54 protein-coding genes and 1 tRNA gene (1 of these 55 cut by a window edge) are annotated in these 57,671 nt (G+C 48.1%); 31 read left to right on the top strand and 24 right to left on the bottom strand.

Going from position 1 to position 57,671, the window contains the following annotated elements; genetic code table 11:
• Positions 1-84: 84 nt before the first annotated feature.
• The 9 genes from JSU04_13490 to JSU04_13530 all read left to right on the top strand — a co-directional run bounded on the left by JSU04_13490 (position 85) and on the right by JSU04_13530 (position 12,022).
• Entirely contained in the window at positions 85-1,524 is a 1,440-nt protein-coding gene (locus JSU04_13490) for a TldD/PmbA family protein (GenBank protein MBS1971316.1), read from the top strand.
• Entirely contained in the window at positions 1,524-2,849 is a 1,326-nt protein-coding gene (locus JSU04_13495) for a Zn-dependent protease (protein ID MBS1971317.1), read from the top strand. Before JSU04_13490 ends, JSU04_13495 begins: the two co-directional genes overlap by 1 nt.
• A gap of 110 nt (positions 2,850-2,959) precedes the next feature.
• A complete protein-coding gene (locus JSU04_13500; GenBank protein ID MBS1971318.1) occupies positions 2,960-3,316 on the top strand; it encodes a hypothetical protein in 357 nt (118 codons plus the stop codon).
• A 297-nt stretch (positions 3,317-3,613) separates the two neighbouring features.
• Positions 3,614-4,171, top strand: coding sequence for a hypothetical protein (locus JSU04_13505; GenBank protein MBS1971319.1), 558 nt, complete (start codon positions 3,614-3,616; stop codon positions 4,169-4,171).
• A gap of 213 nt (positions 4,172-4,384) precedes the next feature.
• A complete protein-coding gene (gene gcvP, locus JSU04_13510) occupies positions 4,385-7,279 on the top strand; it encodes an aminomethyl-transferring glycine dehydrogenase (protein MBS1971320.1) in 2,895 nt (964 codons plus the stop codon).
• A gap of 248 nt (positions 7,280-7,527) precedes the next feature.
• Positions 7,528-9,216, top strand: coding sequence for a M23 family metallopeptidase (locus tag JSU04_13515; protein ID MBS1971321.1), 1,689 nt, complete (start codon positions 7,528-7,530; stop codon positions 9,214-9,216).
• Positions 9,217-9,222: 6 nt separating this feature from the next.
• Positions 9,223-9,915, top strand: a complete 693-nt coding sequence (locus tag JSU04_13520; GenBank protein ID MBS1971322.1) for a hypothetical protein — start codon at positions 9,223-9,225, stop codon at positions 9,913-9,915.
• An 89-nt stretch (positions 9,916-10,004) separates the two neighbouring features.
• Complete coding sequence (locus tag JSU04_13525) at positions 10,005-11,006, top strand: glycosyltransferase family 9 protein (GenBank protein MBS1971323.1); 1,002 nt, start codon at positions 10,005-10,007, stop codon at positions 11,004-11,006.
• Positions 11,006-12,022, top strand: a complete 1,017-nt coding sequence (locus JSU04_13530) for a hypothetical protein (protein MBS1971324.1) — start codon at positions 11,006-11,008, stop codon at positions 12,020-12,022. Before JSU04_13525 ends, JSU04_13530 begins: the two co-directional genes overlap by 1 nt.
• Here the strand turns inward: JSU04_13530 and JSU04_13535 are convergent, their stop codons facing one another.
• Together JSU04_13535 and JSU04_13540 are read right to left on the bottom strand one after the other, a co-directional pair.
• The gene (locus tag JSU04_13535; protein MBS1971325.1) at positions 12,023-12,793 is read right to left on the bottom strand and encodes a TIGR02147 family protein; all 771 of its coding nucleotides are present in this window, start codon (positions 12,791-12,793) and stop codon (positions 12,023-12,025) included.
• Positions 12,794-12,931: 138 nt separating this feature from the next.
• Entirely contained in the window at positions 12,932-13,468 is a 537-nt protein-coding gene (locus tag JSU04_13540) for a tRNA (adenine(22)-N(1))-methyltransferase TrmK (protein ID MBS1971326.1), read from the bottom strand.
• Between the two features lie 82 nt (positions 13,469-13,550).
• On the opposite strand from JSU04_13540, the gene gcvT reads away from it, so the two are divergent.
• From gcvT to JSU04_13555, 3 genes are all read left to right on the top strand, one after another.
• Positions 13,551-14,639, top strand: coding sequence for a glycine cleavage system aminomethyltransferase GcvT (gene gcvT / locus JSU04_13545; protein MBS1971327.1), 1,089 nt, complete (start codon positions 13,551-13,553; stop codon positions 14,637-14,639).
• Between the two features lie 29 nt (positions 14,640-14,668).
• Entirely contained in the window at positions 14,669-15,055 is a 387-nt protein-coding gene (gene gcvH / locus JSU04_13550; GenBank protein MBS1971328.1) for a glycine cleavage system protein GcvH, read from the top strand.
• A 10-nt stretch (positions 15,056-15,065) separates the two neighbouring features.
• Positions 15,066-15,148 (top strand) — tRNA-Leu (locus JSU04_13555).
• A 111-nt stretch (positions 15,149-15,259) separates the two neighbouring features.
• Here JSU04_13555 and JSU04_13560 read toward each other — a convergent pair.
• Complete coding sequence (locus JSU04_13560; protein MBS1971329.1) at positions 15,260-15,850, bottom strand: hypothetical protein; 591 nt, start codon at positions 15,848-15,850, stop codon at positions 15,260-15,262.
• 155 nt (positions 15,851-16,005) lie between these two features.
• Between JSU04_13560 and JSU04_13565 the strand changes: the two genes are divergently transcribed.
• Positions 16,006-16,419, top strand: coding sequence for a hypothetical protein (locus JSU04_13565; GenBank protein ID MBS1971330.1), 414 nt, complete (start codon positions 16,006-16,008; stop codon positions 16,417-16,419).
• A gap of 134 nt (positions 16,420-16,553) precedes the next feature.
• Positions 16,554-16,994, top strand: a complete 441-nt coding sequence (locus JSU04_13570) for an MAPEG family protein (GenBank protein MBS1971331.1) — start codon at positions 16,554-16,556, stop codon at positions 16,992-16,994.
• Here JSU04_13570 and JSU04_13575 read toward each other — a convergent pair.
• Both JSU04_13575 and JSU04_13580 read right to left on the bottom strand, forming a co-directional pair.
• Positions 16,991-17,248, bottom strand: coding sequence for a hypothetical protein (locus JSU04_13575; protein ID MBS1971332.1), 258 nt, complete (start codon positions 17,246-17,248; stop codon positions 16,991-16,993). The genes JSU04_13570 and JSU04_13575 overlap by 4 nt on opposite strands.
• 110 nt (positions 17,249-17,358) lie before the next feature.
• A complete protein-coding gene (locus JSU04_13580) occupies positions 17,359-19,614 on the bottom strand; it encodes a fused MFS/spermidine synthase (protein MBS1971333.1) in 2,256 nt (751 codons plus the stop codon).
• Positions 19,615-19,699: 85 nt separating this feature from the next.
• Here JSU04_13580 and JSU04_13585 point away from each other — a divergent pair, with 85 nt between their 5' ends.
• From JSU04_13585 to JSU04_13605, 5 genes are all read left to right on the top strand, one after another.
• Positions 19,700-20,152 (top strand): hypothetical protein, encoded by a 453-nt coding sequence (locus tag JSU04_13585; GenBank protein ID MBS1971334.1) that lies wholly within the window; start codon positions 19,700-19,702, stop codon positions 20,150-20,152.
• Positions 20,152-20,931 carry a hypothetical protein gene (locus JSU04_13590; protein MBS1971335.1) on the top strand — a complete coding sequence of 260 codons (780 nt, stop codon included), beginning with the start codon at positions 20,152-20,154 and terminating at the stop codon, positions 20,929-20,931. Before JSU04_13585 ends, JSU04_13590 begins: the two co-directional genes overlap by 1 nt.
• Complete coding sequence (locus JSU04_13595; protein ID MBS1971336.1) at positions 20,924-23,155, top strand: hypothetical protein; 2,232 nt, start codon at positions 20,924-20,926, stop codon at positions 23,153-23,155. Before JSU04_13590 ends, JSU04_13595 begins: the two co-directional genes overlap by 8 nt.
• A 156-nt stretch (positions 23,156-23,311) precedes the next feature.
• Entirely contained in the window at positions 23,312-24,430 is a 1,119-nt protein-coding gene (locus tag JSU04_13600) for a DegT/DnrJ/EryC1/StrS family aminotransferase (GenBank protein ID MBS1971337.1), read from the top strand.
• 278 nt (positions 24,431-24,708) lie between these two features.
• On the top strand, positions 24,709-25,434 hold the full coding sequence (locus tag JSU04_13605) for a hypothetical protein (protein ID MBS1971338.1): 726 nt from the start codon (positions 24,709-24,711) through the stop codon (positions 25,432-25,434).
• Positions 25,435-25,474: 40 nt separating this feature from the next.
• Here the strand turns inward: JSU04_13605 and JSU04_13610 are convergent, their stop codons facing one another.
• A complete protein-coding gene (locus tag JSU04_13610) occupies positions 25,475-27,049 on the bottom strand; it encodes an aldehyde dehydrogenase family protein (protein MBS1971339.1) in 1,575 nt (524 codons plus the stop codon).
• Between the two features lie 157 nt (positions 27,050-27,206).
• Here JSU04_13610 and JSU04_13615 point away from each other — a divergent pair, with 157 nt between their 5' ends.
• Positions 27,207-27,767, top strand: a complete 561-nt coding sequence (locus JSU04_13615) for a paraquat-inducible protein A (GenBank protein MBS1971340.1) — start codon at positions 27,207-27,209, stop codon at positions 27,765-27,767.
• On the top strand, positions 27,751-28,623 hold the full coding sequence (locus tag JSU04_13620; GenBank protein MBS1971341.1) for an MCE family protein: 873 nt from the start codon (positions 27,751-27,753) through the stop codon (positions 28,621-28,623). The genes JSU04_13615 and JSU04_13620 overlap by 17 nt, the downstream gene beginning before the upstream one ends.
• On the opposite strand, the gene JSU04_13625 is transcribed toward JSU04_13620, so the two are convergent.
• Positions 28,620-29,324, bottom strand: a complete 705-nt coding sequence (locus JSU04_13625; protein MBS1971342.1) for an alpha/beta hydrolase — start codon at positions 29,322-29,324, stop codon at positions 28,620-28,622. The genes JSU04_13620 and JSU04_13625 overlap by 4 nt on opposite strands.
• Positions 29,325-29,415: 91 nt before the next feature.
• Here JSU04_13625 and JSU04_13630 point away from each other — a divergent pair, with 91 nt between their 5' ends.
• Together JSU04_13630 and JSU04_13635 are read left to right on the top strand one after the other, a co-directional pair.
• On the top strand, positions 29,416-29,913 hold the full coding sequence (locus JSU04_13630) for a GAF domain-containing protein (GenBank protein MBS1971343.1): 498 nt from the start codon (positions 29,416-29,418) through the stop codon (positions 29,911-29,913).
• 14 nt (positions 29,914-29,927) lie between these two features.
• Complete coding sequence (locus JSU04_13635; protein MBS1971344.1) at positions 29,928-31,208, top strand: DEAD/DEAH box helicase; 1,281 nt, start codon at positions 29,928-29,930, stop codon at positions 31,206-31,208.
• A gap of 24 nt (positions 31,209-31,232) precedes the next feature.
• Here JSU04_13635 and JSU04_13640 read toward each other — a convergent pair whose 3' ends face one another.
• Together JSU04_13640 and JSU04_13645 are read right to left on the bottom strand one after the other, a co-directional pair.
• Complete coding sequence (locus JSU04_13640) at positions 31,233-32,351, bottom strand: hypothetical protein (protein MBS1971345.1); 1,119 nt, start codon at positions 32,349-32,351, stop codon at positions 31,233-31,235.
• Positions 32,348-33,157 (bottom strand): DUF4423 domain-containing protein, encoded by an 810-nt coding sequence (locus tag JSU04_13645; protein MBS1971346.1) that lies wholly within the window; start codon positions 33,155-33,157, stop codon positions 32,348-32,350. The genes JSU04_13640 and JSU04_13645 overlap by 4 nt, the downstream gene beginning before the upstream one ends.
• Before the next feature lie 169 nt (positions 33,158-33,326).
• Between JSU04_13645 and JSU04_13650 the strand changes: the two genes are divergently transcribed.
• From JSU04_13650 to JSU04_13660, 3 genes are all read left to right on the top strand, one after another.
• Complete coding sequence (locus JSU04_13650) at positions 33,327-35,786, top strand: hypothetical protein (protein MBS1971347.1); 2,460 nt, start codon at positions 33,327-33,329, stop codon at positions 35,784-35,786.
• 102 nt (positions 35,787-35,888) lie between these two features.
• Complete coding sequence (locus JSU04_13655) at positions 35,889-36,653, top strand: LamG domain-containing protein (GenBank protein MBS1971348.1); 765 nt, start codon at positions 35,889-35,891, stop codon at positions 36,651-36,653.
• 115 nt (positions 36,654-36,768) lie between these two features.
• Positions 36,769-37,488 carry a transglycosylase SLT domain-containing protein gene (locus JSU04_13660; GenBank protein MBS1971349.1) on the top strand — a complete coding sequence of 240 codons (720 nt, stop codon included), beginning with the start codon at positions 36,769-36,771 and terminating at the stop codon, positions 37,486-37,488.
• A gap of 45 nt (positions 37,489-37,533) precedes the next feature.
• On the opposite strand, the gene JSU04_13665 is transcribed toward JSU04_13660, so the two are convergent.
• The 4 genes from JSU04_13665 to JSU04_13680 all read right to left on the bottom strand — a co-directional run bounded on the left by JSU04_13665 (position 37,534) and on the right by JSU04_13680 (position 39,947).
• Positions 37,534-38,124, bottom strand: a complete 591-nt coding sequence (locus tag JSU04_13665; protein ID MBS1971350.1) for a DUF3341 domain-containing protein — start codon at positions 38,122-38,124, stop codon at positions 37,534-37,536.
• Positions 38,125-38,133: 9 nt separating this feature from the next.
• Positions 38,134-38,511: a BON domain-containing protein gene (locus JSU04_13670; GenBank protein MBS1971351.1), complete on the bottom strand. Its 378-nt coding sequence runs from the start codon at positions 38,509-38,511 to the stop codon at positions 38,134-38,136.
• Between the two features lie 12 nt (positions 38,512-38,523).
• Positions 38,524-39,237, bottom strand: a complete 714-nt coding sequence (locus JSU04_13675; GenBank protein ID MBS1971352.1) for a BON domain-containing protein — start codon at positions 39,235-39,237, stop codon at positions 38,524-38,526.
• A gap of 179 nt (positions 39,238-39,416) precedes the next feature.
• Positions 39,417-39,947: a DUF4142 domain-containing protein gene (locus JSU04_13680; GenBank protein ID MBS1971353.1), complete on the bottom strand. Its 531-nt coding sequence runs from the start codon at positions 39,945-39,947 to the stop codon at positions 39,417-39,419.
• A 247-nt stretch (positions 39,948-40,194) separates the two neighbouring features.
• Between JSU04_13680 and JSU04_13685 the strand changes: the two genes are divergently transcribed.
• The gene (locus JSU04_13685; GenBank protein ID MBS1971354.1) at positions 40,195-41,073 is read left to right on the top strand and encodes a hypothetical protein; all 879 of its coding nucleotides are present in this window, start codon (positions 40,195-40,197) and stop codon (positions 41,071-41,073) included.
• Here JSU04_13685 and JSU04_13690 read toward each other — a convergent pair.
• A complete protein-coding gene (locus JSU04_13690; GenBank protein MBS1971355.1) occupies positions 41,059-41,709 on the bottom strand; it encodes an RsmD family RNA methyltransferase in 651 nt (216 codons plus the stop codon). The two genes, JSU04_13685 and JSU04_13690, sit on opposite strands and share 15 nt — an antisense overlap.
• A gap of 180 nt (positions 41,710-41,889) precedes the next feature.
• Here JSU04_13690 and JSU04_13695 point away from each other — a divergent pair, with 180 nt between their 5' ends.
• The 4 genes from JSU04_13695 (at position 41,890) to JSU04_13710 (ending at position 45,215) form a co-directional block, all read left to right on the top strand.
• A complete protein-coding gene (locus JSU04_13695) occupies positions 41,890-42,489 on the top strand; it encodes a hypothetical protein (GenBank protein MBS1971356.1) in 600 nt (199 codons plus the stop codon).
• A 174-nt stretch (positions 42,490-42,663) separates the two neighbouring features.
• Positions 42,664-43,239 (top strand): hypothetical protein, encoded by a 576-nt coding sequence (locus JSU04_13700; protein ID MBS1971357.1) that lies wholly within the window; start codon positions 42,664-42,666, stop codon positions 43,237-43,239.
• 67 nt (positions 43,240-43,306) lie between these two features.
• Positions 43,307-44,161, top strand: coding sequence for a hypothetical protein (locus tag JSU04_13705; GenBank protein MBS1971358.1), 855 nt, complete (start codon positions 43,307-43,309; stop codon positions 44,159-44,161).
• Positions 44,162-44,213: 52 nt separating this feature from the next.
• Positions 44,214-45,215 (top strand): alpha/beta fold hydrolase, encoded by a 1,002-nt coding sequence (locus JSU04_13710; GenBank protein MBS1971359.1) that lies wholly within the window; start codon positions 44,214-44,216, stop codon positions 45,213-45,215.
• On the opposite strand, the gene JSU04_13715 is transcribed toward JSU04_13710, so the two are convergent.
• The 10 genes from JSU04_13715 to JSU04_13760 form a co-directional block, all read right to left on the bottom strand.
• Positions 45,143-45,823, bottom strand: coding sequence for an SRPBCC domain-containing protein (locus tag JSU04_13715; GenBank protein MBS1971360.1), 681 nt, complete (start codon positions 45,821-45,823; stop codon positions 45,143-45,145). The two genes, JSU04_13710 and JSU04_13715, sit on opposite strands and share 73 nt — an antisense overlap.
• Before the next feature lie 9 nt (positions 45,824-45,832).
• On the bottom strand, positions 45,833-46,429 hold the full coding sequence (locus JSU04_13720) for a hypothetical protein (protein ID MBS1971361.1): 597 nt from the start codon (positions 46,427-46,429) through the stop codon (positions 45,833-45,835).
• Positions 46,430-46,534: 105 nt separating this feature from the next.
• Entirely contained in the window at positions 46,535-47,554 is a 1,020-nt protein-coding gene (locus JSU04_13725; protein ID MBS1971362.1) for a lipoate--protein ligase, read from the bottom strand.
• A 12-nt stretch (positions 47,555-47,566) separates the two neighbouring features.
• Entirely contained in the window at positions 47,567-49,021 is a 1,455-nt protein-coding gene (locus JSU04_13730) for a hypothetical protein (protein ID MBS1971363.1), read from the bottom strand.
• A 26-nt stretch (positions 49,022-49,047) separates the two neighbouring features.
• A complete protein-coding gene (locus JSU04_13735) occupies positions 49,048-51,612 on the bottom strand; it encodes a hypothetical protein (GenBank protein MBS1971364.1) in 2,565 nt (854 codons plus the stop codon).
• Between the two features lie 8 nt (positions 51,613-51,620).
• Positions 51,621-52,838 (bottom strand): hypothetical protein, encoded by a 1,218-nt coding sequence (locus JSU04_13740; GenBank protein ID MBS1971365.1) that lies wholly within the window; start codon positions 52,836-52,838, stop codon positions 51,621-51,623.
• Positions 52,839-53,909: 1,071 nt separating this feature from the next.
• Positions 53,910-55,211, bottom strand: a complete 1,302-nt coding sequence (locus JSU04_13745; protein MBS1971366.1) for a TolC family protein — start codon at positions 55,209-55,211, stop codon at positions 53,910-53,912.
• Positions 55,212-55,215: 4 nt separating this feature from the next.
• Positions 55,216-56,769 carry a DHA2 family efflux MFS transporter permease subunit gene (locus JSU04_13750; GenBank protein ID MBS1971367.1) on the bottom strand — a complete coding sequence of 518 codons (1,554 nt, stop codon included), beginning with the start codon at positions 56,767-56,769 and terminating at the stop codon, positions 55,216-55,218.
• Positions 56,770-56,771: 2 nt separating this feature from the next.
• The gene (locus JSU04_13755) at positions 56,772-57,644 is read right to left on the bottom strand and encodes an HlyD family secretion protein (GenBank protein ID MBS1971368.1); all 873 of its coding nucleotides are present in this window, start codon (positions 57,642-57,644) and stop codon (positions 56,772-56,774) included.
• A gap of 12 nt (positions 57,645-57,656) precedes the next feature.
• Positions 57,657-57,671: the final stretch of a MarR family transcriptional regulator gene (locus JSU04_13760; protein ID MBS1971369.1), read on the bottom strand. The gene runs 423 nt beyond the window's last position; the window shows 15 of its 438 coding nt (coding positions 424-438); its start codon lies off the right edge, out of view; its stop codon occupies positions 57,657-57,659.

Genomic DNA, 57,671 nt, shown 5'->3' on the forward strand with positions numbered 1-57,671 from the left:
AGGGACGTACTGACACCGCAAGTTTGAACCTTCGTCTCGCTTGTAACAATTGCAAAGTGTTTGCCAATTCGAATAGGAGCCAAAATGACCCGTTCCACAATTTCCGCAAACTTCACGACATCTCTCAAAGAGTTCAAGAATCAGGTCGATTGGGTAGGTCTGAGATTCTACTCTGAGAAAACCAATCAACACACGATCCGCAACGAACATCCAGAGTCCCACTCATCAAAACGGGATCAAGGTGTCATGATCGAAGTCATGGTCGACGGTCACTTAGGATATGCAGCCACCAGCAACCTGACTCCTGAAGGAATGAAGCATGCCTTCAACAAAGCTAAAGAACTTTCAACTCAAGCCTCGCGCGTAAAGGCCGCTGAGTTCACTCTCGATCAGCGCCCGTCTTCTCGTGGCAACTTCCAAAGTCCTTACCTTCACCGCTTGAGCACCCTCGAAACCGCTGAAACTGTCGACATTCTCATGAAGGCCTCAAAAGCCCTGAAGGTTTCCGACAAAATCGTTTCACGCGAAGCTTATGTCATGCTGACCGAGACTGAAATTCAATATTTGTCCTCTTCAGGCGCTGAATGGAGCCAGAACTTCGATCTCGTCACAACTCTGTTCCGGGCAACGGCTGAAGACGACAAAGACACGCAAATGCGCAATATGGGGAACTCGATCCAAGCAGGCGCAGAAGTCCTCCGCGATCCGCAATTGTTGGACCTCTGCCGCCTGAATGGTGAAGAGGCCCTGGAGCTTCTCGCTGCCCCGAACTGTCCTACTGGGACAATGGATTTGCTGATTGCGCCGGATCAGATGCAATTACAGATTCACGAATCCATCGGCCACCCACTGGAACTGGATCGCATTCTGGGTGATGAAAGAAATTTCGCCGGCTGGAGTTTCATTAAACCTGAAAACTTCGGACATCTTCAATATGGCTCTCACCTGCTTAATGTCGTCTTTGATCCGAGTGAGCAAGGTCAGTTCGCTTCTTATGCGTTTGATGATGTCGGCAACCCGGCGACTCGCGAGTATTTGATTAAAAACGGCAAGCTCCTTCGCGGGCTTGGTGGTTTGGAATCACAAAAACGTCTCGGTATTCCAGGCGTTGCCAACCAACGTGCTTCCAGCTGGAATCGCGCACCGATTGATCGCATGGCGAATATCAACGTCGAACCGGGTACAGCGACTCTTGATGAGATGATTAAGTCGGTCAAACACGGCATCGTGATGAAGACCAACAAGTCCTGGTCGATTGATGACTACCGCAACAAGTTCCAGTTCGGCTGCGAATATGGTCAGCTGATCGAAGACGGAGAAATCACGCAAACCGTGAAAAATCCCAATTACCGCGGTAGAACTCTGCAGTTCTGGAATAGCTTGAAAGCCGTCGGCAATGCCCAAACCTATGAAAACCACGGCAGCCCTTATTGCGGTAAAGGCGAACCGAGCCAGATTATCCGCGTAGCCCACTCTTCGCCGTACTGCCTATTCTCAAACATCGAAGTTTTCGGAGGTGTGTAATGAATCAACGCGAAGTTTTTAACCATGTTGCAGAAGCGCTTTTCAACGAACTCCATCAAGATGAAGCCCTGACTGTTGACTTCCGCGGTGAAGACACGGATTACGTGCGCTGGAATCAGAGCAAGGTCCGTCAGAACACTTCGGTCGGCCAAAAAGAAATCAGCCTAGTGTTTGATAAGAACGGCCGCCGTCTGAACAAATCCTTCAGCGCACAGGTCGATAAGGAATGGGATCTCGTTGAAGCCAGAAAATTGCTTGTAGAAGCTCGTGAAGAGGCTCCGAACTTGCCACAAGATCCATTTTTGGTGCCGTTTGTGAATAACGGAACCAGCGAAGCACACTTTGAAGGAAAACTTCTTCAAGGCGCGTCACTGATAGAAGCCATTTCAAAACCGGCTCGCGACCACGACATGGCGGGGCTTTACGCTGGCGGCCTCATTGAAATGGGCAATCGCAACTCCAAAGGCCAAAACCACTGGTTCGGCAACGAAAGTTTCTTCATGGACTATTCACTTTATAATGGTGAGCGCGCCGTGAAAGCAGTCTATGCCGGTTTCCAATGGAAGCAGCATGATTTCGAAGACAGCCTCCACGAGTCGGCAATGCAGTTGGCAGTGATGAACCGTCCTCGCAAGAAACTGGAACCGGGTAAGTACCGCGTGTACCTCGCCCCTGCGGCGGTCTCGGAGTTGACAACAATGTTTGACTGGGGCGGCCTCAGCGCACGCGCTTACAAAACAGGAACTTGTGCTTTAAAGAAACTCAAAGACGGCGAACGTAAGTTTTCTTCGAAATTTTCGATGTCTGAAAATTTCCACTTGGGCCTGACTCCAAGATTCAACCAGTTGGGAGAACTTGCACCCGAGAAAATGACCCTGATCAAAGAAGGCCAACTCGAGCATTTACTCGTGAATTCCCGCAGCGCCAAAGAGTATGGACTGCCGAACAACCATGCTAACGAACGTGAAGTTCCACGCGCTATGGAAATTGCCCCAGGCACACTAAAAGAAAACGAGATCTTAAAACACCTGGGCACGGGTTTGTACTTATCGAATTTGCACTATTTAAATTGGAGCGATTTACAAAATGCCCGGATCACCGGCATGACTCGCTATGCCTGTTTATGGGTGGAAAATGGCGAAGTGGTCGCTCCAATCGAAGATATGCGATTTGATGTCAGTCTTTACGATATTTTGGACGAAGGCTTGCTTGAAGTGACTGATTTCCAGAGGGTTGATCCGAGCATTGCGACTTATATGCAACGCGAACTCGGAGGTAAAAACCTCCCAGGAATGCTGATCAAAGACTTCAGTTTCACGCTCTAAGCCGAGAAATGACTCTTTCGTAAAATTATTGCAGGGGGCTTTTCATTTAAGCCCCACAGGGTTATAAACAAGTTAGCTTACTGATTAGCTTTTTTTAAGGAGCGGAAAAAATGGAAGGCAAAATCCAACAACTCGTTAACGAACTTTCTAAAAATGCACGCGTACAAGCGATGATTCACGAAGTACACGTATTGCAAAATAAATTGAACGACGAGATGAACAAAACTCTCAACAAATTCAAAAAATCTGCTGGTGACGTCGAGAAAAATATCTTGTCATACAAAAAGCAATTGCTTGCTCAAAAAACAAAAATTGAAAAAGAATTGCGCGCAAAAGCAAAATCTCTTCAAGTAAAGCCAGCTAAGAAAACGGCTAAATCTGCGAAGGCTACAGTTAAGAAAACAGCAACAGCTGCTAAGAAAAAAACAACGGCCGCTAAAAAGACTGTTTCTAAAAAACGCGCTTAGTTTTCAGCACTGAAAAGTAAAAACCAAAAACCCGCTTCACAAGAGCGGGTTTTTTTATTCTCCAAACGGGACAGCCATCTGTTTATTATAAACTGTGATGTTTAAAATCATCACAGATGCAGCGGTCCTGTTCCCCTGTCCGTCGCGGAACATCTCCTCGATAAAAAGAACTAAGCTTCAATACGGCTCTCTCCACTTGAATGGATTACAAAGCCCACTTCATCGAGGTGGGTTCTTTTTCGCCAAACCGGAACTTGTGCTAATCTCCGTCGGCATTCAAAATAACGAGGAGAATCCATGAAACTATCTATGTTTGTCGGCGCTTGTTTGATGATGTTATCTTTTGCGACCCAGGCACAAACTCCACCAAATCCGTATTGTTATATTCAGAATAACAACCCGCGAGCGTGTCAAAACACTCCAGGCTGCTACTTTAATCCAGGCCAAGATTTTTCATCTTGCCAAGGCCGCCCGGGACTCCCAGACACACAAACTCAGTTCTGCTACGTCAACAACAACGACCCACAGGCTTGCCAAAGAACTCCATTCTGTCAGTGGATCAACCAATCAGCACCGAGCCAATGCTCTTCAATCACTCCGGTGCCACCAAGCCAACAACAACCAAATAATCCTTACTGCTACATCCAGAATAACAACCCCAGCGCTTGCCAAAATACTCCGGGTTGCCAGTACGTCGCCGGCCAAAACCTTTCTTCCTGCGAAGGCCGCCCAGGCTTGCCATCAACCCAGACGCAGTTCTGTTATGTGAATAACAACAACCCGCAAGCTTGTCAGCGAACGCCGTTTTGTCAGTGGATAGACCAAAGCATCCCCGGCCAGTGCGTCTCGAGATAAGTCACAGAAAACCCAAACCACCAAAGGGCTCCCGAAAAGGAGCCCTTTTTTATTCCCCAAAGCGCCGGTTTCGGCGCCGCGTGAGCCTGTTTCTTGTCCAAACCTCGCTAGAGTGCCCGAAAAACCGCCATGACGGCCCGCTCCCTCCGCCCAGGACTTTATCCCCTCTGGGGAGTGTGATAACTTGTGACCCAAATTTCCAAGGAACGTGGCATGAAATCAAACACCTTCTCATTGAACTATTCCAGTAACTCTCCTCAAAAAGAATTCATGGGCCGCCACATCGGTCCCCGTGATGAAGATATTCAGTCCATGCTGAAAGAGCTCGGCTTTTCATCTCTTGAAGAGATGGCAAACCAAGTTGTTCCGCAAAAGATTCGTACTTCTAAAAACTATCCCATCGTCGGCAACGGCGTGTCGGAGTACGAGCTTCTTGCGAACCTCAAAAAAACAATTTCGAAAAACAAAGTCAGCAGATCTTTGCTGGGCATGGGTTTCTACGACACCATCACTCCGAGCGTGATCCAAAGAAACATTCTCGAGAATCCAGTATGGTACACGGCTTACACTCCTTACCAGGCCGAGATCGCCCAAGGCCGTCTCGAAGCGCTTCTGAATTTCCAAACGATGGTGATTGACCTTACCGGCATGGAAATCTCAAATAGCTCGCTCTTGGATGAAGGTTCTGCCGCGGCTGAAGCGATGGCTATGGCTCACGCTTCGCACAAGCATGACAACGTCGACAGCTTCGTAGTTTCTCCGAAGATGCATCCGCATGTGATTGAGGTTTTGAAAACCCGCGCGGAGCCTTTGGGCCTCAACATGATCATTCAGGATCCTAAAACTTTTGATTTCAAAACTCCGGTCTTTGCCGCTTTCGTTCAGTACCCTGACACTGAAGGCGTGATCGAAGATTACAAAGAAATGACTGACAAGTATCACAATGCTCATGCCATGGTTGTGGCAAGTGTTGATTTGTTGTCACTCACACTTCTGACTCCGCCGGGAGAATGGGGTGCGGATATCTGTGTGGGGAACTCACAACGTTTCGGCGTGCCACTCGGTTTCGGTGGTCCGCATGCAGCTTTCCTGGCGACGAAAGATGTTTATAAGCGCATCATGCCAGGCCGTATCGTCGGCGTTTCTGTCGACAGCCACGGCAAGTCCGCTTTGCGTCTTGCTTTGCAAACGCGTGAGCAACACATCCGCCGCGAAAAGGCGACTTCGAATATTTGTACGGCTCAAGTGCTTCTTGCCAACATGGCAAGCATGTACGCCGTTTACCACGGTCCACAGGGTTTGAAGCAAATCGCTCAGCGCGTGAATCGTTTGGCAGCGATTACTGCCGAAGGCTTGAAGAAGCTCGGCTTCACAACGCCGACAACGACGTACTTCGATACAATCACAGTGAACACACCAAAAGCAGCGGACATCATGAAGGCGGCCGAAGCCCTCAACATGAATTTCCGTCACTTGGGTAACAACACTCTGGGTTTGTCACTGGATGAAACTTGCAACCTTGATACGGTGAACGATATCTTCACGGCGTTCAACCTCGGCACGAAAGCAGCCTTCACGGCGGCCGATCTCGATGCAAGCCTAACTTACAACTGGCCAACTCAGTTCGTTCGTACGAGCGCGTACTTGACTCATCCGGTATTTAACACTCACCGTTCTGAGCCAGAGATCACGCGTTACATCCACATGCTGCAAAACAAAGACATCACATTGACTCACTCAATGATCCCGCTGGGATCTTGCACAATGAAGCTCAATGCGACGACGGAACTCGTTCCGGTTTCATGGCCTGAAATCAACAAAATGCATCCGTTTGCGCCCACATCGCAAATCCAGGGTTACATCGAAATGATCCGCGACCTTGAAGCAAAACTTTGCGACATCACAGGCTTTGCCGGCGTGAGCTTGCAGCCGAACTCCGGTGCTTCTGGTGAATACGCGGGTCTTCTTGTGATTCGTAAATACTTCATCGACAAAGGTGAAGCGCACAGAAATGTTTGCTTGATCCCAAGCTCTGCACACGGAACAAACCCTGCGTCTGCAGTGATGGCCGGCATGAAAGTGGTTGTTGTGAATTGCGATAACCAAGGCAACGTGGAAGTGGAAGACTTGAAAGCCAAAGCTCAAGAGCACAAGAAAGATCTCGCGGCTTTGATGATCACCTACCCGTCAACTCACGGTGTGTTTGAAGAAAGCATTAAAGAAATCTGCCAAATCATCCACGATAACGGCGGCCAAGTGTACATGGACGGCGCGAATATGAATGCGCTTGTTGGCCTCTGCCGTCCGGCGGAGTTTGGCGCCGATGTCTCGCACATGAACTTGCATAAGACCTTTGCGATCCCGCACGGTGGTGGCGGCCCGGGCGTGGGCCCGATCGGTGTGGCTGAGCATTTGAAAAAATACTTGCCGACCCATAGCTTGCAACCTGAAGCCGGTCCTAAAACAGGCATCAGCGCAACGACGTCCGCTCCATGGGGAAGCGCAAGCATCCTGCCAATCTCTTGGTCTTACATCACGATGATGGGAGCTGAAGGCTTGAAGAAAGCGACTCTCGTTGCGATCTTGAACGCGAACTACATCGCGAAGAAACTGGAAGCGCATTACCCGATCGTGTACAAAGGCAAAGAAGGCCTCGTGGCTCATGAATGTATTTTGGATTTGCGTGAAATCAAAAAAACCAGCGGCATCGACGTTGCGGACGTGGCAAAACGTCTGATGGACTATGGTTTCCATGCTCCGACGATGTCTTGGCCGGTGATTGGAACGCTCATGGTGGAACCCACTGAGAGTGAGCCGAAAGCGGAACTCGATCGTTTCATCGAAGCGATGATCTCTATTCGAAATGAAATCAAAGCGGTTGAGAGCAAGAAAATGGATTTGAAAGACAATCCACTCGTGAACTCTCCACACACAGCCGAGAGTTTGATGAAGAGCGAATGGGCTCATTCCTACTCCCGCGAACAGGCGGCTTACCCATTAACTTGGATCCGCCAAAACAAGATCTGGCCAGCCGTTGGCCGTATCGATAACGTCTATGGCGACCGCAATTTGGTTTGCTCTTGCCCGAGCGTCGATACCTATAAGTAGATCTCGTCACTGATTCGGATGGAAGGCGTCTCTGTTCCCGGAGGCGCCTTTTTTTATGTTTTCTCGAACAGGAACAATGAGTTCCGCGGGGAACACTAATAAATTACATGGTGTTTTTTACACGGTTCTTTGCTGAGATCGAGCCCTCAATCGTCACTTATCTATAAATTTAACCGACCCGGTAAAAGCCTATTGCCTCGACCCCACTGAATGGCTTTTATGGGGTCGCGTAAATGGGGGTTCACGTAATGAAAGTACTGAAAATTTCAATAGCTACATTAGTCGTCGCCCTGCTGGTTCCTCCCGTTGTTAAAGCAGGCACATTAGTTCGTTATACATGGAGTGATGCCAAGGGGTTGGCCGCTCTCGATCCAAGCTGTCAGGTAAAGAATGAGGAAAAAGTTTCTCTCTATGTTGCACAAAAACCGGGAGCGAGCCTTAACTCTTCAACCAAACTCAAAGGCCTCGGTTTTTTTAGCGGTCTGATCCCATCAAATCTTTTAGACCGCTCTGTTCTGTTCGCAAAAAATATTCCTGCAGATGCTACGCCTGCGACGGTTCAAGTCGTCAGTGTTCCTCAAAATGTGGTTAACAAAGACAATCTCAGAAATCTTTCTAAACGCGGCGACGAGGGAACGCTGGCGAAAGAAACTCTTCAAGAGATCGGTAACTTTGTCCTCGAAGTCATGAACAGCCCTGTGCTGGCGGCTCCGGGGCCTTTCCAGTTAAAGCAAAGCTACTGGCAGGCGGCGATGGACAATGAGCACTACATCACACTTTCATGCGGTGATGTTGCAAAGCCGACGACTTATATAGTCTTTGATGTCTATGACTCCAAAGGCATTGATCCTATCGCTCAGGTCGGCATCACCGGTACTGATACAAAAGTTCTCGAGGATTTAAAAGTAATGACTCCGGATGAAGCCAACCAAGAAGCCATTGGTGAAGCTCCAGCTCCGACGCCTCCACCGGCAAACAACGGTGGTAATGGCAGTAACGGCGGAACGACGACTCCGGGTGACGGCACAACAACACCTGGCAATGGCGGCGTTGCAACTCCCGATGATCCAGACAAGCCAGTTGTCGGCGAAGAGGATGAAGGCCAAGGCCCTATCACTCCACCAGATGGCACAGATAAGCCAGGTCTCGGATACGTTGTTTGTACAATCGATAAGAGCATTCCGGTTTTCGATAAGGAATTAAAACCTGTCGGCCACGTAGATCAGTTTGAAATCGTTATTCCAAACCAGACTTGGGACGAAAAACAAAAGAGCTCCTACTTGGAAGTTCAGTTTCCCAATCGCAAAGATGTGACATCGGGCTGGCTTCCTCGCTCGGTGGTCCAAACGACTCAAGATTGCGAACCGTATAAGAAAAAGCATCCAAACGAAGACGACGGCATCGATTACAGCACGATTCCTTTGGACGCGAGCGTTTCAAGAACGGATTGCTGTAAATTCCCGACCATCCAAAGACCTTCGACATCTTATGCTGAAGGTAAAACTCGCTTCCGTGCCGGCCGTGCTGGCGGACGTCGTTTGCATGCGGGTGTGGATCTTTATCGCAAAAAAGGCGAACCGGCAGTGGCAGTGGCTTCGGGCCGAGTGATTCGTGGTCATTATTACTTCTATCAAGGCGTCTTTGCGATCGAAGTAAAACATCCCCTCTTTATCGCTCGTTACGGTGAAGTTTTGGGAAGCATTCCAAAAGGCGCGCTGAAAGGCCAAAACGTCGTCGCGGGTCAAACAGTGGGCTTGATCGGCAAAGTGAATTCAGGTTGCTGCACTCCGATGCTGCACTTTGAATTGTACAAAGGCACTTCCCGCGGTCCGTTGACTCGTTACCGTGTCCCGCCTTATGACCGCCGTCCTGACGTCATGGATCCAACCGACTACGTCAGAAAATGGGAAAAGTCCCAGTACGGAAAGTCCTACTAAAATCTTATGAAAAAGAGCGCGCTCGTTCTGACAATCATCATTGCGGCTTTGCTGATGTTGGGAATTTACTTCTTCAACTCAGCAAGACCGGTTGCTGAAGCCTTACCGGCTGCACCGGGTCTTCCTGTCAGCCACAAAGAAGATCCGAGCCGTCCGAGCAAGCCACTCACGCCTGAAGAGTCTCAGAAAGCCAAAGCGTCTCTGAAGCAAATGACTCAAGTGCTTTTAAGCCATACCGTGAACGAGAAAAAACTCGACGAACTCATGGCGGCGTTGAAGCAAGATTTGCAAGAACCGTTTCAAGTAAAAGATAAAAACCCCGAAACCGGCGAAATGATTATTGTGCGTACGAAGTCGCCGCCTCCGGGCACGCGCTATTTCCATGCGCAGTACTTTGCTGATGAAAACAATCAGTTTTTCGCTCAGCACATGTCGTTTGAATTCCGCCCAAGTCCTGAAGCCATGGAACAAGCCATTCAAATGGTGCAAGAGACCTTTCCAGGTCTTGCGGCACCGATGGAAGAAAGCCGCGATTTCATTCAATGGGAATTGCCGAACGGCTACGTGGTATGGGTCAAGCGTCTTGATAAAGAGGACATCACAAATAATCCGTTTAATGCCTACACCCTCGGCGACATCGGCAGCATTCGCGTAGCTGTTGAGCTCAATCCCGAATCAGACGGTCCGCATTCCCATTAGGCCTGATTCGGCACTCATTCCCCGCCCCGGTCAGAATCACGATATTTTTCTTCATAGGGGAATTATGATCATGTTATTCTGGCTTCTCCATGAAAAAGGCCGTTTTTATACGTCTCGACAAAATTGGTGACCTGATCTGCACAATGCCTGTGGATCAAGTTCCTGAGCTCAAAGACTGGGATATCACCTGGGTGATCGCCAAGGGCCTTTCATTTATTCCTGAACACGCCGACCCAAAGCGCCGCTATATTGAATTAGACAAAAGTAATCCGAAGGAAGCGCGTGCACAGCTCGACGCTTTCATCAAACAATTCAAACCTGATGTGGCCGTGAGCTTTCAATCTCCGTGGTGGGTGAACTTTGTTTTGTGGAAGAACAAAGTCGCTAAACGCATCGGCGTGCTTTCTAAATGGGACAGCTTTGTGTTCCTCAACGCCGGCCTTCGCCAAAAACGCAGTCAGGCTGTCAAACACGAAGCCGACTACAATCTCGATCTGGTTAAACAAATCGAGCCAGGCAAGATTCTTGATCCGGAAGCTCCAATTCTGCATCTGAAAGCAGATCCGCAACCGGAAGTGCTCAATCAATACGGCTTGCAACCAAAGAAGTATATGGTAGTGCATCCTGGAATGGCGGGCTCAGCTCTGAACTGGCCGACAAAGTACTACATTGAATTGATTTCGAAACTCACCGATCGCTACACGGTAGTGCTGACAGGAACTCCGGCAGATGAGCCTTTCATCAAGGACATTCGCGAGCACTACAAACACGATGCGCAGGTGATTTGCCTGCAGAACAAACTGAGTACCAAACAATTGCTGTATGTGCTTGAACAAGCCAACTCGGTTTTTGCACCGAGCACCGGCGTGATTCATATGGCGGCAAGTCTTGGCACGCGTGTGTATGGCTTTTACTCGCCGATTCGCGTGCAGACGGTCACTCGCTGGGGCGCGCGCGGTAAAGGCGGCGTTCACCTCTTTACTCCGAATGTGAGCTGTCCTGCGACCCATGAATGTCTTGGCAAAGAATGCACGAGCTATCCTTGCATGGAGAAAATCACTCCAGATCAAGTTCTGAAAGAGCTTCCGTAATGGTTCGCAGTTTCTCAGTCCCTCAAGAGCTTGAACAGAAAATCGAAGCGGCGTTAAAAGCGCACTTTCATCTGACACTCGGTGATTCTAGAAAACTTGCTGAGGCCGTAAAACGCCTGTCGGATTACTTCATCGCCAATCCCGAAGGCAGCACGCCTTGGAACGAGTCCTGGGCGCAGATTGCGTACTTGTGCTATTTCCTGCCGCTGAATCAAGCCCGCGTGCAGGCCGTCGTTAAAGAGGCGACAGCGCGCGAATTCTTTACGGGACTTGAAGAGGTTCTTGATTTTGGCTCTGGCCCTGGAACCGCGAGCCTGGCACTGACCGAGCAATTTCAAAAATTCACACTGATCGAAAAAGCCAAAGACATCTGTGCGAAGTTTAACTTTGTACCAGGGGCGACTTGGACGAATAAAGATCCAAATGTTTCGACTCCGGCAAAGACGATGGCGGTGTTCTCGTATTCACTGACAGAACTGAGCGATCTTCCGGCGTGGGCAAAAAAACTTGAAGCCATTATGATTCTCGAGCCTTCCACCCAGGAAGACGGCCGAAAGCTCCAAGCCCTTCGCCACAAACTGATCCAAGAGGGTTACAGTATCTATGCTCCGTGCACTCATCACGAAGCCTGCCCGCTTCTGACTCAGTCTAAAACCGACTGGTGCCATGACCGCATTTTCTTTGCGATGCCGGCGTGGTTTGAAAAGCTCGAACAGCATCTGCCAATGAAGAACCGCACACTGACGACAAGCTACTTGCTTGCGCGCAAACAAAAGCCTGCGACGAAGCTTGCCGCGAATGTTGCACGCGTGGTCGGCGATCATCTCGAGGAAAAAGGCAAAGACCGGCAAATGCTTTGCCGTGGGCCTGAGCGCGAGTTCCTCGCGTGGATGCACAAAGCAGGTCTCAAGCAAGAAATTCCTCGGGGAGTTCTGGTCGAAATCCCCGAAGACGTTCAAAAAGTTTCAAATGAATTAAGATTGAAGAGCCCGGTACGGACTCTTATCGACGAGTAACTACTTAGTTACTGGGAACAAAGAAATCAGGATCTGATAAACTTTTTCTTTTTCTTCTGGCTCGTTCAAGAAATGGCTGAGCTCACGACGGAAGCGAGTGATACGCTCAACAGCTTCTTGGTAGCGGCTTTCAGAAACGGCCACTGTCATTGTCGTGTGATTGCCAATGCCCTGAGGAATGATCGCCAACGCTTGCTCGTAAATTTGTTTCTTTACTTGCTGTGCGCGTGGAACTTTGATTCCAGACATTGTGTGATTGTTGATTTCGTTTTTCCAAAGACCATCATCACGTTGAGACAAAACACCATGGCTCAACAATGCATCGAGAGCTTGTTGCGCTTGATCTGGAGTGATTGGCAAACGCTCAGAAATCCAAGTCGCATTGGCTTGGAAACCTTTCACGTCGATCATTTCAAGAATCGCTAAATGGTACCATTCGAGATTCTGTAAGTACTTGTGATCTTCGAGTTCTTGGAAGACCTGAACATCCTGAGCGCCTACGGAATAGCGGCGTCTGCGTCCATTAGCTTTTTGAATGAATGCTTGCACATCGGCTTCTGAAAGGTTCAAACGTGGAGCCAGGGACATAATAGTCCGCGCCGTCATCGAGCGTTTGCCGTTCAAAAGTTTAGAAAGAAAAGATGAGTCCACTCCCAAATCGCGTGCGAACGCACGAAGAGAATAATTGGGATTCGCGGAGTTCCTGCGAGCAAGCTCTTGTTCTAGGAAAGTCCTAAAATCACTAGCACTAATAGAATTTAACTGGTCCATATACCACACTGTTCAGCTTGAAATTTACCGCAGAGACATAATGCGTAAAATAACGTGAATACGAAAGCAAGCGTAAAACGGTTTTTACTCAGGTGCTTGCGTCCACACATCGTCCGCAACTCAATTTTATTTGTTTATTTAATTTTGATCGTCCGAAGTGCGGACAAATATGTAAACAACACGTGATCGAGATCGCTCTTCGAGCAAAGTGGCTCCAGTAAAGGAAAAGCGGGCGGTGAAATTTTCGCCGAGTTCTTCTAACATCTTCACAAATTTTTCTTCATCTCTTTGCGGGCAGAGAATCAATCGCTCTGCTTGGAGGAGTTCTCGCTCCAAAAGCGCCCGAAGAATTTTGAAAATTGCAAAGGCCCCTACTCCAGCAATCACAACATTTCCACTCACGACATCGGCGATCTCTTCGCCTTTGCCAGCGAAAAAATTTGCGCGCGAACGAAACTCGGGAAACTTTTCGGCGACAACCGCCTCCACACTTTCAACGATGTGCGGGACTTGATCGACAAAGTGGACTTTTGGAAACTGCCCCGACTTCAGCGCTTCGACGCCGAGATAACCATGGTCGCAACAGAAATCCCAAACCGACAGGCCGGGAACGAGGTTTTCATAGATGAATTGCAGGCGATTGGAGAGCTTCATGGCTTTGACAATATCCAGCAAAACCCCTCCAGTTGACAAGGGCTAAGAGCCCGGCGACATTGCCAAAATCGCAATTCTGGAGGCTTTCATGGACACATCAAATCTGCAAAAAACCCCGCTCGCTGACGAGCACGTAAAACTCGGCGCCCGCATGGTGGATTTCGCCGGCTGGTGGATGCCGGTTCAGTACAAAGGTCTCCGCGAAGAGCACGACAACGTTCGCGCTAACGTGGGACTCTTCGATGTTTCTCACATGGGGGAAGTTCGTTTCAAGGGCCCGAAAGCTCTCGAGACTCTCCAATGGCTCACCACCAACGACGTGTCTAAACTGAACGACAACGAAGCACACTACAGCCTTTTGCCGAATGAGCAAGGCGGTTTGGTCGACGATATTATCGTGTACTGCCTGAAAAAGAATGAAGACTACCTAGTTTGCGTGAATGCTTCGAATGCCGACAAAGACTTTGCTTGGATGGTAAAAAACAACAAGGGCGCTGACATCACCAATGAATCTTCTTACTGGGGGCAGATCGCCATTCAGGGACCAAAAGCTTTGGCTTTGATGGACAAGGTTTTTGGTTTCAAAGCCAGCGAAATGGCGACCTTCAAAGTTCACCGTTTTGACTACAAAGGCTTCAAAGCCATCCTCGCGACCACCGGTTACACCGGCGAGCGCGGCGGCGAAGTCTTCATCGAAGCCAAGGGCACAGCGACTCTTTGGAACGATCTTTTGGCTCAAGGGGCGGAATTCGGGGTTCAACCGATCGGCCTTGGCGCCCGCGATACTTTGAGAACTGAGTTCAAAATGTCCCTTTACGGGCACGAGATCGATGACACAACGAATCCATACGAGGCGAAGCTCGGTTGGGCGATCAAACCGGCGGCTAAAGAGTTTATTGGCAAGGGTCCGATGGTCAAAGTGAAGGAAGAAGGCCTTAAGAAGCAACTTATTGGTTTTAAGATGCTTGAGAAGGGCATTCCTCGCCAAGGTTACTCCCTGTTTTCTTTTGACAATAAAGAGATCGGAAAGGTAACTAGTGGGACTCACTCACCAACCCTGGACGAACCTATCGGAATCGCATATATTTCTTCGGAATTTGCGGCTGAAGGGACTGAATTTGCAGTCGATATCCGCGGTCGTAAAGTGAAGGCGAAAGTATGTAAAACTCCTTTCGTCGCAAAACCTAGCTAAAGCGTTTTAAAATTGTTGAGGAGACTTCCATGACATTTCATATCCCAGAAGAACTTTACTACACTAAAGAACACGAGTGGGCTCAAGTCGACGAGAACATCGTTACTGTTGGCATCACTGAGTTCGCACAAGAACAATTGGGCGAGATCGTGTATGTGGAACTTCCTGAAGAAGGCCAAAAAGTGACTCAAGGTCAAACTTTCGGCGTTATCGAGTCAGTAAAAGCAGCGAGTGATCTTTACTCTCCAGTTTCTGGAACTGTGATTGAAATCAACGCTGGACTTAACGATGATCCTTCTGTATTAAATGACGACGCAATGAACGAAGGCTGGTTGATCCGCATCGAAATGGATACGGAAAAAGAGCTCGCAAACCTAATGCGCGCTCCGGACTACAAAAAACTCGTTCAAACGTAATACCCGCAATGCCCCGCTGGTGAAATTGGCAGACACGCCAGACTTAGGATCTGGTGCGCAAGCGTGGGGGTTCAAGTCCCTCGCGGGGCACCACTTCTCTCCTGTCTTCATCGACAGTGAAGAGAAAATAAAAAACCGACTCTTTGCAGTCGGTTTTTTTTTATTTTTAGAGCTGTCACTCGCGGCTGTCAGTTCCGAGCTGATTTAAAGTCCAAGACCTGTGATCCGTTGGTGGATAAGCTCCAGAGACTTCAATGCCTCTTCTTTTTCTTTGATCGGATGGGCAGAAGTCACAATCCGATGACAAAAACCCAAACGCAGAGTCTGAATGATCTGACAAATATTCGAGGCCTCCGCCTCGTCATACTTTAGAACTCTCATGAAAATCTCAGACATATAATCCAGCCAATGCTTTTCATATTTTTTGATCGTGGCACCCATCGGAGTTTTGGTGCCCTTGAAACGGAAGTACAGCTTTATCAAAATCGGCTCGGCTTCCATCTTCGCAAAAGTCATTTCATGGCCAACTCTGAGGAGCTTGAGCAGATCAGCGGGGGTTAGGATTTCCACCGAAATATTTGTCTTAGTAAAATAGCTGCCAAAAGTCTCTGAAGCGATATCCAAAAGGTGTTGGCGATCTCGTCCCATGTATTCATAGATCCAAGCACGAGAGACTTTGGCCTTGCGAGAAATTGCCGTATGCGAGAGCGCGGCAACGCCCTCCTGTTCCAGCATTTCAAGGATTGCGCGTGAAACATTGAAATATTTTTCTGATTTTGCATCTGGATGTTTCATATTTTTTATGATCGCGGAAAGAACATCATCTGCCAATTGGAAAACTGACAGAAAGACTGCTTTTCTGTCGGCACTTCAACTTTATTTTCAGAATGGATGCATCTAGGATCGCGCCGAATTTAACAATTCGCGAGTTTAATCTAAAAGGAGATCTTATGAAAAAACTTTTGTTCTTGGCAGCGACACTGATGTCTTTCAATTGCTTTGCTTACACTTCGATTACCATGAATACGGATGCCCTGTTGGAAACCAAACCGATCTTCGGCTATCCGACCTACTCCGGTCGCGACGGCAAGCGATCTGCCTATTGCTCAGTTCGCATGTCGGCACCAAATAGTTCTAAGGAAACCGTTTTGGTCCCTGCCGGCACGAAGTTCTTCGTGACTTCCGTTTACATAGACGTTTGCCCACAAGACTGGGGCAGACGATGCGAACTCGCTGTGGCGGCTCGCAATCATGATGGCTCTATTGAGATGGATCTTGACTGTTACCATGAAGGAATTTTCGCAAGCCGATTTACAGTTGATAAAGTAAATCGCTTGGTCAAAAATATTGCTCACGTCGAGTAGGTCCAGATTTAGAGACCCCAGAAAGCCGACTTTAAAAGTCGGCTTTTTTTTGCTCAAAGCCAAGGACCCTTGCTGTCTGCGATGTTTGCATATTATGCTTGAACGGTTCCTTAGGGCAATATCAGGAGGTTTCTATGCCGGTGACAAACATACATCTCATCTATCCCATGTGTGTGATGGTTTTTTTGAGTGTTGTTGTTCTTTTGGTGATGTTTCGTCGCCGTGTGAATGCTGTGATGACGGGACAAACGAAGATGGCACACTACAAGACTTTTTCTGTAGGACAAGTTCCTGAGGAAGCGCTTCAAGCGGCCCGTCACTTTAGTAATCTATTTGAGATTCCGGTTTTATTTTATGCCGCTTGCATTGTTGGGATGATTCTACCGGTGCAAGGAATGACTTTGGTGGTGCTGGCTTGGCTCTTTGTTGCGGCTCGCGTGGTTCATGCGTTTATTCACTTAAGCTACAACAAAGTTTATCATCGTATGAGCGCGTTTTTTACAAGCGTGGTTTTGGTGACTGCGATGTGGGCGATGATTTTGTTCACCGCCCTTTCTGCATCGGCGGCTTCTTAGAAGCCCAAGATATCAACGTAGGTAGTACCTTTTGCAACGGCTGACGAAACTTTTGCGCGTTGGCCTTTAATCATGACTTTGCCATCTGTGAAGAGCTTTTTGAACTCAGTACGACTGATGTTTTTTAATTTCTGATTTTCATCTTGAGCTCTCAGGGCTGCGAGCAATGGATTATCCAGGCGCTTATCGGCTCTATCTAATTCCAAAGTAACACGAAATGATTTAGGTGGACGTGGTGGGATGTTGTTTTCCATGAGGAGCTCCAATATAAAACACAACTTCTATCAGAGCTTAGGCGGTTTTGGGACTGGTTTTATTCGGTTGTAGTTTCTACACCCCGTTTAATCAGTAAGAAATAGGTATTTTAGAAATAACTATGTGGATAGTGCAGAAAGAAGTCACCGAAGAACATGCGGCTTTTCTCGATGCGCAAATTGCTATCAGTTATGTTCTCTGAATCAGGATAGTTGAGGTCCATCGCCTGAGAAGCTTCACCCGCAAGTGTCTCCGCCGTATTTAAGTCCACCGCCGATTGGAGAGTGGCCGTTCCCCAAGTCGCACTTGGTAAAAGATTTTTCACTCGCTCAAAACGACTTTGAGGCAGCGACTCCCAAGTCGGAATCTCTTCATTTGCCGCTAACAAAATAAATCCGTCATTTTCGTATCCCGGCATCACAGTGACGTACGGGAAAACACTTTTTGCCGTCCTGACCATCACGGCAACGTCTTCAGAAATACCGTAAAAGAGCTGTGAGTATGAGCCACCCGGTTTCAACTTTTTTCTGACTTCTTGATAGAACTCCACTGAGAAAAGAACTGTTGAACCCGCCCCGTAAGGATCGACGTTCACAGAAATCAAATCCCATTGTCTATTCGCTAAGAACATGTAACTGCGGCCATCATCGACAATGTTTTTAATCCGCGGATCTTGAAGATAAACGGTATCTTTAAACTTCATTTCCTTCTGCGCCGCGACCACTTGCGGTAGGATTTCAACCGCCGTGATGGACTCTGGCTCCGACAAACGACTGAAAGCTTCCGTCGTCAAACCGTACCCCATACCAACTACCAAAACATCTTTTACCGACCGAGCGATCAAAGATGGAAAAAGCGCCAAATTTCTCTGGACGAATGGAGTCTCGGAATCTCCGTAAGCGCCCACAAGACTGATATAGTTGTTAATCATTGCCCAGCGCCGCCCTGGTGGTTGCAAGTCGATCAAAGCTAGATATCCATACTCGTCCTCGGCCTCCCAGATCGACGGTGGGTTGGGGCTCAGACTCACATTCATTTTTGCAGTCATTGCCGTTCCTAAAATAACCAGCACAAGGCCGACTGCCTTCGCCTGCCTCGAGGCGAACGTAAAAACCGCCACTGCAAGGAACAACAAGAGACCAAAGATAAATACTTTCAAGGTACTCACCGTACCGAGCGTGCGAAACAAAACATACGTCGTCAGCATCGAGCCTAGGACCGACATCAGTGTATTTAAGTACAAAGCCTTAGAAAGAGCCCGCGTCTTTTGCCAAGCGCCTATGGCTTCTTTTTGAATAAGGCTCATCGACAAAGGAAAGCAAATGCCTAGGGCGATACTTGGAACTAAAGCGATGAATAATAACGTCAGGAAAAACTCTGGATGCAGGGCCTTCTTGCTTGGCGAAACAAGATCCATCGTCTTTGCGATAGATAAAGACATACAATATAATCCCAGCCAACTCGACAACACCGACACGGTTAACGCCGAAACAATCACCTTCAGCTGCTTTTTCTCACTATACAAAGAAAACTTAGGGCTCCACCACGCTGAAACCGCAAGACAAAGAAGAATCACCATAAGCACCAATGAAGGCACGTACAAGCGGCTTCCTAAAAAGAAACTCGACAAACGGAACCACACTTGCTCCATGCTCAATAAAAAGAAACCGCTAAAAGCACTCAAGAGAAGTGCAAGACGCAATCCAAACTGAGAGGTCGCCCCTTTTTCATCGTTAGAGACACTTTCCTCAGCCGCGGCTTCTTCGAAGCGAAACTTTTCATTTTTAAGTAATACCGCCGCAAGAATATTCCCGAGAAGGCCGACTATCAGCGCTGCATACAAGCCGCCATAGTAAATCAGTACCGTAAATGAAAGAAAGGCACCGAGGGCTCCACCGAGGCAGTTGGCAGAATAAAGCCACTGATGTTCGCGAGAGTTCGGAAAAAGATAACTAATGAGTGGAAATGAAAATCCCATGAGAAACGTCACAGGAAAAATAAAAATTCCCGTCACAAGAAAGTGCATGGCGATTTTTGGCAAAAAACCGCTACGCAAAAGATCGAGAACCCAACCATTATGCGAAAGAACGATAAAGAAGCTCACCGCTGCGAGCACCGCAATCAAGACTTCACAAATCGCATAGAGGGGCAGAGATTTCTTCCAGCGCCCTTGCAAAATCTTTGGCGCAAAGGCTGTTCCTAAACCCAGTCCCAGCATGAAGTGAGCAATCACACAAGAAATCGAAAGAGCATTGCCGCCCAAGAGAATCGCGAAGGCGCGAATCCAAAGCGTTTGATATAGCAAAGCCGAAAAACCGGTCAGTATCATTGCTGTCAATCCCAATGGAATTGTTTTTGACTTCACTTCTGCCTCCTCGATACCATCACAATAGCAACAGCCCCTGACACTTTCTATTGTTTTTTCAATCTAGTCTTGCGAGGTAAAGTTCGTGCGGAAAATCGTCGGTGTTCTTATCATCTATGGACTGCTGCTGTGGGCGTTACCGCTCTTTCCATTTCAACCCAACAGCCTTTTCGCGGACGCCCCTGTCACTTACGAAACTTATCGCTTCTTTCATCAAGGACAGAATCAGAGTCCTTTCACCTATCGTCTGCAGAATCCTTACGATGGTGATCCCAACTATGTAGCGGGACGACACTTTCCTACCGGATATCAATGGGGAAAGATTCTCAGCTTCGAAGAGCTCGAGCAGCACTTCAAGAACCTTGAAGCACAGAATGTTTCTTTTCCAACACCTGTTTGTTTCAAACGCACTGTCTTTGCCACCGGAAGTAACGGCCACTTTGGTCCAAGCCAAGAAGAATGGTTCCTCTGGGATCAGGGTTTGAAAATCTTGAAGTCCACTCAGGATTCGGATCATTGCCCTGTGGAGTTGCTGTAATGATGTCACTACAGAACTTCTCAGAAGTGAAACTTTCCGTCTTTCGCGCAATGACGTTAGTCTTTGCGGTGCTTCTTGTAGTAGATCAAATGGTGTTCTGGCAATGGACCACAGAGGGAGAGTACACTCCGATCAGCATTTTTTCGTTTCTGCCGAGAGCCTTTTTCGAAAACAAGTTCGCGTTCTATGTGACCTCTGCGATCGCAGTCCTTAGCCTGCTTCTTTGGATGTTTCGCCAGACACCGCGAGCTCTTTCAGTTCTCTCTGTAGTGGCGTTTGGCATTGCTTCGACATTTTATCTGCAGAACCTTCCTTTTGGGGATCATCGTCAGGCCGTGGTGTTTTTGTTGCTCGCCGGACTGGCAGCGACTGAATTTAATTTATCTGAAAAGACTTTCTTTCCGCTCGCGGCCTGTGCGCTCTTGAGTCTTTACTTCTTAGCCGGTTGGGAAAAAGTTTTTTGGTCAGGACTTTCTTGGGCGAATGGATCCAGCCTGCAGGTTTTTGCCCACTATTTAGGGCGCGAAGGATCGGTCTTACGTGGTTGGATCTTAGACTCTAAATCTTTCGCACAAGCTCTGCAGATCTGCGGCGTGATTTTAGAATGTGGTGTTTTTGCTTTATTATTCCGTGGTCCGGTTCAATGGCTATGGTTGATCGGTCTTCTTTTCTTTCACGGAGCCATTGAAGAAATATTTATGTATCGTTTCTTCCCGTTCTATATCCTCGTATTCTACCTCTTTGGCTGGCCGGCTCTTCAAAGGCGGATGAATGGGTAGTTTGTACTTATGGTGGTTTGGCGCACCGGTTTTCATTTATCAGATCCTGACGGCGAGAATGATTTCGCAAATCTATGGCGATCTTTTTCTGACTCAATTATTAATTATCGCCATTTCCTACTTTGGCCATGCAATAGGGAGTGTGATTGCTCACCGTTGGCGCGGGTCTTTGCCGTTAGCGCACCTGAGTCTTGCAATCTGTAATGTTCTTTTACTGGTTTTCTGGCACGAACCTGTTTGGTCGGCAGCACCGGTGTATGTTTTGTTTTTCGCGATTTCTTTCTTCTCGGCCCTGCTCTTTCCTCTTTTCTATCAAAGATTCGAGGCCATCCCCACTTCGTTTAATAAAATCTATTTCGGGTTTCACTTATTAATTGTGCTCTTACTGCCCGCGATGGACCTATTGGCGATTGGAACTTGGGGCATTCAGAAGATTTTTGCCGGGCTCTTAGCGACTGAGATCTTCTGGGGACTTTACTGGTGGCGAAATCCTGGCGTGCAAAAAACGCGGCCCATCGCTCGCAAAGCACCGCCGTCTTCTTTGGCGACCAGCTTGTTTCTGTTTTCGATGATGAGCGGAGTGGTTCAAGGACTTCTCTACCGCCAAGTGCAAACAGTTCTTGAGCCGCTGGCATTTCACTACAGTCTTTTTATCGCAGCATTGATGGCAGGATGGGCTCTTTGTAGTGCGTGGTTCTATAAAAAACCAAATTCGATTTCATGGAACGGATTTAAAAACTACCTACCGCTGACAATCGCCGCTTTGTTTTTTTGGTCCTTGGCGTGGACATGGCTCTGGTCTTACGGTCTTGATTTGTTCTTTGCTTGGGACGGAAACTCCCTCGCCGCTCGAGTCATTTATGTTTTCGGGCTTGTACTTCCGGCCGCATTTTTATTTGGCGCCTTAATGCCGTTAGTGCAACGAGAAGCGACGGCGGTTCCTATCGGCCGCTGGCTTGGTGTGAACTCCGCCGGAAACATGGCGGGTTTATTGATTTACATTGCAGTGATCTTTCCGATGGCACCCGGTCTTTTTATTTGGATCGGTCTTTTCGTGCTCACCGCGATGCTCTTGCCAAAAAGCCGTGCCGCTATCAAGCCCCTGGCTTTTGCGGTCCTGCCGATTGCAGGGATTGCTTTCTTGACCACAAACTACAACTGGAATCTCGGCAGTTACTTCTATCGCAGTCTTCAGCAATGGCAGAAAGTCAGCGGTGACGTGAGTAAGACCGAGCTCTATCGCTCGTATGGGAGTCAACTGTCGTTGGTGACTTTGAAATCCGAAGACAAAATGCTTTTCATGAATGGCCACTACTCCGTTTATATTCCTGCCGGAGAAAAAGTGGCTCCCGCTGATGTGATGATGGGATTACCTGCCTTACACTACACCGCGGAACAAAACCGTGCGTTACTGATGGGCCTTGGTACGGGATTTACCGCCATGGGACCGGCAAAAATTTTTCAGCAACTTGATATCGTTGATATTGATCCGACGATGACGAGACTCACGTCAAAGCTTGCAGCGAAAGAAACTTTTCAGCAAGCCAATGTGAAATTTATTGAAGCCGATGGCTTAACGTACTTACGCAAGCATTTGCAAAAGTATGATCTCATCATTAACAACGTTCCTTCGCCGGTTTATTTTGCCTCGGGAAAACTTTGGACTCGTGAAGCCTTCCAAGCCATTTCAGAATCGCTTAACGACAATGGAATTTTCTTTCAATGGCTTTCGGCAGAGTTTAACGAGCGCGAACTCCCCGTCGTTTGGCAAACAATGCGTGATTATTTTCCGCGCTGTGATCTGTATACACTGGGCTATCACTTTCACGGTCTTGTCTGCGCAAAAAACACTGCGAAAGAACTGAGATTCTCGGAGGTCCCCGCTGAAAAATTGGCACCTTTATTAAATATGTCGACGAGTGATTATTTAAAACTGCTTGCGAACATAAGTTTCCGCGACATCAAGCTCCCCACTCCGGCGGCTGGTACTCCTTTCCACACTTTGGATCAACCGTATTTAGAAATGCTCACGAGTCAGAGACCTCCGGGCTGGAGAAGCGAACAGATGACGGATGAAGTAATTTCTGCTCTCGGAATTCCCGAAAGATTACGCAGTAAACTCAATTCAGAAGAGTTATTTGCAAAGTGTCACGCAATCTCACAATGGCTGGGGTTTGATATTGAGATGGGACCTGAGTCCTGCAAAAGGCTTGGTTTAAATTGAGTTCTGCACGAAATCCCAACAAAGGTGTGTGCTTAAAGCACCAGGCGTGTGCAGAAAGCTACAGTCCGGCCCCTCTGTGGAAGGTTGCAAATTATTGAATTTCATAGGAAAATCTCATCATACAGTCCTTAAAAACTTTTGAATAAGAGAGAAACCATGAGCATTCAACAAGTTCCATTTATCACACTAAATCGTTTTGAACCCGGCTTCCGCGAAGAATTCTTGGGCGGAGTTGCAACTCTGTTTGAAAAGACTCAATTCGTTGGTGGTCCGATCGTTGGCGAAATGGAAGCCAACCTTGCGAAGTACACAAAATCAAAACACGCTATCGGTTGCGCGAACGGAACAGATGCCATCCAAATCGCTTTGCGCGGTGTGGGCGTTCAAAAGAACGATAAGGTTCTTGTTCCTGATATGACTTTCTGGGCAACTTTCGAGGCGGTTGTCAACGTGGGTGCAAATCCTGTGACTGTCGACGTAAACCGCGAACTGTGCCACTGGGATCTTGCGACCTTCAAAAAAGCAGTTGAGCAATTCAAACCTAAAGCGGCCGTCATGGTTCACCTCTATGGTTGGGCAACTCCAGACACTCTTGAAATCCGTAAGTATGCAAAAGACAACGGCGTGATCTTGATCGAAGACGGTGCTCAGTGCTTCGGAACTGAAATCGACGGCCAGTCAGTTTTGGGTTCAGCTTTGATTTCTACAACAAGCTTCTACCCTGCAAAAGTTCTTGGCGCTTCCGGCGATGCGGGCGCAATCTTCACTTCAAGTGATGAATATGCGAAAAACTGCCGTACACTCATCAACCACGGCAGAACAGATCACTATTCTCACGGGATGATCGGCTGGAACTCTCGTATCGGTGCTTACGAGTCTTTATTCTTGAACATCTCTTTGAAACATATCGATGCTCGTATCAAGAGCCGTATGAACGCTGTGAAGTTCTACGAAGAATCACTGCAAGGTTTGCCATTCAAACCGGTTCGAGCTTCGAACAAGGTGAAAGAAAACGGATACTGCGCCGTAGGTATGGTGGATCCGGCAAAACGTGCTGCGGTGATTGAGAACCTTAAAAAGGCCAACGTTGGCTACGGTACAATTTATCCGGGCGCGATGAGCATGCAATCTGGTGCTGCAGGCCACTTGGCTGGCAAGATTGATAACGGCAATGCTCACTATATTTCGCAAGCTGTTTTGAATCTGCCGTGCTTTGCGTACATCACTCCGGAAGAACTTCAGTACGTTGTTGATGTTGTAAAGAAAAGCTTCTAGTTCGGTTTTTACATCTGAATAAAGTCAAAGACCCGCATTCTCTGCGGGTCTTTTTTTTGGGCTCTCCTTTAGATTGTTTAAGCTTTGCAACCTCGATGAGGGACAAAATGAAACCGAGCTCGAACATACCTTATTGTTTCTGTCATCTTCCGAAACAAAATTTTGCGATCCTTCAATGAGCACACTCATTGCACAGGTGTTCTGCGCCATCAGAAATAGAGAAGATTCGCACCACTTCAACGAAGGCATGAACCAACCATGGTGCAGGAGGAAAACATATGAGAAAGCTTTTGCTTGGAAGTGTTCTCAGTCTAACATTTCTGTTCACAGCGTGTGGCGGAATGGATGAACCCTATAAAACAGCATCAGGAACTTCCGTTTATCGCGTCCAATGGGTCGGCGATAAGGGTTACTTGACGGATTCAAATGGCAAAGATGCCGGAACCATCGATGCGGCAGACATGCGTGGCTATTCTAACGGCTATGTCTATGGCAACCGTCTCTCTGGCTTCATGTATTACAACTACAGCGCCAATCGTTTGTATCTCGAAGATTCCGGTGGCGGGGTGGGTCGCTCCATCAATAGCGCAGCCGCAACCTCTGGCAGCGACTCAAACTGGTCGGCACGGGCCTCAGAGTTGCGTATAGAGAAAATCGAGATGTTCGCTGATGGTATTACACGCAAATATTCCATCCCTAAAGACAAAGCTGTGGTCGTGGCAACTGCTTTACAAGCTTATCACGAGACACAAGTAGAACGTGGCTACAGCACATCTCAAGACGTTGAAATTAGCTTCAAGAAGGTTTTCGGCGTTGAGTATGGCTCAGCCCTTGCTGCTGCGAAGTCTTTCCAAGGTGGTCAGCCACAGCAGATTCGTGATCTGACGAACCGCTCAGCGGCTTACTTGGGAATCAAGCCTGATCAGGCTCAGAAATTCATTAAGGACATGTATCGTGGTACCTTGAAACAAAATGGTTACGATCCAGATACTTTGAACTGGTAAACACCCAAAGCCTGCGCTGGAAAAGCGCAGGCTTTTTTAATTAAAGCACCATATTCGTCGACAGGAATTTTGAACTGTCCTCGTGCAGAATGCCTTGGATCACTTGTTTGCTGGCCTGATCTTGTTTTGCCGCCACCATACAGCGGATGCTGAAAGATCTCAGTGCATCAAACACACTCAGAGTGCCCTCTGCAGAGTTTTTTCTGCCCGTAAACGGATAGACATCCGGGCCACGCTGGCACTGGGTATTGATATTGATACGACAAACTTGATTGCTGAGATGATCAATCATCATCCCCATTTTCACCGGATCACGGCCAAAGACGCTGGCCTGATTACCATAAGGTGAATTGATGACGTAGTCCTCAACCTCGCGAAGATCATCGAACTCGCGCACCGGAACGACCGGACCAAATTGTTCTTCGCTGGCCACGCGGGCATTGAGAGGCACATTCGTCAGTACCGCCGGAAAGAAAAGATTTCCCTCGAGTTTTCCACCTCGGCCGGGATTCGCGAGAACCGCCCCCTTTGCAACCGCATCATCAATAAGGCCTTTCAAGTATGCCGGCTTCTCAGGATCCGGGAGAGGTGTAATAGAGACCTGCGGTTCCCACGGAAGTCCCGCTTTAAGTCCATCGATTTTTGCTACAAGTTTTTTCGAAAACTCCGCAGCGATTTTCTTATGAACGAAAATCATTTTGAGTGCTGTACAGCGCTGACCATTAAAAGACAACGATCCTCGTACGCACTCATTCACCGCATTTTCAATATCAGCATCTTCGAGTACGATGGCCGGATTTTTTGCTTCAAGACTCAAAATACTGCGGAACCGAAACGGAGCCGGATGAGCGACTTTAATTTGATTTGCCACTTTGCTGGTACCGATGAATGCAAGGACATCGATCTTACCGGTTTGAACCGCTGGATTGATGATATCACGGCCCTGTCCGTTGATGATGTTAACAACGCCCGCTGGAAATGCATCACGGAAGGCCTCCATCATCGGGTCCCAGAACAACTGGCCAAAGCGAGCCATTTTAACAACGGTGGTGTTTCCCATAATCAGCGCCGGAATCAATGTCGTGAACGTTTCATTTAGCGGATAGTTGAACGGCCCCATACACAGAGTGACGCCAAGAGGCGCTCGGCGAATTTGCGCCATGACTCCTCCTGAAAACTTAAACCGGCTGGATTCGCGATCCAGATTTTTAACTTCATTCACGGTATCATCAATGTACTGAATGGTTCGATCAAACTCACCCTGCGCATCTGTCCAGTTTTTGCCGATCTCCCACATTAAAAGACGGCAAATCAATTCGCGTTGTTTGAGCATGCCATCGCGAAAGGCGACAACCGCTTTAATTCGGTCTTCCATTCTTGCCGTTGGCCAATCACCAAGGCCCTTCGCCCAAGCTTTTACCGCCTCATCGACAGCCTCATTCAAAACCGCAACACTCACATGCGGAGTCGTACCGATTTTCTTTGGCGTTGTACCGCCATGACAAGTTGTCATGACTTCTTTAGTGTCAAAACCCTTGGTACGGATTTGTCCACCGATCAAAATACGTGCGGGGATTTCAGGGACATTCGGAAATTCAGGTAAACTATTATTCATGAAGAACCTCATTGAAGGGAAAACAAAAGCCTCTCATCTTACAAGTTTCCTACGCAAGCCATGTGCAACGTGTTGGTTAAAAAATGTCCTTATAACTTCACAAGTTTGCCAGCAATCCACCACAACAATGCTGGATGCCAATGAGTAAAATACCCCCATGACAGAAACACCTGAAACAACGGATCACGAATGTCCTCGATGTGGTTACAAAAGCCGCCAACAACATCCTAAATCGATCTCGCTCACTCTAGCCTATTCGCTGACGGCGTTGATCTTGTATATTCCCGCCAACATGTTTCCCTTTATGAGCATTGAGCTCTATGGCAACCGCAATACTTCCACGATTTGGGGCGGCATTGTGACGCTGACGGAGTCCGGCTCATGGCCGATTGCTGCGATTGTTTTTTTGGCAAGTATGGTGATCCCGTTTTTAAAGCTCCTCATTCTGTTTTACTTGGCGCTCACAGCTAATACCAAGAAGCACGCACGCTTTAAAACTACGCTTTACAATATTATTGAATCCATCGGTCGCTGGTCGATGCTCGATATTTTCTTGCTCGCCGTTCTGGTGGCGATTCTAAAACTCGGCCCATGGACCACAGTGGAACCTCAAGTAGGATCTCTGCTCTTCGCCCTTGTTGTGATCTTCACCATGGTCGCTTCGGCAAGCTTTGATCCAAATCTCTTATGGGAAGATAACAATGGCAAACACGTTTAAATCAAACTTAGATCGCTTTCGTTCCAGCTGGTACATTTGGCTTTTTCCACTTTTTGCTGTCGGCATTTCGGTTTGGCTCTTTATGGGCTACTTCGATCAGCGCGGGCCCCAAATCAAAATTCACTTTGATGATGCCAGCAGTATTAAAGCGGACAAAACAACAATTCGCTACCGTGGAGTGAATATTGGCACCGTCGACAAGATCGTGATCTCCGATGACAACAAAGAAGCCATCGCCCATGTTACTCTTCTCAGAGATGCCACGGAGTTCGCCGTCGAAGGCTCTCGATTCTGGGTGGTGACTCCTAAGGTGAATATTCAGGGAGTGAGCGGACTTGAAACTATTTTTGAAGGACCCTACATCGCCGTCGATCCCGGCCCTCGAAATGCCAAACGAAAACTCGACTTCAGCGGCCGCGCCACGAGCGGCATCGAAGAATCTCTGGAAGACACTTCGACCTACTATCTCGAAGCCCCCTTTGTCGAATCTATCAATACAGGCGACCCCGTCAGTTTCCGCGGACTCAACGTCGGCAGCGTCACACACGTGAATTTGTCGAAGACTTCTCAAGCTGTGGTCGTGCAAATCAATATTGAAAATCGTTACACCAAACTCATTCGCTCCAACACCGTCTTCTGGCGTAAGGTGGGTGTGGATGCCAAGCTGGGTTTATTTAAGTCCGAAGTGAAAATCAGCTCCCTGGAATCGCTCTTACGTGGTGGAATTGATTTCTTTACTCCGGATCCCGCGGGTCCAATGGCCAAAGCCCGAAGCCGCTTTGCTTTAAATCCAGCTCCCCCCAAAGACTGGGAAAAATGGAACCCTAAGCTCGAGTTCCCTAGCCGGGTGGATTAAAGCACTTCAAAAAGGATATCGTTTAGTTCCTGGGGCTTTTCCAACGGCACAAAGTGCCCGCATTCCTCGATAAGATGCAGGTGCGACTGGGGCAGCGCCTGATGAAGTGCTTCCATTTTTTCCGGCGGCGCCATTTTGTCTTGGGCTCCGCCGATCAAAGTGATCTGATGCGGAAACCGATTGAGCTGCGCCTTAAAATCCTGACGATTTAAGGTCGCTGACATCTGTCCCAGATACATTTCGGAAGTATTGCTCGCCGCCATCGCACGCACGGTTTCGCGGATTTCGGATTTCTCGTAGGAGTTTGGATGAAGATAGATTTTCAGCTCTGCATCCGACAGGCCCGCATATTCGACTTTTTCCAAAAGGCTTTTCATGCGGAGACGGGATTTGATTTCTTTTTCCGAAAGCGAAGCACCGGTTGTACCAATGAGGACCAGCTGATGGAGCCGCTCCGGGTACTGGGCAGCAAATGCCTGAGACACGTAGCCACCCATTGAAAAACCGATCAAGTGAAACTGCGGAAAAGGAATCGCACGAAGGGCCTGAACCATCTCTTCAAGAGTCTTCTTGTAGCGAAGATCCACCACCGTACAAGGGGCCGACGGCGACAGAAATCGTAGCTGATACGACCACAGGCGCTCATCACAGAGGAAGCCGGGCACGAGTACGATGGGTGTTTCTGTCTTTAAGTCGGTCATATTTTCAATTTAATGACATCCCCACCTGCTATCAATCGTAATTTGGTACTAAATTTCGCTAAATTCGATTATGGTCTGGCCCGGAGGCTTTATGCAGTCCCAGACACCGGCAATCCCCTATCAAAACAAAGTCAGTTTTTATAAAGAACTCCATGGTGAAATTCGCGGTATGGCCGAGAAAGAATGGTTCGTAAATCTCGCCAATGCTTCAGCGCTGCTCAAGCAGCACTTGCCGCAAATCAACTGGGTTGGGTTTTATCTCAATCATAAAAATGAATTGCTCTTGAGCTCATTCCAGGGGCTTCCGGCTTGCACACGCATCGCTTTTGGTAAAGGAGTCTGCGGGACTGCGGCCCAGTCCAAATCCACTCAGCTGGTGGATGACGTCGACCAGTTTCCAGGGCATATTGTTTGTGATAGCGCTTCGCGCTCTGAAATCGTGGTCCCGATGCTACTCGGCGACCGTCTTTTGGGAGTGCTGGATGTCGATGCCCCGGTGTTAGCACGTTTCACTGAAGAAGACCGGAAAGGTCTTGAACAGTTCGTGCAGATTTTGATCGAATCCACGGATTGGCCCGCTTCGTTTTAAGAAAGGATCTCGTAATGACTTCGTTTATTGACCTCGGCTTGCTGACTTCTCTGGTGAAGACTCTTAAATCTAAGCGCCACTTCAACCCCACTGAAATTCAGGCCAACGTAATTCCGCTATTAATGGGCGGCCAGTCTGTTGTCGGCGTTTCTGAAACCGGCAGTGGTAAGACACTCGCATATGCCCTTCCGATTTTGCATGCCTTAAAAACCCTCGAGACCGAAGGCAATCCTGTAACAGAGCCGAACTCTCCGCGTGCGATCGTACTTGTGCCTTCTCGCGAACTGGCGGATCAGGTTTCAAAAGTATTTAAATCACTGACTCATGATACTCGTCTTCGTGTCCGCCCTGCACTCGGCGGTATGGCAATGGCGGATACTCGCAAAAACATTGCAGGCCCATTTGAAATCTTGCTGGCGACTCCTGGTCGTCTTGTTCAGTTGATCGAAGGCGAAATGATCAACCTCTCTGACGTTCGTACGTTGGTGTTTGATGAAGCAGATCAGATGATGGACCAAGGCTTCTTACCGGACTCTAGTTTTGTGGTGGATTCTTGTCCGAAGGAATTGCAGCTGGCACTTTTCTCGGCAACGGTTTCTCCGACGGTGCAAGAATTGATGAATGAGCTTTTTGAGAACGCTGAGGTCATTCGCAGCGAAGGCAGCGGCAAACCCGTAAAAACTCTGACGACGACGAACCTCAAAGTCGAAGACGGCAAGCGCTGGCCACTTTTTGAAATGCTCATCAAACAAAGAGTCGAAGGCGGTACCATGGTGTTCGCCAATACCCGTGAGCAATGTGACAAGATCGCTCAAGAGCTCACAGCCAAGGGCTATGAATGCGTCATCTATCGTGGCGAAATGGAAAAAGCCGATCGCCGCGACAATCTTAAAAAATTCCGCGATGGTAAAGTGAGCCTTCTGATTGCCACAGACCTTGCGGGCCGTGGTCTTGATATTCCGCACGTGGGACGAGTCATTAACTATCACTTGCCAAAGCAAATGGAAAACTACGTTCACCGCGCAGGTCGTACAGCCCGTGCCGGCCGCAAAGGAACTGTTGTGAACTTAGTGACTGAGCGTGATGTTCAGTTGATTTCAAAATTGGACGGCGTGAAGCAAGTCACTTTCGAAAAAAGACAAAAGCCCGCTCCAGGCAAACAAACTGGTAAACCGGCTCCGAAGCAAGCCCATGGCAAGCCCGCAGCTGGCGGCAAGCCAAAAGCAAAATCAGCTCCGCCTCATTCTGCGAAGCCGAAGCATAAATCTTTTGGTGGAAAGAGCAAGCGGCCCTAACCAAAAGGGCCACCCGCGGGCGATTTACTTTACTTGCGCAGGCACGTAGCAGAGACCGAGAGATCCCCAATACTTGTCACCTTCATAAATTTTAAAGAGTTTGTTCATAGACTTGTAAGGAAAATAATTCGAAGACAGATTGTCGTTCTCTTGCCAGAGTTCGACGGTGTCGATCGTAGTTTTCTTCATCCATCCAGAAATATCAGAATCAAAAAGACTCTGACGAATATCCGATGGGTAAGACTCTCTCAGACAGAGGAAACCTTTAAAGTTCACGTCATTCAATACGTTGAGAAGAGCTCTTTCAAAGAGAGTCAAATCACGCTGAGTTCCTGCAACCATCAACGTCGCTTGCAAGCGCTTAGAGCAATCAGGCAAGTTCTGCGCATCGCCTGCGCGCGATTGATAGCACTGGAGGAAATCAAAATAGAGAACCTCTGAAATCGGCAAGCTCTGGCGTTGCGGATGTTCTGGAGGATGCTGCATGAACGTGTAATAGAAACCCGCTTGCAAAAGCACTTCTGGCACGGGGCTCTTCAAGCTCAGCATACGACCGAGCTTGTCGTAGAAATCAAAGATCGCCTCTTGATCGTAAGGATTGGTGAAGTAAGCCTCAGCGGCCATTTCCATGTCGACCATCTGATCATAGGAAATTTCAACCTGCAGGTTCCACAGCGACTCATGGAATAAAATCGTCGCCTGCTGAATTTCATTCAACTTGTAGAACTCCGGCATCAAGAAAGTTTCCGCCTTATCGTTCGTCATTCCGAAAAGCACTAGGTTTGACTCAGGCTCACCGGTCAAACGACGGTATTCTTCAATCAAATCTTGGTGCTGGCTCGTCGTCAGATCTTTTTCTGAGATCTGATAATATGTGCGCGAACTTCCTGACGGATAGATCAAAGAAAGGAGGCTCCCCTTGATCTGCGGATTCAAAGGGGCCTGATTGATTTTATTAATCAGCAGTGCCAATCCCGGCACTTCTTTCAACTTCATCGGCGTTGAGCGGACTTGAATTTTTGCGCTATAGAACGTCAGATACTGGCCATCCTGATAAAATCCGCCGCCGCCGTTGCGAACACGAGACCAACCCCACATCATTTGCGGAACCATTAGGACTACGAGAAGAACTGAGAGTCTCATGCTTTCTCCGTGAGTTCGAAAAATTGCGTTGAAAAGCAGTAAACCGAATCTTTCGGCACTGGCTCTGACTGCTGCTCAAGTTCGCGGTCAAACTCCTGACAAAGTCTTTGGATGAACTCTTTCAGGACAGGAATTTTTTCTTTACGAATTGAGAACACAACAGATGAGAAATCGCGCTCCGTCACATTACGCTCTTCCAAAGCCTGTTCGGCTTTATCCAGCAACTGGCGGTGATAACTGCGAATTGCCGAAGAAGAAATATCCTGAGTCGTCGTGCGGTTGATTTCACTGCGCCTGAACGAATCCCCATCACGCACCACCAAACCCAAGCGCATCAAGCGTTCCAGAGCTTGCGTTGCTGTTTCAATAGAAACATTGAGCTTCTTGGAAATAAAATCCGCATTACCTTGGAAACCTTCCAGATCAATCAGTTCCATAATCGCCAGGTGATACCAATCGGCGATCAGCTCAAACTCATCCAATTGAAGCTCCCGGGCTTCAGGAAATCTTTGACGAAGACGCTCGATCGCAATCTTACGAGTCACAGTTCCGCGGCCATGCACGCTTTGAACGAGATCCACGAAAATCTTTTTCTCTTCGTCGGGAATCTTCAAACGCTCAGCGACCACAACAGCGCGGTCCTCTGACAATCCTACTTTTCCGTGGAGAATTTCAGTCAGGCGCGAAGAGCGGATTTCAAGCTCTTTCGCAAAAGATCTCACTGAGTAGTTGCGGTCATTGCTCTGACGTTTTTTTAATTCGTCAGCAAGAAAGTGGCGATAACTTAAATAACGTTCTAATGGCATGCAAACTCTGTACAAAAATTAAAAAGCATTGTCATTGTTTAATCTGTTTATTGTGCGGAACAGCCCACGGGCGGTCATGGACGGATCAAGATAGTCCACACTGAAATTTCCTCTCATATTTTTTAAAAAAAGAACGATAACCTGAAAACATATTAGGGGGAGGTTCCACGTGTTTTTAAAAACCAGCCAGCTTTGGCTCGTCGTGAGCAGCATTGCGATCTTTGCAGCATGCAATCCAATGCACGCCTCAGATACTCCTGCGGAAACGTCGCTTTCATCTGCGAAACCGGAATTACAAGCAGTGATTAAAGCAATCACACCAAATATTTGCTCGACGGTGCCTGAGTATGGGACTGCAAAAATCACCTGTCCTGCGGGGCAAACTGTTTCGGAAGTAATATTTGCGAGCTACGGCAGTCCAACAGGATCTTGTGGAGCGTTTAAAACGTCTTCATGTAATGCCGCAAACTCTCTCGATATTGTAAAAAGAGCCTGCCTTGGAAAAGCCTCCTGCTCTATCGAAGCGAACAATGGTCCTTTCGGCGACCCTTGCGAAGGCACCGGCAAATCTCTTTCAGTTCAAGTGACGTGCTCAGATGCTGGCTCTGCGACGCCGCAACCAACCGCGACGCCAACTCCTGCACCAACTCCGACCGCAACACCTGTGAGCTCTGGAAACATCTGTGGTAAAGTCGCCGAACATGGCAATGCCAACATTGCCTGCCCCGCGGGACAAACGATCAGTAAGATTGTTTTTGCAAGCTATGGAGCCGCCACCGGTTCCTGCGGATCTTATAAAGTAGCTTCCTGCCATGCCGCAAACTCCATGACCGTCTTACAGGCCTGCGTGGGTAAAAGTTCGTGCGTGATTGCCGCGAATAACACTCCTTTCGGCGATCCGTGCGAGGGCGTGCAGAAATCTCTGACTTACGAAGTGCAGTGTTCAGGCACGGTCGTTCAACCGACGCCGACGCCGTCACAAGGTCCTGGCAGCGGTTCATGGACCTATGATCTGGATACAGATCACGCGGCATTTGCACTCTATGCGCTCAACGATAGCGGCGCTCTGGTTGCAACGCCGACGTCTTCAGGTGCGAAGCCTTATGCTTTTGCTGTCTATAACGAGTTCGGCAAAGTGGTTGCGCCTCTGTCAGCGACAGCACAAGCCAACGGAACTTATCGTTATGCTTTGCCGACAAGTCGACTTGGTTATTTTGAAATCAAACCAACGGAGGGAAATGCTGCTGTCTTGATTCCAGCAATTGGCTCACGCCCTGCCGGCATGATCACTTATGCAGTTCTAAAAGGCAAAGAAGCCAATCCCAGTGCGGATTTCCAAGATGAATTCACTTCCGTGCAAGGGACGACTCTTGAAGCCGGAGCCGATTACCTCGGGAGCGGAACTTATTCATGGCTTGGGTACAGCACTTACGGAACTTCATATTACTCGTGGCGCGATTGTTCGCCGAATGAAGCCTCTGCAAGCGCTGATTGCCAAAAACACATGGCCGATGATCCCGTCGCAAACATCTATAAAACGAAGAAGATGATTCCACTCTTCTACATGAACGAATATCCATTGTGGGCCGTGGCTTCTACCAACGGCAGCGCTTTCGGATATCCGCCAAAAGATATGAATAAGTGGAAAGCACATCTCGAATACGTCGTTCCACTCATCACGCAAAGATATCAGTTCTTGCCATTCCGCCGTTACCAAATCACTTGGGAACCAAACGATGGCTGGGGATGGTACGGAACCGATGAGCAATTCCTGCAAATTTATAGCATCGCCTATTCGACAATTAAAAAGTACGATCCAACAGCGGTTGTGATGGGCCCAACAATTACAAACTTCGGCCCTGAGATGAAGTCGCAGCTGCAGCGCCTGCTCAGTAAAGGCCTGGGTAATTATATGAATGCTCTGAGCTGGCATCCATATCCTGCCTACAGTCAGATCTATGGCCTGAATGACGGCTGGATTGCCGACTTCCGCGCGATGACAAATCAAGCCATGGGCCGCGTCGTTCCGATGTATCTCACCGAGAGTGGCATGAGCGACTATGAAATGGGTTTCACCGGAACTCATCCCGTAAAGAGCAACTTCGCTGTCTATCACGGCGTCGCGAATGTTGCGATGGCATTGCTGGCAAAGAATGACGGGGCTTCGTTGCATACCTACTTTTACACGGCCGACTATGCGTCTCAGCCGCGCTATGGATTATTCTATAACGTGACTCAGGCTTATAGCTTTGGTCCGAACAAAGTTTCTCCGAAGCCGGATGTGTCTATGATCCGTCAGGCCAACGATTTGCTGAATCACTCAAATGGAGTTGGCCGCTTGATCAATCCGTCCGGCAACACAAATCTGCAAGTCTTCTATTACCAGAACAAGCGCTCTGGCGTGTATACGTCTGTGCTCTGGGATCCGAGCGGAAATAACGGCACTATCGCTCTTCCGGTAGGAGTCGCCCAAGTCAAAGTTATGGATGCGCACGGAAATGCTAGCATGATGAATTCAACGAACGGCGTTCTCAGCCTGACGTTGGGAATTACGCCCGTGTATGTTGAAGGAATCGCTGCCTCGGCCCTTATTGGTCTGACACCATCAGCACCTGTTGGCTCTCCGTAAGCAGTTGAACTCAGAAACCCACGGGTGGCCGTGGGTTTCTATTTCGGCCAGGAGAGTAAGTTCCACCAGAAAATCAGACCGTAATATGAAAGAATATTTTCTATGCGTCTGGTGTTTTTATTTTTTTTAGCTTTAGTTTCAACGTCGCTGGCTTCTTCGACGGAAGCGGCGATGATTCCTTTTGGTTTCTGGAAACCAAAATGCTCTCCTCCATTCGCCTCTTCATGGACTCCGCGCTGGAATAATATCATCCAATACTGGAACCTCAATGGCAGCGCGGGCTCCATCTCTGATGGAGCCACGATCCCAGCAACCATCGGTTCTGCTGGAACCGCGACAGAGCCAGGCATGGCCTATGTTACCGGGAAAATCGGCAACGCCGTTTCTTTTAACGGCGGAAGCTACATAGACATGGGCTCGCTGGCAAACACGCTGAACCGGCCTCAGATGTCGATTGCCGCGTGGATTTACCCCACCGCGAACTCTCGCAGCACGATCGCTGGCGCAGAGTTCCTAATGAAAATTCAGTTCACTGATACCTACACCGTGCGCGTTCTTGCGAGCAAAGATGGCTTTTCTTGGGCCGGGATTATCGAATCCACCACGACCTACCCGCTGAACCGATGGCTTCATATGGTCGCTACTTATAATGGCAGTCAGCTTGTCCTTTATGCCAATGGCATTTCTGTCGGAAGCACACCGATCACCGGCAATCTTTCTTCTTCCGGCAGCTCTTTTCAAATCTCAGGCTACGATGGCTTGAATGAGATGTTTACTGGCATTATTGACGATGTGGCGGTCTGGAATACAGGTCTGACCGCTGATGAAGTGATGAGAATCTACACCGGACAGAACTGCAAACCTTAAAATCTTGTTTATTTGCGACTAGTTTTTGTGAAATTTCCATCAGAAGCATAAAGCTCTGAAACCCGCTGCCGATCTGTGTTTCATGAAAACACTTACCGGATTTTTTATAATCGCAATGCTGACAGTCGCATGTTCCGGCCCTAAGAGTTTCAACGTGGATTCGCTTCCAGGCGCCGGAGACAATGACTCTCTTGAAGTCACCCCAACGCCGACTCCGGGACCTTCACCGAGTCCGACAATAACCCCTAGTCCAAGCCCGACCCCGACTCCGGTCGCGGAGGCTTCGCCTAAAGACCTCACTCCCCTTTGGGAAGCAAGTATCAAGAATAGCAAAGAGTGGAGCGACTATGTTTATCTCAAGCTCGATACACTGGGCACCGATTTGCTCGATGTGATTCCAGGGGACCGCACCACATTCTGCCCGAAGTACAGCAGCCTGTCTTACAGCCAAAGAAAAATGTATTGGACGTTCATGCTTTCCGCGATGGCAAAATTTGAAAGTGGTTTTAATACGAACTCTAAATACACCGAGAGCTTCAATGACTCTAACGGCAATCCAGTAATCAGCCGCGGTCTGTTGCAAATTTCTATTGAAAGTGGCAATGGCTATGGCTGCGGTTTAAAAACGGCGCAAGACCTGCATGATCCTTTGCAAAATCTTGCATGCGGTATCCGCATCTTGAATCGTTGGGTCTATCGCGACGCTCGTATCGCAGGCAAAGTCAGTGGTACCTGGCGCGGAGGTGCGCGCTACTGGTCGGTTCTGCGCGAAGGAAACAAAACTTCGTACCAGTCGATCTTAAAGTGGAGTAAAGCTCTTTCCATCTGTAACTAAAAAGAAAAAGGGACTGGAAAGCCAGTCCCTTTTTTATTTCCGTCATTACATTGTAGGACGGTATTCGCCTTGAGGCGGATTTTTTGGCGGGTTACCTTTTTCTTCGGAGCTCGTGGCGATATCTCTAGCGCCGTTTCGCTCTAAAATATCTTTTGCGCGTTTTTGCCAGTCAGAATCATCCACGTGAACAGAGACTAAAATGCCTCCTGTCTTGATGATGCTTTCATAGCGTTTAGCCTCGTACTCAGGAATACCCATACCAACAAGCGCGCCAGCAATTCCGCCGACAGCGCCACCGATACCTGCGCCGGCAATCGCCGCCACAATCGGGCCGGCGGCTACAAAAGGACCTACACCTGGAATGGCCAAAGCACCGATGCCTGCTAACCAGCCCAGAACACCACCGATGGCTAAGCCGCCAGTGGCTCCTGTTGCCGCACCTTCAGGAGCTTTCGTTCCTTTTTCGTGGGCAAAAGCCTTCGTGCTGTCATTGCTTGGCAAAAGTACGGAGATATCCGTATTTCTAAAGCCAGAAGCCTTAAGATCACTGACGGCAAGCTCAACGTTGCCGCGATTTTGGAAAATACCAAAGACTGCCTTATGTTCTTTTTCTTTCACATTATCTTTTTCAAACATGTTTCCTCCCTATTTTACTTTAATTTCAATGAGATTATCGACCCGCTTCACACCCACTGTTTTCTTCGCGATCCCTTCAATTTGTGACTTCTCACTTGCAGAAGCCACGGGTCCACGAAGAGTCACAACGCCACCGATTGTGATAATTTTGACATTACGTGCCTCCGTAGATAGCTTGTCGTTTCTAACAATCTCTTCACGAATCTTACGAGTGAGCTCGACATCTGCGCCGCTGCCTTTTACTTGATCTTCAGGCGTCAGCGTCTGACCGTTAGCATCTCTCTGATTCATTTTCGTGTTTGTCGCATCCGACGAAGTCGGTGTTGCCGCAAAGCCTGTCACTGTCAAACCCATGATGGCCAGACAGAAAACCAAAGCCTTTATCATAAAACCTCCTTGCTAGTGTTTTTCACCAGTAGCACTTTGTGATTTCTTGCCGGAAGCACTCTTGCCTTCTCGGCTATTTTCTTCAGAGCTAGAAGAAGAACCGCTTTCAGACGATGCCTCTTTTTTAACTTTCAATTGATTGCTGACGTCTTTCACGCCGCTGATGTCTTCTATCAGCTCTTCGGCGAGGCGTTTCATACGTCGGTCGGCAACGTTGCCGGTCAAACTGACTTCGCCCTCTTTAACTTCGACTTCGATATCGGAAGCATCGATGTCGCGGTTCCATGTAAGCGCTTCGTGGACTTCTTCTTTAATGCGCTCGTCAGAGCGCTTGTAGCCTTTAGGGCCTTTGCCATAGAAACCACGCTGCTGCTGTTGAGAAGACTCATTCCAGCCGCCACCAGTTCTGCTGTTGCTGCCAAAGTCTTCTCGGCCGCTGGCATAAGATCGATTGCCAGCGTAATCCGGGCTACTGTAACCCTGCCCGCCGAATTCTCGACGGCTGTAAGTTTCGTTGGAACCTCCAAAGTAGGGTCTGTCCCAGGATCCCCGGTAAGATTGACCGTAACTGTGATCGTTGCGATCGGATTGACCGAAGCCTCTTTCGTCTCGTGAAAAACGGCGGTCGCGGGCTTCATGAGGGTCTCTATCTTGTCTGGTGCTGCGTGCGTCGCCATAAGTTCCTCTGCGCATATTGCGTTCGTGGTCTCTATCTTGGTGTCTCATGAAATCCTCCTTCATTGTTTGATACATGATGAAGCGACGGTAAGCCCAAGTGAATTCTAAGCCAAGTCTTGAGGATCGACTGTTTCAATAAACAGGTGTCGTCAAAAAAAGAAAAACCCCGAATGAAAATAACTGTTGTATTTCATTCGGGGTTTAAGGATTTCTTAAAACTGATTTAACTACTTATTCAAACTCGTTTGAATTTCCTGAGCGCGCGACAAATGTTTTTCAACGTGTGCCTTTGTTGCCTCGAGGTATGTTTTTAATTCAGGACTTTGCGCTGCGGGAATCAGTTTAGTATTCAAATCGTCAAGCAATTGCTGATGCATGCTGATTTGCTGATCGATATAAGCTTTATCGAACTCTTTGCCTTTAAAGTTTTTAAGTTCTTTCTCTTTTCCTTCAGCCAAGCTTTTCAAATCTCTTGAAGCCGTGCTGTCCTCAGGTTTTACCTTGGCCTTTTTAGCGACGTCTTTAGACTCTTTCTCATTTTTCTTGTGCTCATCGATCATCTGTTTTGCAAAGTCTTTAACATCTTTGTTTTCAGCTTTGGATTTTGCCATTTTAGCGAGGTCAATTTCGCCGTCATTGGCCGTCTTCATCAGCTTCACGATTTTCGCATCCGTCATTGTTTCTTCCGCTTGCGCGAAGGCCATGGAAGCTCCGCCCATCAAACCTGCAACTGCTAAAGTCAGTACTAAATTCTTCATATATATCTCCTTGCGTGTGTTGTAAAAAATATCAGCCAACACCATAAACTGAACTCTTTCGCAAAAGTCCCTTTTTATGTGAACTTTAAAAGAAGAGTCCTGCAGAACTTGCCGAATGGCATCGGAGACGCCGCATTTTGTTAGATGTCTAACTTTGAGACAGTTGTATTCGAACTGATCGCCCATAGGAATAGGCACTCCAATTGCTTCGAACAGGTTACCAACCAAAGAAGGTAGAGGTGGACGTATGTTGCGATGGACTTTATTAGTATCTGCGATGGTATTTACACAACAAAGTATGGCATCTTGGGGAGCTTCGCCTCTCGATCGTGAACTAGTAACTAGTTCTTATCGCCAGCAATTTGATGGGATTCAGAATCAAGTTCAGGTCAACGAACTTCGAAAGTCTGCGGATGGCATCGAGGTCGACATGAATGCCGCAACCGATGTTAGTCAAATCATTGATAAAAAGTATGGCGATAAGTGCGAAAACTTTGCTGGCGACGGCGAGTTAAATAAATGGGGTCAAGCGATCGAAAAAGAATTCGATAAGGACAGGCATCAGGCTCTTTACGGTGGTCCTTCTGATGTTCGCCGTTTATGCCCTAAGTATGACGAATTAAATGATGAAGATAAAAAAGGTCTTTGGGTCCTTATAATCTCTGCAATGACCCACTATGAAAGCACTTGTATCGTTTCAGAATCGGCACGTGGCCCCCATGGTACCGCGGCAGGTTTATTACAACTGCACAGAGGCAAAGAAGCTAATTACTCTTCAGGCTGCCGCAATGGCGACTCTAATACAGCGGAAAGAAGTATCATTTGTGGTATGTCGATGTTGAATGATCAGATCGAAAGAGGAGAACCTCTCTTTAGCCGTAAATCTTACTGGGATGTTTTGCGTCCTCAAGGTGCTTCGCAAAAATCAGTTCGTATCCAAGCCGTTATCGGTCAGTACCCAGCTTGCAAAACCGGCAAATCAACGGATGGTACGACTCAGCTAGATATCCAGCCAGATCCTAAGACCGCTCCGTCTGGAAAATCTTCGAAGCGTGCAAGACAGCAGTCTCAAAAGGCTCCTTCTTCAAACAAAAAAGCCCGCGTTGCAAACTCAAACCGTTCGTAATTTCACAAAATGAGTTCCTCGGATATCTCCGAGGAGCTCTATTTGCAATTTTCCCTGACAGATTTTCTGCGCTTCTTCGAGCACATTCCAGCGATGCTCCGGCAAATCACGAAGAAGCACGTACGCAGCCCCTTTGCGATTTAAACAGTTCGCAATTCCCAGCAAAAGATTCTTTAAATCCGAATCAATAAAGAAACGGCAGCGATTTTTAAACTCCGAAGTCGAAAGCTTTCCCTGTCCTTGCAAGAAGTACGGCGGATTGCAAAGAATCAAATCGTACTTTCCTGTAAATTCAGGCTTCTGCAAGTCATCGTAGTTTCTCCGCAAAAAATGACATTGCGTTGGCAACTCTCCCAGGCGTTTTAGATTTTCCTGAAAGTGCGGTAGATAGACATCTTGAATTTCGAGGAAATCAAAATCCCTCGGCAGGCTTTTGTCTGCAGCCCGGCGATGAAACAAGAAGTCCATGCCGATAATCCCCGAGCCCGCGCACAGATCCAGCCCGCGCTGCGAGCTCAAATCCTTTCCCTCGAGCAGTTCAAACACCCGGCGCGCGAGAAAGACCGAATCATGCGAGAAACGGTATTCTTCCGGCTGGGAGTAATTAAACGTGTAATGGGGATTAATAGAGGACATGCCCCTTCCTACCCCATATCTAAACCTTAAACAATCGTGAAAAAAGGAGATAACCATTTGGTTCATACTTCTTGAAACAATTTACTAAGCAATTCTATCGAAGCAAGGTGCGAACCCTTATAACTAGCTCATACAAAACGGCGCCCATAAAGCCGCAAACTTAAAACTAAGGAGTTCGTTATGAAAAACTTGATCAACACACTGATGATTCTTTCTACTCTCTTCGCAATGTCTGCTTGCACGGATATCGACTACAAAGATCCATCTACAGACTCTTGGAACAACGCTAAGACCACAAGCCGCACAGTTGATGGCAAGACAGTTCCGACGTCCTATATCTTCGACTGCCGTCACATTACAGACGCTAAGAACGTCCACTACTACTATAGCCTGATTGCGGATCCTCAAGGGGTTGAGAGCCGCAACAACCAAGGCGAAAAAGTAACGACTTACAACAATGCGGAATTCGGTATTCAGTACACAGCTTCGAACTACGGCCGCACGACCAGCAACGGCTACACCAAGGGGCTTGTATCAGTTGACGTCGATTTTCAAATTACTGAAAGCAGCAAAGGGTATTCTGAAGCGGTTGTGACTGCGAACGAGAGCACAGTGGCGACTTTCCGTGAGTACTACAAGAACAACCCTTACTTCAACCACGTTCAAGTCGGTGACGAGCTCCTCAGAATGCGCAGCAACCCGTTTTCACGCCATAGCACAAACGTGACTGAGCTGGATCTTCCGGGGCTAACTCAGGGTGATGACCTCGAATGCCGCTAGTCTCATTCTGAGACAAGCACTCCAGTCGTGTGTAAAGCGCAAATCGTCGCACCGAGTCCTCCCTCGGTGCGATATTCATTTTATAGCTTATGGGAACTCAATAGCAGGCATTAGCGTTGCAAATGTTGCAGATAGAGATTCGAGGCTTCCGAGAAGCCTAAAGGAATTATTTTGATGTTTAAGAAGTGGCACTTAACCACCTTCTTAGCTTCTTTTGCCATGCTTTTGGTCGTACCGACCTATGCAAGCAAAGCAAGCTGGACGGACACATTTAAGATGAAGGCCTCCCTTTGCGTTTATTGGGAATGCCCCTCTGTCTTTATGAAGGCGACAGGCCTTAATAAAGTCACGGAACAAGAGGGCCGTATCGCCTCATTGCAGTCCGTAACTCGTGCTCGCGTCGATGCGAAATTCTTTGCTTCAAAAGTAATCTTCACAGAGCCCGGCAGTGAGCCCGATCAACTCTATCGTATGATTCAGATTCGCGTGAATCCCGAAGATAAACTCACGACCTACATTGGCTATGAAGAAACTCCGGTTGAAACCAGCGGTCACCGTGTTGTGAATATAGATAACTACCAAGCTCATACTCTGAAAATTAACGGCCGCCCGCTCATCTCAAAAGAGCTCTCGGTCACTCATCATGCGATCCAAAGCCTGATGATCGAAGGAATCATTGCACCACCAAATAATCAGTATGGCTCAGCAACAAACGCTCGCTTACTGAATAAGTATCTTCTTGAGAAATAGCCTCCATCTAGTCTTGAATAGATTTTTTTGACAAGCCAGAGTTCTACGACAGGCATAGACTGAAAATATGTGGAACTTTCTCTTTCTTCTTTCACTAAGTCTTGGTTTCTCCTCATGGAGCCATGCTGATTGGAAAGTTCCAAATACGCCCCTGGCAAGCATTGGCGATCCCGGCAATCTCTATTTAAATACTCAGGGTCTGACTTACCATTTCAACAACAACGATTTTGCAGGCCAGACCGATAAGCTGATGTCTGGTTCGACAGGTCTTTACTACTACCGCGTCCCAAAAGAAGGCGACGCCCACGACGGCTATGAGTTTTCCGCCAACGCGCGACTACTGATTCCGGTTGTGGCGACTCGGTTTGATCAACCGAAGCTTGCAACTCCCAAAGGTGTATATGGCGATTCGATTGAACTCCGGACAGGTTACTCGCGGATTATCGAGACTTATAAAATTGAAGGAAGTCTGTCGGCGGATTTATATGGTCACTATAACGGTGATGAAATTCAAAAGCGCATTCACAGAATCATCGGTTCGGACAATCATCAGGACGATTACGGCGCGAAATTTTATAGCTCGTACTTCACAGGCGCTATCGGTGTTGGCAAGTTCTTAAGTCCCGACTTCTTAGCCATGGTCTATTATCGCAACGCTGCCGTCGTCAAAGATTACATGATTCGCTTCAACTACAAACATCAATGGGGAGACTGGCAGGTCGGAGCCCAATACCTCATCGCCAAACAGATCAGCAGCAGCTTGTACGAAAACGATGCTCTCGAAAAAGAGCGCCATGAATGGGCCATTGGTATGAAATGGAAGTGGTATCAGAATAGTTTCTCCTACGTTTCGCGCTATCTCTCGTACGATCAGTTTGGACAGTACTATCTGGATCCGCTCATTCTGTCTTACGAATTCTAAACTAGACCATTGGCTTCTAGATCCGGGACAGCAAACCCACTAGGCTTAAAGTATGAAACTACTTTTAAGTTTAATCCTCATTATTGCCGCTTGTAACACCACTGAAAAACGCCAGACCGCGAGCCAAGAAGTCTCACGCTCGCCATGGTTTTTTGAAACCACCACCTACAACATCAGGAATCCTCTCTTTGACGATGTTGAGTTACGTACGGGTTACTATGTCGAGTCAACGCCACTGAAGGGTTGCATTCTCTATCTTGAAGGCCTCGCGGACTCTGTCGCAAATCAAGCGCCTCTCTTTAATCATCTCAGCAAGAACGGATACCGCGTGATCTTCTTTGATTACATGGGACAAGGCGCTTCCGGCGGATCGATGAATAACACCCGCATTGTTGATTCGGCGAATGAATCTCTGCAGATCTCAACCCAGGCGAAATATATTTGGTCGAAGTACGTAGATAAGAAAGATGAACTCAACGGCCAGGACTGCTCGCACAGCAAGAAATTCGTGATGGGCTGGTCAACCGGTGGTCTTGCTGCTTATACACTGGTGCATGAAGGCTGGGCCGATGCTGTTGCGATGATCACGCCGGGCATTCATGTGAAAGCCTTTGTTGGCGAGTCTGCAACGGACAAATCCTTGATGCTCACGTTCAAGCAGACCATCAGCGAAAGAACTCTGACGCGTAATACGTTTAGCGGCACCTTTGATCCACACATCGAGCCGATCAAGCCGATTTCTCCAGCGGTGATTCCGCTTTTTGCAGCAAACCTGATGATCTCATCGAAGCTTTCACAGAAATGGAAAGTGCCAGCGGCGATTCCCGGGATCGCTTTCCTCTCAGGAACCAATGACACTTACGTTGATCGTGAGGCGATTTCTAAGACTCTCAAGAAAAACGCTCCGCACTTTGAACAAGTAAAATACGATGGCGCTCTTCATGAATTGCAAAATGAAATGCCGGAAGTGTCTTCAGATCTTTATGCGCGAACAGTGCGCTTCTTCGATGGCTTGACTGCGGGCTCACCGGCGGCCCCAGGAATGGCATTATAAACTTGCTCGAGCACTGAGCGCCAGTGCTCACGCAGCTGTTCCTTCACACGGCCGTCTGTCAGCTTCTCGTGATTAAAACAAAGAATGCTCGTGCCGTTTTTACGATGAACGGTCAGCAGCTGCACCACCGTCGGCTTGCCTTCATCACCTTCTTGCCAAGTAAAACGCACACGATCCGGCGCCTTCATCGTTCGGATCTCGCCATAGACGCCATCATCACGCTCATACACAGCCTTAGGCGCAAGCTTCACCTGTGACATGGGTGAAAGCCACATTGCCACTCCCTCCGGAGAGGACACGAACTTCCAGAGCTTCTTCCCGTCGCATTTAAAGGTTTTGGTAACTGTGATGGAGTATTCGCCTTTGAGGTTACGGCCGGCGACTTTGCGTTCGATATAGACTTCGTAGCCAGTTGCTACGATATGAGTCCACCACCAAGTCGTTTCATATTTCTTATTGAGAAAAGCGGAGATTTCTTTATGAGACCAGGAGCGAGCCCCGGCCTTTTCGAGAATTTGCACCCATTGATCCCAGTTTTTGCCGGTGTGTTTGATGACCGAAGCAGAAGTGACTCTGCCGATATTTTCAATGGGTGCTTTTTGACTCATTCCCTCAGCTTAGTTGCCGGGAACTGTGATGACAATATTAAAGCTGCTTGTTGCATGAAGGCCGAGGTTCTCTTCTTTGCCGTTTGGATAAACAGCTTTGGTCACGTACTTCATGAACACAGTCAAGATACCGCGGGATGCGACACCTTTTTGGTGATTGCTTTTTTGCTCACCGCTCAACAAGTCGTTGAGAGTCACAGTGTACTTCTGACCACCGGCAACTTTCACACTTGGTTGAGGGTTCAACTCTGTGTAATTTTCTGAATAGACAACCCAAGCATAAGATGTAGGAACGATCTTCACGATGCCTGCATCTGTCTTTACGGATTGAGACAAGAACGCCGTCACGTTGCTTGCTTGCCACTCGTAACCGTTAGCACCTTTAGCACAACGGTAGAAGTTGGGCGCGAAGTTCACCTCGAGGGTCTGAGCATCTTTAGCAGAAGGCTCAACCAAAGTGTTCTCCAAGCGGTAACCTGTTTGACCGACAGTCGCGGATTGGCAGTAAAGAACTCCACCATCCATTGTTTTAAGGCTCTCGTACTGCGGGTTTGCAGCAACGGCGAAGAAAGGAACGAATAGCAATGCGGGCGCAATAAATCGCATAAACTCTCCATGGGTTGTTGTTAAATTCGTTGCGAAACGTAGTTGATTTACAACCGATGGGCAAGCCCGGTGAAAATTTTGCTCTGGCGCGATACGCTTGCGGCCTTAGACTTCCACCTGGCCGCAAAGCCATGTTTCAAGCTCAATCAGCCCCGAAGCCAGATCGGCGTACTTCGGTTTAAGCACGGCAAAGGCCTTACGGATGGCATCCCCGGAGTAAGGCTGCCCGCGCAGGCTTGAGGTCAGGTCCTCGATAAACTGCGGATAGAGGCAGTCCGTGAAGATCTGTAAGTCAGTAATCCGCGCTTCATCAACTTTAAAATGAAAATCAAAGAATCCTAAAGACAGATACTCATCCATCTTTTGGTTGAACTCCAAGGTATTGCCATAGAGCCAGTTCCAGGAACTGAGGGTATCGTATTGCTCTTTGAGCTCAGGAATTTTTGGCAAACTCGCCAAATCCAGAGATTCGATCTCAGCTTTGGCGTCATAAAACTTTTCAAACGACCAGATCATCGCTTCCACAATCTTGCTGTGCTCAATGTGCTCTGCAACCTCTGTCAGATTGGCAACCCGGGCACGAACGGATTCCTTGCCCTTGGCTTGAAGCTTCTTAGGATTCGGCGTGAGGTACTGCCCCAGGCGAGTCAGATCCGCATGTAAAAGCAAAGTCCCGTGATGGAAAGCGCGGTCCTTCTTTTCACGATAAGCACTGCCCGAAAACTTGCGAGGGCCATCCGGAAAAGGAATCAGCAAATCATTGCGGCCCGAAGCTTCGCCTTCGATACCGAATTGTTTGAGCGCCTGAAAAATCACCTGCACGTTGTTTTCGCGCTTGTAAGCTTCGCGCGGAGAAAGAAAAGTAAAGTTGGTATTGCCGAGGTCATGAAAAACCGCGCCACCACCCGTTGTTCTGCGCGCCAAGTGAACGTTATCGGATTTCATTTTCGCGAGATTGCATTCCGACCAAGGGTTTTGGTTACGGCCGATCACCACGGTCTCTTCGTTACGCCACAAAAACAAAACCTGCTGAGAAGGATCGAGGTTATGAAAGATCCATTCTTCGGTGGCAAGATTGAGGTGAGGATTCAGGCTATCAGAAAGAAAAACCTTCAGCTTTTTCATGAGGTCTTTGTACTACTGTTTCTTAAGGAAAATCAAGGCTCCCTCGTCCTTGTAAACCAATTGCCAATCAGGATGCTCCGTCAGGATCTTGAGAAGGCTCTCATTGCCTCTGAACCGGTCCAAAAAGAACGCACCGATGTTAAACTTCTTCACCTGCTCATCAAGATGGGCCCGATCGGCACCGAACTGCAGGTACTGATTCACGAAGAAATCCAGGTCCGTCACAAAGCCGTGGTATAAAATCTTTCGATGCCCTTCCCACGCCCACGCGAGATAGCTGCCATAAAGATGGGAGTTATAGACATTTCCCTGCAGCCCCGACTGATCCAGGAGTTTGGCGGCCTGCTCAGGTACAATGTGCGGGTCCATTCCGAGCCCGAAATCCCGATGCCCCGAAATAGTTTCATAGCCCCAGCCGACATTCTTCACCACCAACACCAGAGCGAGGGCCGCGAGGGCCCCATTCAGGTACTTCATTGGCCACTTCGGAGAGTAAGACGCCTTCAATGCCAGAGAGGCATTCAACGTCACGATGGCAAAGCAATACGAGGGTACAAAGCGAATCGCATAGAAACCATAGAAAATAAAAAATGCCGAAGCGATAGCCTCAAAAAAAGGTTTTTGCTTGCGCGCACGGAAAAGCAAAAACAGGTTTAGAATAGCCAGTGCAAAGATGAAATAAGTTTGAGCGCCTTCGCGATAAAGCGGATGAAGCGTCGGCATCCACTCGAAATAGAAAACCCGGTAAACCTTGCCCTCGTTCTGCATGAAATTGAACGGGTACAAGAATCCGTCAACGCCCCGAGGGTTGATAAAACAAACTAAAACCGACGCGATGACCAAAGCCGCGAGCTTGCGATACTCGGGCTCACGCCACTTCGGCAAGTTGATCATCAAGAAAATTCCGCAGAGGAACCAGCCGATAGGATAACCGGGATGCAAATTCACCCAGAACAGAAAAATGACCGGTAGCACATACTTCCAGCGACTCGGTTTGATCTGTTCAGCCATCAGGATGTTTAAAACAGCGACGATAAAGAAGTCCGAGAAGAACGAAGTGCGTTCCATCATCCGGAAGCTCATCGCATAGACTGCGAGGAGGACTGAAAGTCCCCACAACCATGTCGCCTGCGGAGATTTACGGATTCGCCACAGAGGAAAGCAATAAACCAAGGTAATGAAAATCGATTTGACGATAATGATCAGATCAAAATCACCGAGCTGATAAAGACCATAGAAAACAAAATAGCCAAGCCATTGATGCAAGATGGTCCAATGAAAATTCGGGATTGAAAATAGAAACGGATCTGTCACCGGCAGAGAGCCGGTCTTAAAATATTCCCGCACAATCGCGAGGTACATGAAGAGGTCTTCTGACATCAGCGGAAAGCAGCTCATGCTGATCACAAACAACGCAATAAAAACCCAGACCAGCTTTTTTGAAATGCCGTCGAAATTCAACTTCATCCCAAAAGCTTAAAGGAGTTTACAACCTACTGCAACTCCTCCAGGGCTTGCATCCACGGACTCAAAATACGACCGAGCTGCGCCTGACTTGCTGCCGGCAAAGATGGTTGTACCTCGACCAAAGCTCTTAGCGTTTGGATCTTTTCAGGGAAGCTCAAACTAGACCCGTCACCATTGATATAAAAACGATCTTTCTTGCTGAAAGCATTCTTATTGAGAGCGTAATAGATTTCGTGAGCTGTCCAAAGGTAAGCATCCATTCCCGTGATTTCCCAAGCCGCTACCAAGGCACGAATCGCCATGGCTTGATCGTCGATACGATAGTTCGAGCTCTTCACCTTTTCCATCGTCTTCAAAGAGTAAACAGATTGAACTAATGACTTCTCATCCAAAAGCTGGCTTGAGATAAAGTTCGCTAATGCAATTGTTAAAAGCTTCAGATCTTTACGGCCTTCGAGCAAAGCTTGCAATGGCGTCGCTCCCATTTCATCGCGCTCTAGCAAAATAGCAGAACGCGTACGCTCCACTCCGTCAGTGGCCTTCAGGAATTCCTGAATCGCGAGCAAGAACTTCGCCACGTCCTGACCTTGAACTTGATTTGATCTTTCACCGTCTTTGATATCAACGAGACCCGCCATAATTGCCGTCTCTTCACCACCTGACTGATACTGGTCAGCCCAGATTGTTTTGTTGTTCAAAGTGATCAAGAAAACCGGAGTCGACTTCTTCGTGATATTTTTCAGCAATACTGCCGCATCACCAATATTCAGTGCAAAGAGCATGTCTTTCGGGAACAGAGGTCTTGCCAGTGCAGGATTCTGAATCTCGTTTGTTAACTCCTGGGCCTGAACTTTACCGAGGCTTTCTTCAAAGCCGGTCTTTTTCCAATCAGCTGTGAAATTCAACATTTGGCTGAGACCACGGAGCTGGTCCGCATAAGCAGACGCCGAGAAGTCTTTGGCGTAAGGTTCTTCAGACGCGTGGAAAGAATCCAACATCTTGATTTTATCGGGGATGCGGTAAGAGTACGCTGACTTCGTGAAGTTCATCAAATCTAGCGGCGTCTTTGTCTTTTCAATCGGCATCATCAATGCCGGAACCAAGCGCTTCTCGTCATCACGGTAACCACCGATCGCGATCAGCTTGTTAATCTGCGACAGAGCCGTGCGCATCTTGAAGTCATTGTGGTTGGGCGTGTTTTGCAAAAACAGAGCATTGGCTGCCATAGAAGTACCGGCCGTATTTGCTTTTAAGTCCAAAGAACTTGCCGCTGCTTCAACCGCCATTTTGCTTTTCGCAGAAAGCGCGAGGTTCACAGAAGGAGCTTCAAAGCCCGCAACTTTTCCGTCCGTGCCAGGCATGTTCTTACCGGCCCACTTGCTGAGAAGATTTTTTAAGTAATCCGGATAGTTCTTACGAATCGCCAAAAGCTCATCCGCTTTATCCACAAGGCCGGCGTCGATTTGCTTTGCGAAGGTGTCCGGCATTGTCACGATGAAGTTCTGCGCGAACTGCTCGATAATAGCGATCATGTACTTCAATGTCGTTTGGTTCAGCTTTGTATGAAGTTGCTGGATACCATACTGGTCAATTTTTGGCAGGATGAAGATCTTCTTAGCGATGCCGTTAATGATGCCGCCACTGCAATCAGGAAGGCGCAGGCAGCTCAAGTCTTTCGCATCTTGCTTTGCCAGGAAGTCATACAAAGACTGGTTCTCTGTCTGAAAGTAATCAACACGCTCACGCGGAGTCAGAATATTCCAAATGTCGATCAGAACCGTCAAACCCGCCTGTGAATTTGTCAAACCATCGAGATCTTTCGCGATCAAACGGCCTTGTTCAATGCTCTTTTGAGTTTCTGGTGGTAATTGCACTTTAAATTGCGCAATCGCGCCTTCAACAAGATTCAGGGCCTTTGAAAAGAGCGACGTTTTGTAAAGCTGATTGACCATGTCGCGGAACTTCGCAAACAAAGTCGAAGTTTGTTTCTGCAATTCTGCGTTCACGCCTTCCGAGATGACTTTTGGAATACCTAAAGCGCCGATTTTATTCGTCACAACTAATGTAAAACCCTCAGCACTCACGATGATGCGATTAAGATCTGCACCCTTTTGTGGCCATGGATAACTTCTGCCGAGATCCGCAATAGAGCTCTTTATAAGTTTGCGTGAACGATCCAAGTCTGTTTGAACTTCTCCGAGTGCTTTTTGAACTTCATCCTCAGTTTGTGTTGTCGCCAAAGTTGCAAAAGGGCTGCGCGAGAAATCTGCATAAGAACTTGTCTTTGAAGATTTATAGAAGCGCTCGACCCATTGTAAACCAGCTTGAGTCAGCTGTGGACGCTCGGTTTTTTGCCCAAGCACCATCAGGTTTTCAGCTTGCTGGAAAAAGCTTGCCGTCGAAACAGTGCCTTCCCATGCAAGACTGGCTTTGAAAAGTTCGCTCTCTTTAAGGCCAGCGCTCAAATCGGTATCGTGATTGCGGGGACCGAATTCACTCGTCGGTTGCGGGAACTGACGTTCTTGTGCTTTAGGCGCACATGCATTGATGAGGAAACTGGCAGCGATGATAAGTTTGATCGAATTTTTCACGCTTCCCCCTAGAAAAACAACATCAGGTTAAGTTCTTGAACAAGCTGTCTTTCAACGTTTGTTCCCGCGATCACATCAGAAACTTCCAGCGCAATGATCGCAGGGATCGCAGCCGATTTTCTGAAGTAGCTTTTAATACTGTTATAAGTGAGCTCCATCTTCGCGCGTTGCGCGTTCAGGGCTGTCTTTGCTGATAAGAGATCGTATCGGGCATCTTTGGAACCGCGATAGGCGTCTTTTTCTTTTTGAGAAAGTTCATAACCAGCGCCAAGACTCCAACTGTCGTTAAAATCATAAACGAGGCTCCCTCCGAGTGTAGTTGTGTTACCGATTGTTCTTTGAACTGTTTGCTTTGTTGAAGCATCCGGAAGAGTGTCATCTTCATTTGTCGGAACGCGCGCGGTGACTTCATCCTGCATGTTGAACAGGTAGCTCACATAAGGAATCGCCGTGAAGCCCTTACCGAGCTTGCGTGAATACACAAAAGAGTTGTTCAAAGTTGTGCGACCAAAAACATTGAGCTCCGCGAGATCATCGGGGTTGTACTTCGGCCCCGTCGGCAAACCGAGCTGCGCTTGATACACGAGGGCTTGGTCGTTATTACCGAAAAGGCGGTACATACTGACGAGCTGAACGTCGCCAATGAAAGTTTCGTTTTTATCCCCAAGTTGCTTATAGCCCTTATTTGCGAGGGCTTGGTTCGTTGCCGTACTGAGATCGGTATTCAATGCTTGGTCCAGTTCAGGGTCAAGTCCCGAGAACTGGCGGCGGTAAGCATCGATGTTAGAGAACTGATTCGAAATCGAGATCTTATTAGTATAAGTCACAACGGGAAGACCGAAGCCGACTGTCCAATCATTGGTCACTCCGCGGGCATAGACCGGGGCGAAGTATTTTACCGCCGGCATGGTTTCGACTTTGAGGACGCCGAGGTTAAATTGATCACCAAGGCCTTGGGAGCCAAAGCGATTGAGGGCTGTAATGAGTTTTTTTGCGTCGGCATTAAATTTCGCCAAAGTTGGAGCATCAAAAATAACCGATTTATAGTCGCCGAGTTTCATAAGGGTGCCGGTCTCGGTGTATCGTTCGTCGATACCTTGAATATTGCCCATGCGAATTGACGGGCTGTTGATCCCCTCAGGCAAGAGTGAAGTCGACGGGAGAGCCTGGGCGCACTTTGTCCCCAATCCGATGGAGACTAAGAGTAGTAAGGCGATGGTTTTCATTGAGTTCCCTTCCAATGAGACGGCAAAAACTTCTATAAATTTTACTAAGCGAACTTCGTGCCAACCCCAACCGCACCACACTGATAAACAACATAGAAAATGCCGCGTACGGGTGTCACAATTCCGAATACTCAGAGTGTATTTTTCAATCCGAGAAATTTTCACGAGACTTCCTCACCCTCAAATGCCCGAGAAACCCTCACGAAAAATTATGTTTCTTTGCAGAAGTTCGAGAGCTTCTGCTGAAGAAGCAAACTCACTCATCTTGTAGCATAAGTTCACATAGAAAAATTCAAACCTGTCCCTCATCCCATCCCGACCAAGAAAACTCGGAACAACGATTGGTCGAGCCCAGCAACCTTTACAAAAAATGGAAACACACCCGAACTTTCCTCACAAAAAACTGCGCTCTAGAACAAAGACTTCGCCCCTCGGGCGCCTCAGCGACCGAAACTCCCCCGTCCGAAAAACGAATTATTGAAAATAGCATTGACGTGGATTTTGCGCGCGAGGCTTCGCTTGTGGCGCGATTGGAAATTCACTCTAAAAACTCGTGGTATATGTTTCTCAGATTTTACGGAGAGGTTTTTTTCTGTGGTGTGCGGTGAGAGGTGCATGCTCGCCCTGTCGCTTACTTCGCGATGGCCATCCGTCCGTGGGAACGGTTTTTTAGAATTAGGAAGATTTATTTTTTTGAATTTGGAAATAGTTTTGGAGTTTATATATGAGCTAAACGATATGGAAGCGCGTGGATTTAAAAGACCTAAGAAGAAAGTTAAAAGCTCTCAGAAAAAAACAAAATATACGAATAATAAATCAAAGCACCTACGGAAGTGACCGAATAAGTAAGTTTATATGTTCATAGTACCTCCCTCTGAATAGGGTCAACTTATAGGTTGACCTTATTCAGAGGGAGGTACTATCTCACGTAAGACTTACCGCTCGCAAGAGTGGGTTTTCGTCGGAAAGCCGGACTTCCTGGGGTTCGGGGATAGGTCCCCGATGAGCTACGCTGCCCTTCGGGTCCCATGGACGGAGGAAGACCGGCGGAGCCAGCAACGACCCAAGCGCCTAGTACAGCGCCCGGCCCGAAGCGAGTTCGAGGTTGCCCAGGGCTTCGATCGCGTCGATCTGCGATTGCACGAGTTTGGCTTTGTTCAAATCTAATTCGAGTTCGGAGTCCAAGAGGTCGTTGACCGTGCGAGTTCCTGCCTTCTTGCCGGCCGTTGCTTGGCGAACGGCCTCTTGAGCTTGCGTGATCGAAACGGATTTCGACTTATACACCGACACACTGTAATTGTACTTACGTTTCCAAAGATCGAACTCCTGCGGCAGTTGGATCATCGCCGCGCGCGTCGCTTCCGCTGCGATCTTTTCTTGATTCGCTGCCTGATGTTGAGTGGCCCACGAAGCACCACCATCGAAGATCTCCCAATTCAAAGTCACACCTACGGAGTACGCATCTTTGTATTTTGAAGACTCTGCCACGTCACGATCATCGAAGTTATAATAAGTCTTATCCGCATAGACATTTAACTTTGGCGACCACCAAGCTTTGGAAGCCGCCGCCAATCGCGTCGCACTCTCTTCACGTAAGAGCTTCGCCTGAATATCATCACGGTTCTGAGCCTCGGCCTGCAGATCCGCCGGAATCACAATTTTATCGATCGAAGGGAATTCCCCCGCCAAATTTTCAGGAAGAGATTCAAGACCCATAATCTGCGCCAAACGGTTTTTCGCCAGTGTAATATTATCATCGGCTTGGAGCTTCTCAGTCTTCGCCTCCGCCAACTGCACTTCGATACGAAGAGCATCGTAGTTCGTCGTATAACCATATTTCACGTAGCGCTTTGCCTGATCCAAGTGCTCTTCCAAGTTCTTCACCCGCTGACCAGCCACCATCGCCAACGTCTGAGCCCCCAGCGCTTGATAGAAGCGCGAACGCACTTCACGCTCTAATTGGAATTCCGCCCGGCGCAATTCCAACTCAGAGGCACGCTCTTGCAAAGAAGCAGCCTTATAGTTGTTCATACCGCCAAAGCCTTCAAACAAAGTATAAGCCGCACGAATATTGAAATCCGTGTAGGGGCTCTCGACTGGCATCTCGATATGAGCGCCGCCAAAGTCCACCGGCATCAGCATGTATTTCTCGCCAAAACGATGCTCACCGTTCACACTCAACTTCGGCATGAATGTCGAAAAGGCTTTCTTTTTCTGCCAAGTCGCTGAATCATGCCCTAGTCGAAGCTGACGGATGCTCGGGTTATTGTCCTTCGCTTTTGCCAGCGCATCTTGAAAGGTCACCGACTGAGCGTGCGCCGCCCAACCGAAAAAGAGAACTAAACCAAAGAGTAACTTTTCAACGTTTTTCATATAACTACTCCATCGCTGCAACTTCTGGATCCACTTTGACTTTTCCTTTTGGCAAGAAGAAGGCAATGAGAACACAGCCGCCGACAATCAAAGCTCCGACCAGAAATGAGTCCTGGAACGAAAGCACCATCGATTTTAAATTCAAATCCCGGATGAGCAGACCTTGCGAAACAGCCTGTGACTGTCCCCAGGTATAGCCCAATGAGTGCACATGATCGCGCAGGATCATGGCCTGTCTTGCAAAGCCTCCGCTTTGATTTGCCAGATTCTCACCGACAACGCCAAGGTGATAGTGCATGCGGTGACTGAGCACCATCGAAAGGATTGCGATGCCCAATGACCCACCAATCTGCTGCATGATATTCATCATCGAAGATGCCATCCCGGCTTTATGTTTAGGAACGGAATTCATCGCTAATGCTGAGATCGGTGAAATCATCAACGCCAAGCCCACACCACGAATCAGTGTCGGATAAATAATCCCCCACTTGGAAGTGTTCATATCGAGATCTTTATAGAGGTACATAAAAACCCCTAGTAAGATTAAGCCCGTGATAGTTAAAATCCGTGGCCCCATCTTATCGCTGAGACGCCCACCCACCGGCATCAACATCGCAAGAACCAAAGAACCCGGCAGCAACAATAAACCGCTATCGACTTCTTCTAAGCCCTGAATCTGTTGCAAGAAGAGCGGCAACAAGAACGTCCCGCCGTACAAAGCCAGCGAGCGCACCATGGTCACCACCATTGCCATTGTAAAGGTGCTGTTTTTAAACAACGTAATATCAATAATTCGGTTTTCCACTTGGGTTTCCACAAGCATGAAGCCGATGAAACCCAACACAGCAATGATTCCGCAGACAATGATATAGTTCGAAGTCCATCCTTCGTGCTCTCCTTTAGAAACTCCGAGCAGGAAAGAAATCAAGAACGAAGTAAAGAAGAAGAATCCCCAGGTATCAAACGCCCTGCGGTGATGCGGATGCGGAACGTCTTTACGAAGCATCTTCATCGCCATAATCAAACCGATAATCCCGATCGGCAAATTCACTAAGAAAATAGATCTCCAGCCAAACCACTGAGTCAAGAAACCACCGAGTGTCGGACCAATCGCAGGACCTGCGATCACACCGACGCCCCAATAGCCAAGAGCTTTACCGCGCTCTTCGGGCTCAAACACTTCGGTGATCATCGCCATACCGGTGGGAGTGATCGCACCCCCACCCAGAGCTTGAATCACGCGGGCAACGATCAGCGAAGGTAAATCCCACGCAAGACCGCACAGCACGGAGCCTAAAGTAAAAACGATCAAACTGACTGCATACAAAGATTTGTGACCAATGCGGTCGCGGAGCCATGCCGTCAACGGCATCAGAGAAGCAAAGGCTAGCATGTAGCCTGTAATAATCCATTCGATGTCATCAACACCGACACCGAAGTCGGCCATAATATTTGGAACAGAGACGTTAACGATACTGGAATCCAGGGCCGCCATCATCGTCCCTATCATAACGATGATCAGCACTTCCCATTTATAACGCGAATTTTGCGTTTCCATAACTATCTCACTTTAATTTTTACCGTCACTGATTGTCCTGATTTCAAAGTTTCTAAGGGATTGTCTAAAATGATTTTGATCGGGATCCGTTGAACGACTTTCACGAAGTTCCCCGAAGCATTATCACTTGGGATCAGCGCAAATTGTCCTGCGGTTGCCGCACGCACTTCGCTGACTTTACCAATCAGCTTGCCGCCTTCGTCGACAGAAATAGTCACAGGCTGGCCTGGTTTAATATGCGAAACTTCTGTTTCTTCGATATTCGCATTCACCCAAGCATGGGCTCGGTCTGCGACAGAAACGGCCGTCTGCCCGTTCTCAAGAATATTCCCGACTTCAGCAATCTTCTGAACGACGATGCCGTCAAAAGGCGCTTTTAAGAACGTATTCTCAAGCGCAACCTGGGCAAGCGTCAGCTCTGCTTGCGCCAGTGTAAAGTTAGAACGAGCATTATCGAGATCTCTTTGCGGAGCACTGTTTTGGCGAACAAGGCCTTCGAGGCGGCCAAGCTCTTTTCGGGTCAAATCCAGTTTTGATTGTGCACGGTCGACCTGTGCTTGGCTGATACGATGATCGAGCTCAACAAGCACATCCCCTTTTTTAACGATCGAGCCTTCTTCGACATTCACTTTTTCAATTCGCCCGCTCACACCACTCGGAGCTACGCGGACGATGGTCATCGCGACGCGAGCATCATCGGTGTTGATGTAAGGATGGAAGAAGAAAAACCAAGTGATTAAAGAGAGGATGGCAACACCAAGAGTGCTGATCAGCACTTTGCGGGTCATCTCAGACTTGTACCACACCTTTTTCTTTGAGATCGCAGCTGTAGGAACTTCTCTAGAAATGTTATTTGTGATTATAGTCTCTGCCATAAAGGCTCCTATTTATTTGCCGTGTAC

The organism is Bdellovibrionales bacterium (genome assembly GCA_018266295.1).
Classification (GTDB): domain Bacteria; phylum Bdellovibrionota; class Bdellovibrionia; order Bdellovibrionales; family Bdellovibrionaceae; genus JACMRP01.

Excerpts from the sequence above, each read along its gene's own strand:
- JSU04_13490 (MBS1971316.1), top strand. The coding sequence starts at position 85 with ATGACCCGTTCCACAATTTCCGCAAACTTCACGACATCTCTCAAAGAG.
- JSU04_13495 (MBS1971317.1), top strand. The coding sequence starts at position 1,524 with ATGAATCAACGCGAAGTTTTTAACCATGTTGCAGAAGCGCTTTTCAAC.
- JSU04_13500 (MBS1971318.1), top strand. The coding sequence starts at position 2,960 with ATGGAAGGCAAAATCCAACAACTCGTTAACGAACTTTCTAAAAATGCA.
- JSU04_13505 (MBS1971319.1), top strand. The coding sequence starts at position 3,614 with ATGAAACTATCTATGTTTGTCGGCGCTTGTTTGATGATGTTATCTTTT.
- gcvP (MBS1971320.1), top strand. The coding sequence starts at position 4,385 with ATGAAATCAAACACCTTCTCATTGAACTATTCCAGTAACTCTCCTCAA.
- JSU04_13515 (MBS1971321.1), top strand. The coding sequence starts at position 7,528 with ATGAAAGTACTGAAAATTTCAATAGCTACATTAGTCGTCGCCCTGCTG.
- JSU04_13520 (MBS1971322.1), top strand. The coding sequence starts at position 9,223 with ATGAAAAAGAGCGCGCTCGTTCTGACAATCATCATTGCGGCTTTGCTG.
- JSU04_13525 (MBS1971323.1), top strand. The coding sequence starts at position 10,005 with ATGAAAAAGGCCGTTTTTATACGTCTCGACAAAATTGGTGACCTGATC.
- JSU04_13530 (MBS1971324.1), top strand. The coding sequence starts at position 11,006 with ATGGTTCGCAGTTTCTCAGTCCCTCAAGAGCTTGAACAGAAAATCGAA.
- JSU04_13535 (MBS1971325.1), bottom strand. The coding sequence starts at position 12,793 with ATGGACCAGTTAAATTCTATTAGTGCTAGTGATTTTAGGACTTTCCTA.
- gcvH (MBS1971328.1), top strand. The coding sequence starts at position 14,669 with ATGACATTTCATATCCCAGAAGAACTTTACTACACTAAAGAACACGAG.
- JSU04_13560 (MBS1971329.1), bottom strand. The coding sequence starts at position 15,850 with ATGAAACATCCAGATGCAAAATCAGAAAAATATTTCAATGTTTCACGC.
- JSU04_13565 (MBS1971330.1), top strand. The coding sequence starts at position 16,006 with ATGAAAAAACTTTTGTTCTTGGCAGCGACACTGATGTCTTTCAATTGC.
- JSU04_13570 (MBS1971331.1), top strand. The coding sequence starts at position 16,554 with ATGCCGGTGACAAACATACATCTCATCTATCCCATGTGTGTGATGGTT.
- JSU04_13575 (MBS1971332.1), bottom strand. The coding sequence starts at position 17,248 with ATGGAAAACAACATCCCACCACGTCCACCTAAATCATTTCGTGTTACT.
- JSU04_13590 (MBS1971335.1), top strand. The coding sequence starts at position 20,152 with ATGATGTCACTACAGAACTTCTCAGAAGTGAAACTTTCCGTCTTTCGC.
- JSU04_13595 (MBS1971336.1), top strand. The coding sequence starts at position 20,924 with ATGGGTAGTTTGTACTTATGGTGGTTTGGCGCACCGGTTTTCATTTAT.
- JSU04_13600 (MBS1971337.1), top strand. The coding sequence starts at position 23,312 with ATGAGCATTCAACAAGTTCCATTTATCACACTAAATCGTTTTGAACCC.
- JSU04_13605 (MBS1971338.1), top strand. The coding sequence starts at position 24,709 with ATGAGAAAGCTTTTGCTTGGAAGTGTTCTCAGTCTAACATTTCTGTTC.
- JSU04_13610 (MBS1971339.1), bottom strand. The coding sequence starts at position 27,049 with ATGAATAATAGTTTACCTGAATTTCCGAATGTCCCTGAAATCCCCGCA.
- JSU04_13615 (MBS1971340.1), top strand. The coding sequence starts at position 27,207 with ATGACAGAAACACCTGAAACAACGGATCACGAATGTCCTCGATGTGGT.
- JSU04_13620 (MBS1971341.1), top strand. The coding sequence starts at position 27,751 with ATGGCAAACACGTTTAAATCAAACTTAGATCGCTTTCGTTCCAGCTGG.
- JSU04_13625 (MBS1971342.1), bottom strand. The coding sequence starts at position 29,324 with ATGACCGACTTAAAGACAGAAACACCCATCGTACTCGTGCCCGGCTTC.
- JSU04_13630 (MBS1971343.1), top strand. The coding sequence starts at position 29,416 with ATGCAGTCCCAGACACCGGCAATCCCCTATCAAAACAAAGTCAGTTTT.
- JSU04_13635 (MBS1971344.1), top strand. The coding sequence starts at position 29,928 with ATGACTTCGTTTATTGACCTCGGCTTGCTGACTTCTCTGGTGAAGACT.
- JSU04_13640 (MBS1971345.1), bottom strand. The coding sequence starts at position 32,351 with ATGAGACTCTCAGTTCTTCTCGTAGTCCTAATGGTTCCGCAAATGATG.
- JSU04_13645 (MBS1971346.1), bottom strand. The coding sequence starts at position 33,157 with ATGCCATTAGAACGTTATTTAAGTTATCGCCACTTTCTTGCTGACGAA.
- JSU04_13655 (MBS1971348.1), top strand. The coding sequence starts at position 35,889 with ATGCGTCTGGTGTTTTTATTTTTTTTAGCTTTAGTTTCAACGTCGCTG.
- JSU04_13660 (MBS1971349.1), top strand. The coding sequence starts at position 36,769 with ATGCTGACAGTCGCATGTTCCGGCCCTAAGAGTTTCAACGTGGATTCG.
- JSU04_13665 (MBS1971350.1), bottom strand. The coding sequence starts at position 38,124 with ATGTTTGAAAAAGATAATGTGAAAGAAAAAGAACATAAGGCAGTCTTT.
- JSU04_13670 (MBS1971351.1), bottom strand. The coding sequence starts at position 38,511 with ATGATAAAGGCTTTGGTTTTCTGTCTGGCCATCATGGGTTTGACAGTG.
- JSU04_13675 (MBS1971352.1), bottom strand. The coding sequence starts at position 39,237 with ATGAGACACCAAGATAGAGACCACGAACGCAATATGCGCAGAGGAACT.
- JSU04_13680 (MBS1971353.1), bottom strand. The coding sequence starts at position 39,947 with ATGAAGAATTTAGTACTGACTTTAGCAGTTGCAGGTTTGATGGGCGGA.
- JSU04_13685 (MBS1971354.1), top strand. The coding sequence starts at position 40,195 with ATGTTGCGATGGACTTTATTAGTATCTGCGATGGTATTTACACAACAA.
- JSU04_13690 (MBS1971355.1), bottom strand. The coding sequence starts at position 41,709 with ATGTCCTCTATTAATCCCCATTACACGTTTAATTACTCCCAGCCGGAA.
- JSU04_13695 (MBS1971356.1), top strand. The coding sequence starts at position 41,890 with ATGAAAAACTTGATCAACACACTGATGATTCTTTCTACTCTCTTCGCA.
- JSU04_13700 (MBS1971357.1), top strand. The coding sequence starts at position 42,664 with ATGTTTAAGAAGTGGCACTTAACCACCTTCTTAGCTTCTTTTGCCATG.
- JSU04_13705 (MBS1971358.1), top strand. The coding sequence starts at position 43,307 with ATGTGGAACTTTCTCTTTCTTCTTTCACTAAGTCTTGGTTTCTCCTCA.
- JSU04_13710 (MBS1971359.1), top strand. The coding sequence starts at position 44,214 with ATGAAACTACTTTTAAGTTTAATCCTCATTATTGCCGCTTGTAACACC.
- JSU04_13715 (MBS1971360.1), bottom strand. The coding sequence starts at position 45,823 with ATGAGTCAAAAAGCACCCATTGAAAATATCGGCAGAGTCACTTCTGCT.
- JSU04_13720 (MBS1971361.1), bottom strand. The coding sequence starts at position 46,429 with ATGCGATTTATTGCGCCCGCATTGCTATTCGTTCCTTTCTTCGCCGTT.
- JSU04_13725 (MBS1971362.1), bottom strand. The coding sequence starts at position 47,554 with ATGAAAAAGCTGAAGGTTTTTCTTTCTGATAGCCTGAATCCTCACCTC.
- JSU04_13730 (MBS1971363.1), bottom strand. The coding sequence starts at position 49,021 with ATGAAGTTGAATTTCGACGGCATTTCAAAAAAGCTGGTCTGGGTTTTT.
- JSU04_13740 (MBS1971365.1), bottom strand. The coding sequence starts at position 52,838 with ATGAAAACCATCGCCTTACTACTCTTAGTCTCCATCGGATTGGGGACA.
- JSU04_13745 (MBS1971366.1), bottom strand. The coding sequence starts at position 55,211 with ATGAAAAACGTTGAAAAGTTACTCTTTGGTTTAGTTCTCTTTTTCGGT.
- JSU04_13750 (MBS1971367.1), bottom strand. The coding sequence starts at position 56,769 with ATGGAAACGCAAAATTCGCGTTATAAATGGGAAGTGCTGATCATCGTT.
- JSU04_13755 (MBS1971368.1), bottom strand. The coding sequence starts at position 57,644 with ATGGCAGAGACTATAATCACAAATAACATTTCTAGAGAAGTTCCTACA.